Source organism: Pseudohaliea sp. (assembly GCF_040217025.1).
GTDB lineage: Bacteria > Pseudomonadota > Gammaproteobacteria > Pseudomonadales > Halieaceae > Pseudohaliea.
The window spans coordinates 622,316-679,098 of the sequence record NZ_JAVJOA010000010.1 but is presented as its reverse complement, the minus strand read 5'-3'; the positions used below and the strand labels follow the sequence as shown (position 1 = coordinate 679,098).

Annotated in this window: 51 protein-coding genes and 1 pseudogene (2 of these 52 running past the window's edge); 29 read left to right on the top strand and 23 right to left on the bottom strand. The window is 68.4% G+C overall.

Annotated elements, in window-relative coordinates; genetic code table 11:
* From RKE50_RS14450 to RKE50_RS14440, 3 genes are all read right to left on the bottom strand, one after another.
* A protein-coding gene (locus tag RKE50_RS14450; RefSeq protein WP_350037471.1) for a calcium/sodium antiporter crosses the window boundary here: on the bottom strand, window positions 1-662 show its 5' portion. Its footprint begins 322 nt before the window's first position; only the first 662 of its 984 coding nucleotides appear in the window; it begins with the start codon at window positions 660-662; its stop codon lies off the left edge, out of view.
* A 93-nt stretch (window positions 663-755) separates the two neighbouring features.
* Window positions 756-1,682, bottom strand: coding sequence for a CorA family divalent cation transporter (locus tag RKE50_RS14445; RefSeq protein ID WP_350037469.1), 927 nt, complete (start codon window positions 1,680-1,682; stop codon window positions 756-758).
* A 672-nt stretch (window positions 1,683-2,354) separates the two neighbouring features.
* Entirely contained in the window at window positions 2,355-3,224 is an 870-nt protein-coding gene (locus tag RKE50_RS14440) for a LysR family transcriptional regulator (RefSeq protein ID WP_350037467.1), read from the bottom strand.
* A gap of 155 nt (window positions 3,225-3,379) precedes the next feature.
* Here RKE50_RS14440 and RKE50_RS14435 point away from each other — a divergent pair, with 155 nt between their 5' ends.
* Entirely contained in the window at window positions 3,380-4,135 is a 756-nt protein-coding gene (locus RKE50_RS14435) for an SDR family oxidoreductase (RefSeq protein WP_350037465.1), read from the top strand.
* Window positions 4,136-4,317: 182 nt separating this feature from the next.
* On the opposite strand, the gene RKE50_RS14430 is transcribed toward RKE50_RS14435, so the two are convergent.
* Entirely contained in the window at window positions 4,318-4,644 is a 327-nt protein-coding gene (locus tag RKE50_RS14430; RefSeq protein WP_350037463.1) for a DUF4156 domain-containing protein, read from the bottom strand.
* 135 nt (window positions 4,645-4,779) lie between these two features.
* On the opposite strand from RKE50_RS14430, the gene RKE50_RS14425 reads away from it, so the two are divergent.
* From RKE50_RS14425 to RKE50_RS14410, 4 genes are all read left to right on the top strand, one after another.
* The gene (locus tag RKE50_RS14425; protein WP_350037461.1) at window positions 4,780-5,292 is read left to right on the top strand and encodes a L,D-transpeptidase scaffold domain-containing protein; all 513 of its coding nucleotides are present in this window, start codon (window positions 4,780-4,782) and stop codon (window positions 5,290-5,292) included.
* A gap of 33 nt (window positions 5,293-5,325) precedes the next feature.
* Window positions 5,326-5,820 (top strand): peptidoglycan-binding domain-containing protein, encoded by a 495-nt coding sequence (locus RKE50_RS14420; protein WP_350037884.1) that lies wholly within the window; start codon window positions 5,326-5,328, stop codon window positions 5,818-5,820.
* Entirely contained in the window at window positions 5,817-6,785 is a 969-nt protein-coding gene (locus RKE50_RS14415) for a D-Ala-D-Ala carboxypeptidase family metallohydrolase (RefSeq protein ID WP_350037460.1), read from the top strand. Before RKE50_RS14420 ends, RKE50_RS14415 begins: the two co-directional genes overlap by 4 nt.
* Before the next feature lie 137 nt (window positions 6,786-6,922).
* Complete coding sequence (locus RKE50_RS14410) at window positions 6,923-8,041, top strand: histone deacetylase family protein (RefSeq protein ID WP_350037458.1); 1,119 nt, start codon at window positions 6,923-6,925, stop codon at window positions 8,039-8,041.
* 248 nt (window positions 8,042-8,289) lie between these two features.
* On the opposite strand, the gene RKE50_RS14405 is transcribed toward RKE50_RS14410, so the two are convergent.
* Complete coding sequence (locus RKE50_RS14405; RefSeq protein ID WP_350037456.1) at window positions 8,290-9,126, bottom strand: cupin domain-containing protein; 837 nt, start codon at window positions 9,124-9,126, stop codon at window positions 8,290-8,292.
* A 199-nt stretch (window positions 9,127-9,325) separates the two neighbouring features.
* Between RKE50_RS14405 and RKE50_RS14400 the strand changes: the two genes are divergently transcribed.
* Both RKE50_RS14400 and RKE50_RS14395 read left to right on the top strand, forming a co-directional pair.
* A complete protein-coding gene (locus RKE50_RS14400; RefSeq protein WP_350037454.1) occupies window positions 9,326-9,874 on the top strand; it encodes a hypothetical protein in 549 nt (182 codons plus the stop codon).
* Complete coding sequence (locus RKE50_RS14395) at window positions 9,871-10,461, top strand: hypothetical protein (RefSeq protein ID WP_350037452.1); 591 nt, start codon at window positions 9,871-9,873, stop codon at window positions 10,459-10,461. The genes RKE50_RS14400 and RKE50_RS14395 overlap by 4 nt, the downstream gene beginning before the upstream one ends.
* 89 nt (window positions 10,462-10,550) lie before the next feature.
* Here the strand turns inward: RKE50_RS14395 and RKE50_RS14390 are convergent, their stop codons facing one another.
* Window positions 10,551-11,003, bottom strand: a complete 453-nt coding sequence (locus tag RKE50_RS14390; RefSeq protein WP_350037450.1) for a nuclear transport factor 2 family protein — start codon at window positions 11,001-11,003, stop codon at window positions 10,551-10,553.
* A gap of 171 nt (window positions 11,004-11,174) precedes the next feature.
* Between RKE50_RS14390 and RKE50_RS14385 the strand changes: the two genes are divergently transcribed.
* Complete coding sequence (locus RKE50_RS14385) at window positions 11,175-12,095, top strand: alpha/beta fold hydrolase (RefSeq protein ID WP_350037448.1); 921 nt, start codon at window positions 11,175-11,177, stop codon at window positions 12,093-12,095.
* 9 nt (window positions 12,096-12,104) lie between these two features.
* Here the strand turns inward: RKE50_RS14385 and RKE50_RS14380 are convergent, their stop codons facing one another.
* Together RKE50_RS14380 and RKE50_RS14375 are read right to left on the bottom strand one after the other, a co-directional pair.
* Window positions 12,105-12,494, bottom strand: a complete 390-nt coding sequence (locus RKE50_RS14380; protein WP_350037446.1) for a PGPGW domain-containing protein — start codon at window positions 12,492-12,494, stop codon at window positions 12,105-12,107.
* Between the two features lie 35 nt (window positions 12,495-12,529).
* Entirely contained in the window at window positions 12,530-13,252 is a 723-nt protein-coding gene (locus RKE50_RS14375; protein WP_350037444.1) for a transporter, read from the bottom strand.
* A gap of 285 nt (window positions 13,253-13,537) precedes the next feature.
* Between RKE50_RS14375 and RKE50_RS14370 the strand changes: the two genes are divergently transcribed.
* From RKE50_RS14370 to RKE50_RS14355, 4 genes and pseudogenes are all read left to right on the top strand, one after another.
* A complete protein-coding gene (locus tag RKE50_RS14370) occupies window positions 13,538-13,735 on the top strand; it encodes a hypothetical protein (protein ID WP_350037442.1) in 198 nt (65 codons plus the stop codon).
* A 177-nt stretch (window positions 13,736-13,912) separates the two neighbouring features.
* On the top strand, window positions 13,913-14,431 hold the full coding sequence (locus tag RKE50_RS14365) for an efflux RND transporter periplasmic adaptor subunit (protein WP_350037440.1): 519 nt from the start codon (window positions 13,913-13,915) through the stop codon (window positions 14,429-14,431).
* The gene (locus RKE50_RS14360) at window positions 14,432-14,911 is read left to right on the top strand and encodes an efflux RND transporter periplasmic adaptor subunit (protein WP_350037438.1); all 480 of its coding nucleotides are present in this window, start codon (window positions 14,432-14,434) and stop codon (window positions 14,909-14,911) included.
* Window positions 14,850-18,049 (top strand): annotated as a pseudogene (locus RKE50_RS14355) (efflux RND transporter permease subunit). The gene RKE50_RS14360 and the pseudogene RKE50_RS14355 overlap by 62 nt, the downstream one beginning before the upstream one ends.
* Here RKE50_RS14355 and RKE50_RS14350 read toward each other — a convergent pair.
* From RKE50_RS14350 to malQ, 7 genes are all read right to left on the bottom strand, one after another.
* Complete coding sequence (locus tag RKE50_RS14350; protein ID WP_350037436.1) at window positions 18,006-18,509, bottom strand: nuclear transport factor 2 family protein; 504 nt, start codon at window positions 18,507-18,509, stop codon at window positions 18,006-18,008. The pseudogene RKE50_RS14355 and the gene RKE50_RS14350 sit on opposite strands and share 44 nt — an antisense overlap.
* 24 nt (window positions 18,510-18,533) lie before the next feature.
* A complete protein-coding gene (locus tag RKE50_RS14345; RefSeq protein WP_350037434.1) occupies window positions 18,534-19,610 on the bottom strand; it encodes an NADH:flavin oxidoreductase in 1,077 nt (358 codons plus the stop codon).
* Window positions 19,611-19,654: 44 nt separating this feature from the next.
* Window positions 19,655-20,941, bottom strand: a complete 1,287-nt coding sequence (locus RKE50_RS14340) for an FAD-dependent oxidoreductase (protein ID WP_350037432.1) — start codon at window positions 20,939-20,941, stop codon at window positions 19,655-19,657.
* A gap of 117 nt (window positions 20,942-21,058) precedes the next feature.
* Window positions 21,059-21,610, bottom strand: coding sequence for a DNA starvation/stationary phase protection protein Dps (gene dps, locus RKE50_RS14335; protein WP_350037430.1), 552 nt, complete (start codon window positions 21,608-21,610; stop codon window positions 21,059-21,061).
* 166 nt (window positions 21,611-21,776) lie between these two features.
* Window positions 21,777-22,397, bottom strand: coding sequence for a DUF502 domain-containing protein (locus tag RKE50_RS14330; protein WP_350037428.1), 621 nt, complete (start codon window positions 22,395-22,397; stop codon window positions 21,777-21,779).
* Window positions 22,394-22,954, bottom strand: coding sequence for an acyl-CoA thioesterase (locus RKE50_RS14325; RefSeq protein ID WP_350037427.1), 561 nt, complete (start codon window positions 22,952-22,954; stop codon window positions 22,394-22,396). The genes RKE50_RS14330 and RKE50_RS14325 overlap by 4 nt, the downstream gene beginning before the upstream one ends.
* Window positions 22,955-23,021: 67 nt before the next feature.
* Window positions 23,022-24,527 carry a 4-alpha-glucanotransferase gene (malQ, locus tag RKE50_RS14320; protein WP_350037425.1) on the bottom strand — a complete coding sequence of 502 codons (1,506 nt, stop codon included), beginning with the start codon at window positions 24,525-24,527 and terminating at the stop codon, window positions 23,022-23,024.
* A 202-nt stretch (window positions 24,528-24,729) separates the two neighbouring features.
* Here malQ and RKE50_RS14315 point away from each other — a divergent pair, with 202 nt between their 5' ends.
* The 6 genes from RKE50_RS14315 to RKE50_RS14290 all read left to right on the top strand — a co-directional run bounded on the left by RKE50_RS14315 (window position 24,730) and on the right by RKE50_RS14290 (window position 34,730).
* Complete coding sequence (locus tag RKE50_RS14315; protein ID WP_350037424.1) at window positions 24,730-25,500, top strand: hypothetical protein; 771 nt, start codon at window positions 24,730-24,732, stop codon at window positions 25,498-25,500.
* 137 nt (window positions 25,501-25,637) lie between these two features.
* Window positions 25,638-27,716, top strand: a complete 2,079-nt coding sequence (glgX, locus tag RKE50_RS14310; protein WP_350037882.1) for a glycogen debranching protein GlgX — start codon at window positions 25,638-25,640, stop codon at window positions 27,714-27,716.
* Window positions 27,713-30,217: a glycogen/starch/alpha-glucan phosphorylase gene (locus tag RKE50_RS14305; RefSeq protein WP_350037422.1), complete on the top strand. Its 2,505-nt coding sequence runs from the start codon at window positions 27,713-27,715 to the stop codon at window positions 30,215-30,217. Before glgX ends, RKE50_RS14305 begins: the two co-directional genes overlap by 4 nt.
* A 22-nt stretch (window positions 30,218-30,239) precedes the next feature.
* Complete coding sequence (glgC, locus tag RKE50_RS14300) at window positions 30,240-31,514, top strand: glucose-1-phosphate adenylyltransferase (protein ID WP_350037420.1); 1,275 nt, start codon at window positions 30,240-30,242, stop codon at window positions 31,512-31,514.
* A gap of 40 nt (window positions 31,515-31,554) precedes the next feature.
* Window positions 31,555-33,204: an alpha-D-glucose phosphate-specific phosphoglucomutase gene (locus RKE50_RS14295; RefSeq protein WP_350037418.1), complete on the top strand. Its 1,650-nt coding sequence runs from the start codon at window positions 31,555-31,557 to the stop codon at window positions 33,202-33,204.
* Window positions 33,205-33,212: 8 nt separating this feature from the next.
* A complete protein-coding gene (locus RKE50_RS14290) occupies window positions 33,213-34,730 on the top strand; it encodes a glycogen synthase (protein ID WP_350037417.1) in 1,518 nt (505 codons plus the stop codon).
* A gap of 27 nt (window positions 34,731-34,757) precedes the next feature.
* Here RKE50_RS14290 and gghA read toward each other — a convergent pair whose 3' ends face one another.
* Together gghA and glgB are read right to left on the bottom strand one after the other, a co-directional pair.
* Window positions 34,758-37,151, bottom strand: a complete 2,394-nt coding sequence (gene gghA, locus RKE50_RS14285) for a glucosylglycerol hydrolase (RefSeq protein ID WP_350037415.1) — start codon at window positions 37,149-37,151, stop codon at window positions 34,758-34,760.
* Window positions 37,151-39,082 carry a 1,4-alpha-glucan branching protein GlgB gene (gene glgB / locus RKE50_RS14280; RefSeq protein WP_350037413.1) on the bottom strand — a complete coding sequence of 644 codons (1,932 nt, stop codon included), beginning with the start codon at window positions 39,080-39,082 and terminating at the stop codon, window positions 37,151-37,153. Before glgB ends, gghA begins: the two co-directional genes overlap by 1 nt.
* Window positions 39,083-39,237: 155 nt before the next feature.
* On the opposite strand from glgB, the gene RKE50_RS14275 reads away from it, so the two are divergent.
* The 6 genes from RKE50_RS14275 to RKE50_RS14250 all read left to right on the top strand — a co-directional run bounded on the left by RKE50_RS14275 (window position 39,238) and on the right by RKE50_RS14250 (window position 44,062).
* The gene (locus tag RKE50_RS14275) at window positions 39,238-40,434 is read left to right on the top strand and encodes a lytic murein transglycosylase (protein WP_350037412.1); all 1,197 of its coding nucleotides are present in this window, start codon (window positions 39,238-39,240) and stop codon (window positions 40,432-40,434) included.
* On the top strand, window positions 40,421-41,182 hold the full coding sequence (locus RKE50_RS14270) for a glucosaminidase domain-containing protein (RefSeq protein WP_350037411.1): 762 nt from the start codon (window positions 40,421-40,423) through the stop codon (window positions 41,180-41,182). Before RKE50_RS14275 ends, RKE50_RS14270 begins: the two co-directional genes overlap by 14 nt.
* Window positions 41,182-42,318 carry a polysaccharide deacetylase family protein gene (locus RKE50_RS14265; protein ID WP_350037409.1) on the top strand — a complete coding sequence of 379 codons (1,137 nt, stop codon included), beginning with the start codon at window positions 41,182-41,184 and terminating at the stop codon, window positions 42,316-42,318. The genes RKE50_RS14270 and RKE50_RS14265 overlap by 1 nt, the downstream gene beginning before the upstream one ends.
* A 133-nt stretch (window positions 42,319-42,451) precedes the next feature.
* Window positions 42,452-42,736, top strand: a complete 285-nt coding sequence (locus RKE50_RS14260; RefSeq protein ID WP_350037407.1) for a hypothetical protein — start codon at window positions 42,452-42,454, stop codon at window positions 42,734-42,736.
* Between the two features lie 32 nt (window positions 42,737-42,768).
* On the top strand, window positions 42,769-43,287 hold the full coding sequence (locus RKE50_RS14255) for an O-acetyl-ADP-ribose deacetylase (protein WP_350037405.1): 519 nt from the start codon (window positions 42,769-42,771) through the stop codon (window positions 43,285-43,287).
* Window positions 43,288-43,303: 16 nt separating this feature from the next.
* Window positions 43,304-44,062 (top strand): NRDE family protein, encoded by a 759-nt coding sequence (locus tag RKE50_RS14250; RefSeq protein ID WP_350037403.1) that lies wholly within the window; start codon window positions 43,304-43,306, stop codon window positions 44,060-44,062.
* Between the two features lie 212 nt (window positions 44,063-44,274).
* Here RKE50_RS14250 and RKE50_RS14245 read toward each other — a convergent pair whose 3' ends face one another.
* The 6 genes from RKE50_RS14245 to RKE50_RS14220 form a co-directional block, all read right to left on the bottom strand.
* Complete coding sequence (locus tag RKE50_RS14245; RefSeq protein WP_350037401.1) at window positions 44,275-45,555, bottom strand: Xaa-Pro dipeptidase; 1,281 nt, start codon at window positions 45,553-45,555, stop codon at window positions 44,275-44,277.
* Between the two features lie 58 nt (window positions 45,556-45,613).
* Window positions 45,614-46,381, bottom strand: coding sequence for a hypothetical protein (locus RKE50_RS14240; RefSeq protein WP_350037399.1), 768 nt, complete (start codon window positions 46,379-46,381; stop codon window positions 45,614-45,616).
* Window positions 46,374-48,785 (bottom strand): Lon protease family protein, encoded by a 2,412-nt coding sequence (locus RKE50_RS14235; RefSeq protein ID WP_350037397.1) that lies wholly within the window; start codon window positions 48,783-48,785, stop codon window positions 46,374-46,376. The genes RKE50_RS14240 and RKE50_RS14235 overlap by 8 nt, the downstream gene beginning before the upstream one ends.
* Window positions 48,786-49,027: 242 nt before the next feature.
* Window positions 49,028-50,299, bottom strand: coding sequence for a cytochrome P450 (locus RKE50_RS14230; protein ID WP_350037395.1), 1,272 nt, complete (start codon window positions 50,297-50,299; stop codon window positions 49,028-49,030).
* Complete coding sequence (locus RKE50_RS14225; protein WP_350037880.1) at window positions 50,296-51,213, bottom strand: MBL fold metallo-hydrolase; 918 nt, start codon at window positions 51,211-51,213, stop codon at window positions 50,296-50,298. The genes RKE50_RS14230 and RKE50_RS14225 overlap by 4 nt, the downstream gene beginning before the upstream one ends.
* A 125-nt stretch (window positions 51,214-51,338) precedes the next feature.
* A complete protein-coding gene (locus tag RKE50_RS14220; protein ID WP_350037393.1) occupies window positions 51,339-51,809 on the bottom strand; it encodes a YbjN domain-containing protein in 471 nt (156 codons plus the stop codon).
* A gap of 191 nt (window positions 51,810-52,000) precedes the next feature.
* Here RKE50_RS14220 and RKE50_RS14215 point away from each other — a divergent pair, with 191 nt between their 5' ends.
* The 5 genes in view from RKE50_RS14215 to RKE50_RS14195 are tightly spaced (at most 56 nt apart) and all read left to right on the top strand, a layout consistent with a single transcriptional unit that may run on beyond the window.
* Entirely contained in the window at window positions 52,001-53,182 is a 1,182-nt protein-coding gene (locus RKE50_RS14215; RefSeq protein ID WP_350037391.1) for an acyl-CoA dehydrogenase family protein, read from the top strand.
* Between the two features lie 15 nt (window positions 53,183-53,197).
* Window positions 53,198-54,334, top strand: coding sequence for an acyl-CoA dehydrogenase family protein (locus RKE50_RS14210; protein WP_350037389.1), 1,137 nt, complete (start codon window positions 53,198-53,200; stop codon window positions 54,332-54,334).
* A gap of 56 nt (window positions 54,335-54,390) precedes the next feature.
* The gene (locus RKE50_RS14205; protein ID WP_350037387.1) at window positions 54,391-55,641 is read left to right on the top strand and encodes an acyl-CoA dehydrogenase family protein; all 1,251 of its coding nucleotides are present in this window, start codon (window positions 54,391-54,393) and stop codon (window positions 55,639-55,641) included.
* 40 nt (window positions 55,642-55,681) lie between these two features.
* Window positions 55,682-56,146 carry a MaoC family dehydratase gene (locus RKE50_RS14200; RefSeq protein WP_502937891.1) on the top strand — a complete coding sequence of 155 codons (465 nt, stop codon included), beginning with the start codon at window positions 55,682-55,684 and terminating at the stop codon, window positions 56,144-56,146.
* Between the two features lie 34 nt (window positions 56,147-56,180).
* On the top strand, window positions 56,181-56,783 hold the 5' portion of the coding sequence (locus tag RKE50_RS14195) for an SDR family NAD(P)-dependent oxidoreductase (protein WP_350037385.1). 318 nt of this gene lie beyond the right edge of the window; 603 of the gene's 921 nt are visible here — the first part of the coding sequence; its start codon is at window positions 56,181-56,183; the stop codon falls past the right edge of the window.

The following is a 56,783-nucleotide window of genomic DNA, read 5'->3' as shown; positions in this document are numbered from 1 at the left end:
ATGACGGTTTCTGAAATGCCGAAGCCCCTCGCGAGGGCGACGGCAGCGTCCACCAGGAACCGACCTCCAACCACCACGAGTAACAGGCCTGTAAGCGCGATCAGGGTGGAGACAGCCAGCGATCCCCGCGGACGGCTCGATGGTGCGAGCGCTGAGTCGGCTTCCTGCAACGCGACGCTTTTTTCGTAGACGGCAACATGTTCCGAAGTGGCCGCGGATGTCTCCTGGCGAAAGGCCAGATAGACATAGGCGAGCAGCAGGGCAATGAAGACCACACCAGCGGCTCTTCCCAGTGGCGCTAGCGCGGCGACCGCGGCGAAGGCGAGGGCCACGACCAGCATCACAACTCCGTCGCGCTTCAGCGCCACCGAGGTGATCGCCATCGGGCTGAGGAGTGCGGCGGCTCCGACAATGAGCAGGATATTGGAGATATTCGAGCCCACGATATTGCCGTAGGCGATGCCGGGCGATTTCATCAGTGCCGCCTGCACGGACGTCACAAGTTCCGGCGTCGATGTCCCGAACCCGACCAGGGTCAGTCCGATGACCAGGGGCGATACTCCCACGGCGGTGGCGACGCGCACCGCGCCTCGGACCAGTAGTTCGCCGCCCACGATCAACAGCACGAGGCCAGCGATCAGCAGCAAAGAGGTTTCAATCATTCCCAGTCTCATTGGTGTCGAACCGATTTCCCGACCCTGTCGAACCGACGCCTGCCGTCGGCGACCGTTGGTGCGGCGGGTTCATTAACAGCGTTACAGCCAACCGCGCCTTCGGCACCAGCGGTAAGGCAAGACCGCGGAAGCCAGCATAGCCAAGAGCGCGGCGGGATAGCCCCAGCGCCAAGTCAGCTCCGGCATTACCTGGAAATTCATGCCATATATCGCCGCAATCAGGGTCGGGGGCAGCAGTACCACGGCAACGATCGAAAAGAACTTCACGATGGCGTTCTGTTCTACGCTGATTAGCCCCAGCAGCGTATCGAGTACGAACTGGACGTTCTGAGCGACGAACGTCGCGTGATCCGTTACCGAGACGATGTCGCGGCTGGTGCTTTTCGCGCGAGTGCGAAATTCGTTGTCCTCGATGTCCGACTGCGCGAGCAGAAAGCCGGTCATGCGGCCGAGCGATACCAGGCTTTCCCGGACCTTTGCAACTCGCCGATGGAGCCTCTGGACCTCGCCGAGAACGGCCTCGAGCTCGGCTGTGCTGTGGCGCTTGCGGTGTTGTCCTTCGGCCGGAGGGCTCGGCACGCTCATTTCGTCGGCGGCATCAGCCGCGTCCTCGAGCAGTTCCGATGCTCGATCAACGAGCGCCTCGATGAGGCCGATCAGCACCACCGTGTTCGATTTCGCTGCGTCCGTGCGCTGCATTTCGTTAGCGACAAGATCAAAGGTCCGGCTCGGCTCGTAGCGTACGGTCACCAGTGCCTGGTCCTGGAGAATGAATGCGACGTTCGTCGTCTGAGGTAACGGCGTATCGCCCCGGATCACGACTTTCGCCGCCGTGAAAACGGCGCCGCTGTCGCGATAAAGTCTGCTAGAGAGCTCATGGCGCTGAATATCCTCTTGCGTCGGGACATCGATCCGGAGCAGTGTTTCGATCCGCTGTTCCTCTTCAGCCGTGGGTGAGACGAGATCAAACCATCGCGCACCGCCAACAAGATCAATCTGGATGATCAAGATCCCCTCCGGTCAGTCGATCAGCGCATTGGTCGGAACTGCTTGCGATCCCGGCAATCCATGCACGCGCCCTCCATCGGCAAATGAAATGAATCATAGATTAAAGCTCATTCCACCGACGCGTCGAGGCTTACCGTAATCGCGATAGTTCGACCGGCCTCCAGGATGTCAGATCGGAAGTGAGCGCGCAGACCGAATCGCCATGCCGAGCCGCCTCGGTCGAGCCGCCTCGGTCAGGCTGTGGACTGAATCGTCCATCCGTCCTCAAAGTCGAGAAGGCCGCGCTGCTCGACGTTCAACTGCCGCAGCCCGTGTTCCCCGGCTGCGTGCTTGTCCAGCGGGTAAGGTGCCGACGGGCGAGACACTCTTCCCGCTTGTGCACACCCTGCTTGCGAAGCGTGCCGGTCGCAGCTGGAGCAGCAGGGCCCGCGGCAGCGTGCCGAGACGCACGACCAGCTAAGGGGGGATGCCTTTGAGGCGGATGCACTGGCGCCGCTGCACGGTGCGGCGATAACGTTCCGCATCGCTCTCGGTCCGCAGCAGGTGCGCAAGGTCTTCACCTGGCAGCCCTTGCCGGCCTGCCAGAATGACAGGCAGAGGGCGGTGTCCAACGAATCCCATCCCTCGCACTGACGGTATCGGCCCTTAGCTTTGCATAAGCAAGCCGTTCCGCTACGCGGCCTGCGAATTCAGCTCGTCGGTTAACAGCCTGACGAATTCCTTCACTTTCACCGGCAGGTATGAGCGGGCCGGATACACCGCGTGTACCGGGAAGCTCCGCAATGCGTTGTCCGGCAGCAAGCGCACCAGCCGGCCGCGCTCGATATCTTCTGCAAACCCCCACAACGGGCCCAGGTGAATGCCCCTGGCCTGCAGCACTAACTGGCGTACCGCGGCGAAGCTGTTGACGGTCATATCGCTCTGGATCTTCAAGTGCGAGAAACGACTGCCATCAGCAAACTCAATGTCACTTTTCGCCTGGCCGAGGGAGTACAGAATAAAATTGTGCCGCTCCAGTTGATCCAGTGTTGTCGGTGTGCCGCGCTTTTCCAGGTATTCGGGGCTCGCGACCAGCACTCGCTCGTTGTGGCCCACAAGCTTACCGACCAGGCTCGAATCGGGCAGCTTGCCGATGCGAACGGCGACATCCAGATCGTGCTCCAGCAGATTCTCGAACGAGCTGCTCAGTAACAGTTCCACCGACAGTTCCGGTGCCAGCTCTTGCAGCTGGCACGCAACGGGAACCACGAACCTGGTGCCGAAATCCACCGGCGCAGTAACCCGCAATTTGCCGGTGAGTAGAGAGGTGCCGCTTCGAATCTCCTCTTCCAGCGCCAATTGATCGGCGAGGATCACGCGCAGGCGCTCGTAATATCGCTGCCCCAGCTCCGTGGGCGTGGTCCGTTGCGTTGACCGACGCAGCAACCGGACCTGGAGGCGCTCTTCCAGCGCGGCGATCTGCCGGCTCACGGAAGACGGTTCGAGTTTCAGCGACTCGGCCGCCTTCTTGAAGCTGCCTGACTCCACCACTCGAACAAACATGTGCTCGACAGTCCGCATAGTTATTGCAAATTATGCAACGAATGCTTGCAGAATAGCTGTCTTCCTGCGGGATATGCAATTGTTTAGCCTACGTCGAGCTTGATCGGTACGGCCCACCGTACCGAGCTCTCTTCACGAAACGCAGGTGAAAACTTATGGCAAAGATTGATCTGAACGGAAAAGTGGCTCTTGTTTCAGGCGGCGCAAAAAACCTCGGCGGGCTTATCAGCCGGGAATTCGCCGCAAGCGGGATGGACATCGTGGTGCACTACAACAGTACCGCCTCTGAGAAAGACGCCTTCGAAACGGTCGACGCCATCAAAAGCATGGGGCGCAACGCGCTTGCGATCCAGGGCGACCTGACCCAGGCCGACAATGTCGCGGCCCTCTTTCAGCAGGCCAAAGGCCACTTCGACGGCATCGATGTCGCGGTCAACACCGTTGGGAAGGTCCTGCGCAAGCCGATTACCGAAACCACGGAAGCCGAGTTCGACGAGATGATGGCCATCAATGCGAAATCCGCCTACTTCTTCATCAAGGAGGCGGGATTGCATCTGAACGACAACGGCAAACTCATCACGATTCTGACCGCTTTGCTGGCCGCGTTTACCGATGGCTATTCGACCTATGCCGGCGGCAAGGCCCCGGTGGAACATTTCACCCGGGCCGCGGCCAAAGAGTTTTCTGGGCGTGGCATTTCCGTCAACAACGTTGCACCCGGCCCGATGGACACGCCGTTCTTCTACGGCCAAGAAACCCCCCAGCGCGTGGAGTTCCACAAATCTCAGGGCATGGGCAATCAGCTCACCATGATCGAGGACATTGTTCCCATCGTGAAATTCCTGGCTTCCGAGGGTTGGTGGATCACCGGTCAGACCCTCTTTGCGAACGGTGGCTACACGACGCGATAAGACTTCCGGACTTTATCACCTCCGGCGGAGTTTGCCGGAGGCGGTATCCCCGCCCCAACCCTTCGATCGGCAAGGGTGACAGACCCGCATGAAAAGGATGGGTGGATCAGACTCTGTTCAAGCGCCGCTGCCTGCCGTTCCGCGACAACTGCTAGCCCAGCGATGGGCGCCGAAGCCTCGTTTCAGTCCCCACAGCGATAGACCACGAAACTCTGCTCGCCCTCTTCGGAGATGGCCGTTTCGGCCACGATCGTATCGCCGCCCATCTTGCCCGCTGCATTGCGAGCCAGGGTTTCCAGTTCGCCGACAACCTTCGCGTCGCGTCGGTCGATGGACGCGATGCTGGCCCTCGTCACCGAGGTGCTCGTTCCAAGGCGTTTACAGTTCGAGGGCGCCGTACTCACGACCGCTACGTCACGCCCGGCGTCGCTGAGCCTGACCCACGTACACGCAGAAAGCACTGCAACGAGCGGAACAACGATTGCAATCCTGCGCCTGAGCGTTCCCATACCAATACTCCACAGACTGATCACGAGGGCCCGGTAGCACGCGGGGGCCGGCATTGGCAAGAACCGTCGCCTCTTGCCTTCGCCTACCCTCCTTGCCTTACGCTATCGCAGTCCTATCCCCAGCGGAAGTCTCCCATGGCAAGCCGGCGGTCCCTGACGTTCATCAGCCTGCTGTTCCTGTTGGCGACCCCGGTGTTCCCTGGCCAGCAGGCGCTTTCGGCGACTACCCAGGATGAACTGCGTCGCTTCTTTGAAGGCATCGATGCGGGCGCGTCGCCACGCATCGCTGATCGACAGCTTATCGAGTTGGATGACCTTCGGCGCGTTTACCGATCCCGGAACCATCGCCCTCTCTGGTCGCCCGGTTCGCCGCTGGCCGGGGAGTCAGCGGGCCTTCTGCGCTCGCTCGAGGAGTCGGCCCGGCATGGTCTGGACCCGGACCGGTATCACCTGGCGACAATCCGCAGCTTGGTAGTTGACGCTGATCCCGCGGCTCTCACAGCACTCGAGCTCCTGCTGAGCGATGCTTTCCTGGCGCAGGCCCGGCATCGCTCAAGCGGTGCCGTCAAGCCGCCCACGCTCGATCCCGGTTGGCAGCTGGCCCCCGACGAGGCGGACCCTGCGGCGCTGCTACTGCTCGCTGCGTAGGGCGATCAGCCGGTCGACAAGCTCCTCGCGCGCCTGTGGCCGAGTGCCGTAGGTTACCGCCGGCTCCTTGAAAAACGGACTGAGCTGGTCGACGCCGGGGAGGTATCAACGGTCACGATTCCGCCCGGCGCTCTGCTCAGGCCGGGCGAGTCGAGCGAGCGGATCGCGCTTCTCAAGCAGCGCCTGCTTGGTCCCGGGGATTACGACCAGACCTATGACGAACGGCTGCGGGAGGCCGTTCTGGCTTACCAGAAGTCTGCCGGCCTGGAATCCGAAGGGGTGGTTGGGGCAAACACCCTTGAGCTGGCAGAATGGTTGCTCCGGCGGGATGGAAATCCGGCGGTCTCCGAGCTTCCGGCGCTGTTGTCGAATGGCGAGACCCAGACGATTTATTTGCGCAACCCGTTGTCAACGTACCTCGTCTATTTCACGGCGTTCGCATCGGCGGACGGGGCTGTCAGTTTCCGGCGGGACGTCTACCGGCGCGACAAGCCGATCGTCGCGGCCCTGAGAGGTGCCGAGGCATGAAAGCGCTGCTCTTCGGCCTGCTCTTGCTGCTGCCGGCAGCTACCTGGGCCTGGGATGATGGTCGTCTCTCGATGCCCTTGCGGGTCAACGGTCTGACCATTCCCTACCCGGTATTCTCAATTTTTATCATGCCAGGCAGCAACATCCTGGTGGAGTTCGACAACAGCGCGCAACGGCCGCTGCTTCGTCAGGATGGAGCGGCGCTTGAGCCCGGTGACGGGCCCCTGGTCGCGCCTGCCGTGCACGGACACAGCGTCCTCGAGGTGGAAAACCGGGAAACCGGTGAAATCGCGCGGCTTAAGGTATTTACGCTGCTGCCGGCAACCCGTGTCGATGCGTCAGGTATCCTGAATGGCTATCGAATCGGAGCCTATCCGGTCACGCCGCTGCGTGGAGAGGCGATCTACCTGCCACCAGAGGGGTTTGTCGAGTTGACGCAAGAGCTGGCCGAACTGCAGCTGTCACCTAACTTCAGGCTGGGACAGTTCGCCGCCAAGCAGGCTTCCGACTATCCGAAGTACCTTGTCTTGCGGGCATCGCTGCTGCTGAAGCTAGAGAACATCTTAAGGGCACTTAACGCCGCTGGCCACCGGACACCGCGCCTCGAGATCATGAGCGGCTACCGTACACCTTTCTACAACAAGGCAATCGGCAATGTTGCCTACAGCCGTCATCTCTGGGGCGGTGCGGCCGATCTCTATATTGACGTCGATCCCGAGGACGGGATCATGGACGATCTCAATGGCGACGGTGTCTTCGACCGCGCCGACGCGCAGTGGCTGGCGGAGTTCATCAACGGTATGTCGCAGCGCGGGGCGTTCGGCAGGCGCATCGGTGGGCTCGGTGTCTATGGAGGCAACAGCGCTCACGGCCCCTTCGTCCACGTTGACGTCCGCGGTACGCGGGCCCGATGGTGCCCCGGCGGCGTCAGTAGCGAGGCTGCGCTATCCTTCGCCGCGCTTTGAGGGCGCCAGTTCCGTCGTGAGGATCGGTCACGGGTGCGCGGCGAAGGTCCGCCCGAAGTTTGAGCTATGCTTGTACGAACTCATACAGCGGTACATCAATTCGCGAAAGTGACGAGCGCATTGCAGTGCAAGAATCCATGAGCTCTCGCCCACCCGTTACGCTCTTCTACGACGAGCGCGTGCAGGCGCACCGCCCGGACCCGAACGTGGAGTTTCTGCCCGGTCGCCTCGACCGTCGTGTGCGCAAGATCCTGCAGGGCGTGCAGGTCGGCTGGGATTTTCCGGAGCACGCGGGCCGCATTGAGGCCATCCGCGGGCTCCTCGCCCGGGAGCCGATCGACGGCCTCGCTTTCGCCCCCGGGCGCGCGGCGACGCGCGAGGAACTGGCGCGCGTGCACACGACCGCCTATCTCGACGACATCCTGGCCTTGCGCGAGGCCAGCGCCTGGCTGGACGTGGACACCACGGCCGTGGGACCCGGAAGTGTGGATGCGGCGGCCGTAGCCGCGGGGACGGCGATCGAGGCGGTGCGCGCGGTGGTTGCGGGGGAGACCGACAGCGCCTTCGCGCTGGTGCGCCCGCCCGGTCACCACGCCGAGCCGGTGCGGGCCCGCGGCTTTTGCTTGTTCAACAACGTCGCCATAGCCGCCGCACACGCGCAGGCGGCGCTCGGCTGCGAGCGTGTCCTGATCATCGACTGGGACGCCCACCACGGTAACGGCACACAGGAGATCTTTTACGCCGACAGCGATGTGCTGTACTTCGATATACACCGCGCCGCGCCCTTCTACCCGGGCAGCGGCGCGCTGGAGGAGGTCGGCGCCGGCCGCGCCGAGGGCACCACGGTGAACGTACCGGTGCCCGGCGGCAGCGGCGACGAGGCCTTTCTCCTCGCCCTCGACGAGATCCTGGCGCCGGCGGCGGACTGGTTCCAGCCGGACCTCGTGCTGGTATCGGCGGGCTTCGACGCGCACTGGCTGGACCTCGCGCTCAACGTTTCCTATGAGGGATTCGGTGCCATGGCGGACCGCGTGCGCCAGCTGGCGCGGAGGCACTGTGCCGGCCGTCTCGCGCTGGTACTCGAGGGAGGCTACAACCTGGAGTCGCTGTCCCGGGGCGTACACAGCGTTCTGCGCGTGCTCGCCGGCGGCGCTGTGCCGGTGCCGCGAGGCACCGGCGTCGACGCGGTGGCAGCGGCCGCCGCCTGGCATCGCAGTGCCTTCGTCGCCGACGACGAAGACTCAGGCCCTCGATAGACGCCACGGGCACTACGGCAAATCGCCGAGGCCATCGTCACCTGGTGAGAAGTTCGACCGGACCGGCTGTCGGGGCGGGTCCGGGCGCGCTGTGCGCCAGGAGATGCCCGCTCCCGGGGGGAGGCGCAAGCGGATGAAGGTGCTCCGGGAGGCGCCAATCAGACGCCTTGCTGCCGGTAACAGCCCGGACGGCCCCTGCGTCCACGTGGACGTCTGCGGTACGCGGGCCCGATGGTAATCCGGCGGCGTCAGTAGCGAGGCGGCGCGATCCAGGGTACGCGCGCAAAGGCCGCCAGCTCTTCGGGAAGGATCGGATCGTAGGGCGCGTCGAAGGTGAACGGTGCGTTCTCGGTGCTCCACTCGTTGACGTGCTGTCCGCCGACGAAGCGGATCAGGTTGACGCAGCCCCAGCGTGTCCCGAAGGGACCATGCGGTATGCCCGGAGGCCGCCAGAAGTAAGCGCCGGGCTCCATGGTGCCCTGGGGTCCGGTCAGTGAGCCAGAGATCAGGTAAGCCTCCTCCACGACCGGGTGGCTCTCCTGCGGGCCCTCGCGGCCCGGCGGTTCCGAGTGCGGCAAAACCATGGACAGGAACGTGCGTTCGCCGGTCGCCGGGTCCATGCGCAGGTCCTTGCGGGAGATACCCAGGTGAGCGAGCTTGGGATCGTTCAGGCTCATGTCCCAGGGCATGTCCAGCGCGTTGATGTGGATCGTCGCCCGGCCCGGGGCTTCACCCCCCCGGTAGGGTGATGGCTCCCGGTCGAAGAAGGTCAGGACGATGGCGCCACGGTCGGTGCGGATATCGTCGTAGGGGGTTCGTGCGGGCAGGTAACCGTAGTGGTCGTGCTGGTAGCAGACATCATCGATCCACAGGTCCCCGTCCAGTACATAGAACTCCTCGTCCGCGCTGATCCGGTTGTCGCCCTGTCGGCGCCAGCCCGGGGGATAGCGCAGGATCGTGCTGCAGGCCCCCGTTTCGCTGTCGCGGCTCAGGAACTTGTACTCTGCGCCGGGTCTGGCGACGTCGCCCTGGATGCGCTGCCAGGGAAGAAGCTGGGCCTGGATGAATTCGATGTGCGGTCGCATGACTTGCCTCCTGAGCTCGCGCCCAACTATACGCACAGGCGTCGACAGGGGAAATCCGATGCCGCGGCCGTGGGGCAGCGATCGTGCGGCGGGTGCGATCGATTGCCTCGCCAGGGCGGCCGGCGCTGTATCCGGGCGCCGGACTTGACGGGGAAGCCCATCGGGACAAGGATCGAAGCGGGTGCTCAGGGAAACGCTCATGAACAATGATTATTCGCGCGACGCGATGCTCGAATTTCTCCGCGAGGCGGTACACGCCGGACTGATCAATCCCGCGGTCGCACGCAGCCGGAGGAACGCCGCGCTGGAACTGTTCGCTCATCTCTCCGAGGGGGAGGCCGAAGATCTGCGCCGGATCGATGTCGATGAACTGGCCGCGCGCTGCCACAAGCTGCAGGGAGGCACGGTGCGCCCCGAGGTGCTGTCGCTCTACGCGGGCCGCCTGCGCGAGGCCCTGGACGACTACTTCCGCTATCGCGAAGCGCCCGACGGGTTTGTCGCCCGGCGCACCGAGAGGAAGGCACCGCGAAGGCGCGGGAGCGAACAGTTGCGAACAGCGGAAGAAGAGGCGCTGGAACAGCTGCGCCTGGACGAGACCCGCTACCGGCCCGACATCGTCCCGATCCCGCTGCGTCCCGGCACGGTGCTTTATCTCCATGGCGTCCCGGCGGACCTGAGCGCGGCAGAGGCACGCAAGGTCGCCAGGGTCGTGGAGGCGCTGGCCGACGAGCCCGCGGGCGAAGAATGAACCGATGGCTCCTGGCCCTGCCCCTGGCGGTCTTCGGGGTCGTTGGTATCGGGCTCTACGCGCTGTTCATGGCGCACGCCGACGAGGCATCCTTCCGTGACAACCTGCTCCCGGAGCTGATCGGTTTCTGTCTCGAGGGCTTCTTCCTGGTCGGCCTGTTTACCCTCGTGCAGCAGCTGCGTGAGAACCACCACCGGCGCGAGCTCAAGCTCAGCCTGCGCAGCGCCCTGCGCGATTTCCTCTCGCACCTCGACCTGGCGTTCCTGGAGCCAGACGCCGAGCCTGCGAATACCCATGACCTGGAGTCCGAGCCGCGCGTGGTGTTGCGGCTGCTGAAGCACATGGAGGAACTCGAACTCGACGCCAACAGCATGCTCGCCCTGAAACGGACGGCGATTTACACACTTCCCCTCGCCCACGACCTGATCAACATCGCGGCACAGCTCAGTGCCGGCCATATGCGCTGGTGGATCGATATCGTGGAATCGATCAAGCAGCTCGCCGAGGCCGAATCGCGCGAGGCCGTCGAGAGGCCGGTGTACTCGCTATTGGTGGGCCTTTCCGAGTTCGATGCATTGAAAGTCTGAGCGGCAGCCAGGCCGTACCGCCCGCTGGTTTTGGAATCCGCGCTCAGCTCTACCCGCTTCCCCGGCCGGGGCGTGCGCCCCTGCCTTTCCTACTGGAGGTCGCTCGCGGCGCTCTGTTCGTACAGGCGCCTCAGGTAGGTGATCGGCGCCAGCGGTGCCTCGACCCAGCCGCAGAGACGCCAGCCGTCCTGCGTTTTCACGAGCGTTGCGAGAACCCGATTAGTGCCACCCATGGCACGACTCGCCCCGGTCGTGAAGCGGATATCCCAGCGCATCTGGACGAGTACCTGGCACAAGCCCCCGGCAAGCTGCTGGACCTTCGGGTGAGTGAACTGCAGGCGGACGCTGTCGTGGAACTCGGCATTGGCAGCCCAGTAGTCATCCAGCTCCGCCCAGGTGGTGAACGGCTCATCCTTCTCCTCGGCCTGGTACAGCGGCGCCCGCTCGCGGTCCCAGTGCGCGCCGATAGCCTCGGGATCGCTGCTTGCCCATGCGGCTGCATAGGCGCCGAGGAAGGCATCCATGTCCGGGGTCTGTTGCATCGAGAATCCTCTTGCTGTGGTTTTTGCGGCCGCGTGGCACAGACGGACGAAGATACTCCACTTGAGAGCAACCTGTCACAGCATGCAGCGCGGCCGGGTGCCGCCCGGGCAGCAGTAATCCGACGATGACTGCGGCAGAATGAGGGGTAACGGGCTATCGGGAGAGGGCGCATGATGACCATGGATCGACGCAGCTTGTTGCAGCTATCGCTGGCGTCCACGCTGGAAATGACTGCATCGGCGTCCGCTGCCGTCGGGCAGCCCAGGGCGATGGAGGCAGCGGCATCGCCTCGCCAGCAACCCGACTTCCTGTTTGTCCCGGGCACCTGGCTCGGTGGCTGGACCTGGGGCAAGGTCCGCGACCGGCTGTGGGCGCAGGGTTACCGCGCTTTCACGCCGACCATGAGCGGCGTAGCAGAGCGCTCCGCCGTCGCCAATCCGGACATCGATCTATACACGCACATCCATGAGGTCGTCGACCTCATCGACTATGAGGACCTGCGGGACGTGGTGCTGGTCGGCCACTCCTTTGCCGGGCTCACCATCACCGGGGTGGCCGATCGCCGCCGCGGCCGCATTCGCCACCTGGTCTACTTCGACGCCCTGGTTCCGCGGCCCGGAACCATGAAGGCGTGGCCGGACCCGGGGCCTGACGGGCGTTACCCGGGGGCCTACCAGGATCGCTTCGAGGGCCTCGTCGAGGGCTACCAGCTCGACTTCTTCCGTGACTACTCGATGGACATGCTGGTTTCCGAGGACTATCCGGAGCTGCGCCGCCTGCTCCGGGAGCGCATCCGCTACCACCCCTGGAAGCAGTGGGCCACGGAACTGGTGCTCGATAACGGTGGCTACGATGGCCTGCCGAAAACCTACATCCGCTGTGCGGGGCAGCAGCACCGCCCGAGTTCCGACTGGATGCCGGGGCCGGCAAAGGACAACCCGGACTGGCACTGGCTGGACCTGCCGGTGAGTCGCATGGGCATGTGGACCCACGAGCGCCTGGTTACCCGGACGCTGCTCGACCTTGCTGGCGCGAGAGAAACCGGCGGCGCGCCCGGGCCGGATGCGCAGGCCGGCGTCTATACAGGGTAGAGGTAACTCTCAGGAGAGGCGGAAGGGTGCCTTGCCGCGGCGTGTCCTGAGCCAGTTGAGGCTCTTCAGGACGCCGGGGCGCTGCACGAGCCAGCGCTCGAGGCGGTACTTGCCCGGGAAGTTCATCAACAGCAGCCCGGCGAGGATGGTCAGTAGCCCCTGCCCGGGCGTGAACAGCATCACCACCCCGAGGGCCAGCAGCACGGCACCCACGACATTTTTAAGCAGCCCGAGAAGCAGGGCGACAATGGGCTGACTCTCCGACTGCCGCCAGCTCTCCCGTCCCCGGTGGTCGAAGTAGTCCTCGGGCAGGCGGGTGACTACCCAGGGCATCGCCAGCAGGGTGGCTATGGCGCTGAGCAGCGAGGCGCCGGTGATCCACCAGAGGTAGTGTTCCATGGCCCTGTGGCCGCTCCTCGCCCGGGGCGCCCGCGCTAGGGGCGGGGGAAGACCAGCACCAGGTTCATGCGCAGGCCCCAGCCATCCGGTCCGCCGCTCGGCGAATCGAGCCAGTAGCGCACGCCACCGCCGACCTGCACAAGCTGGTCGCCGAGCTTCAGCAGCTGGCTTACCGACAGGTTCACCGGCACGGACCACTGCTCCGTTTCCCAGTCGTAGGTCGACTCCGTATTGATCGCGAAGGTCGTCTGCGTCGGGGTGATGTAGGTCAGGAACGGTTGCAGGAATGTGGCGCTCACGTCGGCGCGATCGCCGTCGCCGGCGAAGGACTCGAGGTGGTTCGCCAGTGCACCGTAGGTCCACGAGCCGGATTGCCGCAGCGCCACCGCCGTGGGCCCGCCCGCCCACTGCTCCGCGCCGAGGACATCCTCCGTTGCCGTGGGCAGCAGCAGGGCAGGGCCGACGCCCCAGGTCCAGCCGCTTTCGGTCAGGGCTTTCGGCGAAAAGAAGAGACTCTGCAGCGTATCGCCGAGCCCTGTCTCGCTGTCAGCGGCACCCGGGAAACCGTCCTGGTCGATAACGGGCAGGATGGTGCGCGAAATGACGTTCCAGTCATCGCTGGCGGAGAACGGAATCACCGGCTGCACGTTCAGGCGCCAGAGTTCGCCATCGCCGCCCGTGCCGTAGCCGTCGTCGTAGTTCAGCTGCAGGGGGACACTCACCAGCGAGGCGATGGGGTTGGCAAGCTGCTTGGCCACATCATCGCTCGCTGCGCTTACTCCCACGAAACCTAGAGAGAAGCTGACAGCAATCGCCGCTACTCGCCTTTGTTGCCTGTTCTGCCTGTGCATAGCGCCCGCCCCGTGAGCATGGTAATCGGGAAGGCTACAGCGTAGCTGACTGACGCCGGACGCGACAGCGTTATCCCCGTGTGACGACTCCGGTTTCGGTACACCCGGGGTGGCACCGGTCGGCGACAGCAGCAATACTGGGCCAATAGCCCTTCGCCTCGGGCACCGCATCGCCAGCCGGGAGGACCTGCCATGCCGCACGCCAATTACCTGATCACGACCCTGCTGCTCGGTCTGCTGGCCGGCCTGGCGGGGTGTACAAAGGACGAGGACCCTGGAGGGGTGATTCCGGAGGGCTACAAGCAGTCCATGGAAAAAGCCGGGAATGTCGAGCAGCAGCTGCAGGATGCTGCGGACAAGCGCCTGGAAGCACTGGACAAGGGCGAGTAGGAATTGCCCCGGCAATCGGATTGCCCGGTTTCTCCGTAGTCACTCGCTATGCATATGCCACAGGCCAGGAACGCGCCCGGACCGTGGAGCGGGCGGCTTTGCGCCCTCGCAATGGGGCTGCTCCTTGCTGCCTGCGGGCAGCGGGATGAGTTAACGACTGCTCCGAAACCCGCCAGCATGGCCGTGCCCGCGGTCGTGGAGCCCGTGCGCCTGGAACCCCTGCGCCTGCGCGTCGAAGCGGTGGGCACGGCTCGGGCGTGGCGCTCCGTCTCGCTCTATCCGGAGGCGGCCGGCGAGGTGGTCGCGGTCAACTTCCAGCCCGGTGATCACGTAGCGCAGGGCGAGGTGCTGCTGGCCCTCGACTCGCGCGACGAGAAGCTGGCGCTGGAACTTGCTGAACTGCGCTTCGCCGACGCCCGCCGCATGCTGAAGCGCTACACCACGGCGAACAGCAGCGTCGAGCTCACGGTGCCGGAGACCACCATCGACACGGCCCGGACGACCCTCGAGTCCGCGCGCATCGAACGCGACCGGGCTCAGCTTGCCCTCGACCGGCGCTTCGTTACCGCCCCCTTCGACGGCCATGTCGGCATCACGGACATCGACCCCGGCGACCGCATCGAACCGACGACGGAAATCACCACCATCGATGACCGCAGCCTGCTGCTGGTGAGCTTCGAGGTGCCGGAAGCCTAAGTGGGCCGTCTCTCAGCCGGTGACCCGGTGCGCATCGAGGTCTGGAGCGACGAGCGCACGAGAGCCAGCGGCACCGTGGTGGATATCGGTTCCCGGGTCGACCCGGCCTCCCGGGCTTTTACCGCGAGGGCCGAGGTACCGAACGACAGTGATCGCCTGCGCCCGGGCATGAGCTTCCGGGTGCGCCTCGATCTGACCGGCAGGGCCTACCCGGCCGTACCGGAAGTGGCGGTGCAGTGGGGCGCCGATGGCGCTTACGTCTGGACCGTGGAGAACGAGCGCGCCCGGCGCGTGCCGGCGTCGCTGGTACAGCGGCAGCAGGGGCGGGTGCTGATCGACGCTGAACTGTCCGCGGGTGCGCCGGTCGTCGGCGAGGGCGTACAGTCCATGCGGGAGGGTATCCCGGTGCGGACCATGGATGCAGCCGCCCTGGTCCGGGACGCCCGCGGGACCCTCGCACCCGCCGCGAACGAAGGCTGACCGCGTGGCTGACCCGACGCACGCGCCCCCGCGGACGGACCTGCCGGCCCTCGGCGTGCGCCGCCCCTGGCTGGTCGCGGTGATGAACCTGCTCATTGCCATAGCCGGCATCGCCGCATTGCTGGCCGTGGAGGTGCGTGAGCTGCCGGACGTCGACCGCCCGGTGATCAACGTCCGCGCCCAGCTTCCCGGCGGCTCGCCGGAAACCATGGATGCGGAGGTCACGCGCATCCTCGAGGGCGCCGTCGCCCGCGTGTCCGGTGTTGCGGACATCAGCTCCGCCAGTGAAGAGAACAGCACCCGCATCCGCGTCGAGTTCCGCCCGGGCTACGACCTCGACCGGGCCGCCACCGACGTTCGCGAGGCGATCAGCCAGGTCACCCGCGAGCTGCCCGACGACGTCGAGCAGCTCGCCGTGTTCAAAGCCGAGGAAGACGCCCAGGAAGTCGTGCGCGTCGCGGTCTCCAGCACGGTTTACAGCGAGGAAGCGCTGACCCGTATCGTCGAGCAGAACATCGCGCCGGCGCTGCTCTCGCTGCCCGGTGTGGCGGACGTGCCGCTCTTCGGCAACCGGGAGCGCACCCTGCGCGTGATCGTGGACCCGCTGCGCCTGGCGAGCTATGGCCTCGCCGTCAGCGATGTGGCGGCCGTGCTCCGGCAGGCACCGCTCGACGTGCCGGGGGCCGTTTCCGCGGTGGCGACCAGCAGCTGCTCGTGCGCGCCGACGCCTCGGTGGTCACTGCCGAGCAGGTCGCCGACACGATCATCACCGGGACCGTGCGCATCGATGACGTCGCGGACGTCACCTTCGCGCCGGCGGATGCCGAATCCTTCGTCCGCCTCGACGGTCAGCGTGTCATCGGCGTCGGCGTGGTGCGTCAGGCCGGCTCCAACACCATCGAGATCGCCGCGGGCGTGGACCGGGCGCTGGAGCGCCTGAATACCCGCTTCGATGACGTCACGCTGACCAAGATCTCCGATAACGCCATCTTCATCCGCGGCGCCGTGCGCGAGGTGCTCGCGAGCCTGCTGCTTGCCGTGCTGATCGTGGTGGCGACCATCCGCGTGTTTTCGGGGTCCCTGCTTCTCACGCTGGTGCCCGCTGTGGCGATCCCCGTCTCGCTCCTCGGCACCGTCGCGGCCATCTGGCTGCTGGGCTTCTCCATCAACATCCTGACACTGCTCGCCCTGGTGCTGGCGACGGGCCTGATCGTCGACGACGCGATCGTGGTGCTGGAGAACATCCAGCGCCGCCGGCGCCTCGGCCTGGGCGCCAATGCCGCTGCCGTACTGGGCACCCGGCAGGTGTTTTTCGCCGTGGTTGCAACGACGGTCGTGCTAGCCGCGGTGTTCGTGCCCATAGCCTTCCTGCCCGGTACGGCCGGCCGCCTGTTCCGCGAGTTCGGCCTGGTGCTGGCGGTGGCGGTGGCGATCTCCTCCTTCGTCGCCCTGTCGCTGGTGCCCGCGGCCATGGCGCGGCTCGGGACATCGAAGGAGGGCGCCGTCGACCGGCAGCTGCACCGGCTGGGTGACGGGCTCCAGCGCCTCTACGGGCAGACCCTGGACGGTCTTCTTGCCCACCCCTGGCTCGCTCTGGTCGCCTGTCTTGTCGCGGCGGGCAGCGCGGGTGCGCTCTACTTCCAGCTCGACCAGGAGCTGCTGCCGGAGGAGGACCGCGGCGAGATCAACGTCTTTGCCCGCGGCCCCGACGGGGTGGGGCTGCCCTACATGGAACGCCAGGCCAACCGCGTGGAGGACGTGCTGCAGCCGCTGGTCGCCAGCGGAGAGATCCAGTCGCTGTATACGGTGGTCGGACGCTGGGACCCGAACATTCTGTTCATCAGCGCGCCGCTGGCGCCGTGGAGCGAACGCGAGCGCAGCCAGCAGGCCATCGCTGCCGAGATCGCGCCGATCCTGCGCAACCTGCCCGGGGCCGGCGCCCGCGTGTTCAGCAGCAACAGCCTCAACCTGCGCGGCAGCTCCGGCGGGCTGGAGCTGGTGCTCACCGGTAACGAGTACGACCGCATCTATGCGGCGGCGAGGGCCTATGCCGATGCCATCCGCGAGCGTCTCAGCAGCGTGCAGGGCCCGCGCATCGGCTACCAGCCGACGCAGCCGCAGCTGTCCGTGCGCATCGACCGGCGCCGGGTGGCGGATCTCGGCATCGAGCTCACGCAGCTTGCCGAAACCCTGCGCGCCATGATCGACGGGCTCGACGTGATCGACCTCAACGTCGACGACCAGGCCGTGCCAATCATGCTCGAGGCCGGCGCGCGCGCCATCGACGACCCCGGCGACCTCGCGAACCTGTACGTGCGCGCCGGGAGCGGTGCCCTGGTACCGCTGTCGAGCGTGGTGACCATCGTCGAGGCGGGGGTGGCGAGCGAGCTCGAACGCCAGTCCCAGCGCCGCGCCATCGAGATCGACGTCGACGTGGTGGAGGGCGTGGCCCTGCAGACAGCGATCGACGAACTGCGGGCGCTGGCGGAGGAGGTGGTGCCGCCGGACATCGAGGTGCTCACCCGCGGCGAGGCGGCCACCCTCGAGGAGAGCGGTCGCGAGACGCTCCTGACCTACGGCTTCGCGCTGCTGGTCGTCTTCCTGGTGCTGGTGGCGCAGTTCGAGAGCCTGACCAGCGCGCTCGTGATCATGGCCATCGTGCCCTTCGGCCTCGCCGCAGCGATCTTTTCCCTGTTTCTCACCGGCACCAGCCTGAACATCTACTCGCAGGTGGGGCTGGTCATGCTCATCGGCCTGATCGCGAAGAACGGCATCCTGCTGGTGGAGTTTGCGGATCAGCGCCGCGATGCCGGGCTTCCGGTGCGCGAGGCCGTGCGCGAGGCGGCCACCGTGCGCCTGCGGCCGATCGCCATGACGCTGGTGTCGACGGTGCTCGGCGCGCTGCCGCTGATCCTGTCGAGCGGCCCCGGTGCCGAGGCCAGGGCCGCCGTCGGCTGGGTGGTGTTCGGCGGGCTGGGCCTGACCGCGCTGTTCACGCTGTACCTGACCCCGGTGGTATACCTGGGGCTGGCCCGCTTCGCCCGGCCGCGTTCGCACGCCGCCGAGGCGCTGGAGGCGGAACTGCGGGCCGCGTCTACTCCGCCGCCTGCCGCTCCGCCTCCTGCGCCAGGCGGCTGACTTCCTCACCCACGGCGTTGGGAACCAGGAAGGACAGCGCATAGTGCGCGACCTTCCACTGTTCGCCCCGCCTGAGCAGGACACCGGTACCCCGGAAACGTCCCCACTTCGGTGACTCGACGATCTCGTCGAACCACGCTGTCTCGCCGTCCGCGGCAACGCGAACGTGCCGCTCCACCGCGCGGTAGCTCCAGCCCTTGCCGTCCCGGAAGCGCTTCTCCACGTAGTCGCGGAAAACCGGCAGCGGCCAGCGCTCCCAGTCATCGGTGCCCAGGAACACGCCATCCTCGGTAAAGTGGTCGAGGTAGCGGGCCTTGTCGCCCTTGTCCGCAGCGTCGTGGAAGTCGTCGAGAACCGCGGCTACGGCGGTTGCCGCCGCGCTCTCGTCAGCCGCCCGCAGCGGCGCGGCGGCCAGCAGTGCCGGCAGGGCGATGAAAAGAATCAGTCGATCAATGCGCATCGTGCGTTTCCCCCGGTCTGTGGATCAGTCGGCGACAAAGCCTTTCCAGCTGGCCATGTAGTCGATGAAGGCCTTGCCGAGCCCCTCTTCTTTCAGGTAGTCCCGCGTTACCGGGTTGGGCACCGGCTCGAAAGCGGGGTCCGAGGCGATGCGGCGGGGCAGGTCGTGGTGCAGGATCGCGGCCCGGCCGGTGAGGACGAAGTCGGCACCCTCCGCCAGGCAGCGCGCGGCCGCTGCGCCGGTGCGGATCTTGCCGGCGCTGCCGAGGCGGACCTTGCCGCGGTCGATGCCGGCGAACAGGGAGAGCAGGGAGCTGCCTTCGTAGCCGGGCTCCGCCGGTTCCTTGAAGCCGTCCCAGAGCGACATGTCGAGGAAGTCGATGCGCCCCTCGCGACACAGCTGCTGTGCCAGCTCGAGCATCTCGCCCAGCACAATGTCGAAGCGCTCGGGGGACAGGCGCAGGCCGAGGAGGAAACCCGGCCGGCAGCGGGTGCGGATGCCGTCGATGATTTCCTGCAGGAGCCTGGCCCGGTTCTCCAGCGAGCCGCCGTAGTCATCGCCGCGCCGGTTGATGCCGGGGCTCAGGAACTGGCCGAGCAGGTAGCCGTGGGCGCCGTGCAGTTCGACGCCGTCGAAGCCGGCCCGCTCGGCGCGCACGGCCGCGGCGATGAAGGCCTCGCGCACGCCTTCCACCTCTGCCGTGGTGAGCGCCCGGGCGCCGAACTCGCTGTTGTCCGACGGGCAGAGCGGCGCCTGGCCGATCTCGTCGGCCGGCGAGCGCATGCCGGCGTGGTGAAGCTGCAGAATGGCCAGGCTGTCACCCTCGTGAATACCCGCGGCAAGTCGCGTGAGCCCCGGCAGATGGCGGTCGGCAAAGCAGCCCAGCTGCCCCGGGAAGCCGAGCCCCTCGGCCTGCACGTGGGAGGCGCAGGTCATGGTCGCGCCGAAGCCGCCCCTGGCCCGCATGGTCAGCCAGTGGTATTCGTCGTCGGACAGCGTGCCGTCGGCGTGGCTCTGCAGGTTGGTCAGCGGAGCGAGCATGAAGCGGTTCTTCATGCGGGCACCGCTGGCAAAGGTGAGGGGCGCAAACAGGTCGGTCATCGAAGGCTTCCGCTGGTACAGGGGGTGCTCACTATACCGCAGCGCTAGCCGGTGGTGCGGTCGATGACCGGGGCAGCCGGCGTGCGTGGCGAGGGCACGATAGCACCGAAGCGGCGCTCATGCTCCGCGCGACTGCGGCTTACGCAGTCCTCAAGGGAGACACCGAGAAACCAGTTCCCCGTCACGCCGAGCCGTTCGCCGCCGGGCGCTGCGGCGATCGCCCGATCGAGGGCCGCGATGCGGTCGCCGTGCCCACGTCGCAGCGCCGGGAGCCGATGGTGCACGGCGGCGGTGGCCCTCAGGCGGCCGGGATCGGCGGCCAGGGCTGTGCAGCCTGCGGCGATCCGCGCCGTTTCATCGACGGCGCCCCCCGGGAAATGGAAGGCAAAGCCGCGCCAGCGGGGGTGCTCGAGGAAATCCCGGGATACGGCGGAGAGGAAGGCGCCGTCGATGCTGATCAGCCCCGCGATGGGTTCGATGGAGAGATCGTCGCGCTCGAAGACCAGCAGCTGGCTGTCGATCTCGGCCATGGTGATCTGCCCGGCAACAGCCGCTGCTGCGGGCGCAACGGAGGCGAGCAGGGCGGCGGTCCGGTCCGGCGGTAGTGCCAGGGTAACGGCGGCTGCCTCGTGGCGGCTGCCATCCTCGCAGACCACTTCGAAATGACCGTCTCGCGCGTGGCATGCCGTTGCGGCGCGCCCGGTCTCTACCGTGAGGTCCGGCGCTGCCGCCAGGGCGGCCGGCACCTCGCCGAGGCCGTTGGGGAACGTGAAGTCCCGCAGCACATCCTTGCGGCGCGGCTTTTTGCGGAACAGGGTTTCGGCGGGCACGGCGTCAGCGGGCTGGCAGATGATGGAGCGGAAGGCGGGGCCGAGGAGGTCGCGGTAATTGCGCTGTCCGAGCACGGCGCCATAGTACTCGCGCACCGTGGCGCCCGCCTTTTTCCTGCCCGGCAGGCGGGGCAGGGCACACAGGAGCTCGAGCGGGTGCAGTGCGGAGAGCGCAGAGCGGCGCCGACCTTCGCGCCAGAGGCGGTAGGGGAGTTTCGCCTTGGCGGTGGCACGGGCCAGCAAGCCCAGCTCCTCCAGGATCAGCAGCAGGTTGCCGTAGCTGTTGAAGCAGCTGTGGCTGCCGGCTTCCACCCAGTAGTCCTCCAGCTCGGGGAAGCGATGGCTGTGCATGCAGCCGCCGGGTACCGGCGCGGCCTCGAGCACCAGGGTTTCCCGGCCGGAGCGCGCGGCGTACCAGGCCGCAGCCAGGCCGCTCATGCCCGCGCCGACTACGATGTGGGGCCAGCGGGCTCGCTGTGGATCAGGGGTGGGGACCGTCACTGGCGGCTTCCTTGGGCAGACACCGCCAATGTAGCCACGAACGCCGGACGAAAAAAGGCCCGCCGGTGCTGCCGGCGGGCCTGGCAGGAGCGGGCACTCGCGTGCCCGGGGTCCGGGTCAGCTGCGTGCTGCGCGAGCCGCCTCTTTCTCGCTGTGCGTGCCGGCGGTGGCGAGCTCGCCGCTAGCGGACTCCAGGTGGGCGCGGACGAACCACTGGAACTGCTCCAGGTCGCGCAGGTGACCCGTGAGCAGGTCCTCGGAGACCGGGTCGAGCTCCGCGAGCTGGCCGATAGCCTTGCGGTGGTCCTCATTGACCCCGGAGTAGACGAGGTCCAGCGCGCCGAGGTGTTCCGTCACCAGCGCCTTGCCCAGGGTGTAGTCACTCCAGTTCCGGCGCTCGACGAGCGCGCCGGGCGTGCCGATCGGCTCGCCACCCAGGGTCGCAATGCGCTCTGCGACCTGGTCGACCATCTCGCGTACTGCATCGACCTGCGGGTCGAGCATTTCGTGTACCCCGATGAAGTTCGGGCCGACCACGTTCCAGTGCACGTGTTTGAGCGTCAGCGCGAGATCAACCAGGGCGACCATGCGGTTGTCGAGAATACCGATGGTCTTCTCGGCGGTGGCGTCTTCGATTCCGGGTGCGGTGAAGTTCGCGATCTTGTTCATCGTTCCCTCCTTGCGTTCACGTGAATGTCCCGACAGCGGAGTGAGCAAGTGCTCACGCCCGATGCGCTTCCGTTAACGTCCTTCAGGGATGAAAGAGAACCGACTGCCCGCTTTGCGCGGTGTACAGCCGGCGGACGTGGCGTCTGCCGGCAGGTTGTACCCCTTACTACGACCCGGGCCGGTCTCCCGGATCACCGTTGTCGGCCGACGCCCGCCCGATGCCGGCGGTCATGATGTAGCGCATGGCGGACTCCGCATCCATGTCCACCGCCGAGAGCCGGCTGCGCGGCACATAGATCGTGTAGCCGCCGAGCTGGTAGCTCATGGGCAGGAAGACACCGACGAGGTCGTCGCCGCTGTCTGCATCCTTGCCCAACGAGCGCGGCGGGTCCGTGTCGGAGACGATGCCCAGCATGCGCTGGCCGGCAATGTCTATGGCGACGACCTCACCGCTGGCACGGTTCTCGCCGGCGAGAAAGGCCATGAAATCGCGGATCGCCGTGTAGACCGACTTGATCAGCGGAATCTGCTCGAACAGCTGCTCCAGCAGCGCGAGAAAGCTCTGGAACACCAGCAGCCGCGCCACCAGCCCGAGCGCGAGCAGGATGGCGACGAAGACCACCACGCCCATGCCCGGGAGATAGAGTCCGCCGATGTCCAGGGCGTCTAGCGCCTTGCGCATGGCCCACTCGATATTGCTGATGGACCAGTACACGAAGTAGATCGTGAGGGCGAAGGGCAGGGCGACCGCGAGGCCGCGCAGGGCGAGCCCGGTGAGGCGTCTCATGAGCCACCGTCCACGCGGATGACGCAGCGCTCACCGGCGAGATCAGCGCGCACCCGGTCGTTCAGCTCAAACGCTGAGCGGTGTGCCTCCATCTTCGCGAACAGCTCCTTGCGCAGCCGCTGGCGCAGGGCGGCCGAGTGGAAGCGGCGAACGTCCTCCGAAGTCTCCAGGATCAGCGGCGGCACCTGCACCAGCTCGCCGTCGTCCGATTTCGCGACCAGGGTGAAATAGGAGGTGTTCGTGTGCTTGACCACCCCGGTCTGCACGTCCTCGGCGATGACCTTGATGCCGACGACCACGGAGGTGCGGCCGACGTAGTTCACGGAGGCGAGCATGGACACGAGTTCCCCCACCTCCACCGGCTGCAGGAAGTTCACGCCCCCCACGGCGACGGTGACGCAGTAGGCGCCCGCGTGCTTGCTCGAGCAGGCATAGGCGACCTTGTCCATGAGCGAGAGCAGCGTGCCACCGTGAATCTTGCCGCCGAAGTTGGCATAGGACGGGATCATCAGCTCCGTGATGGTCGTCCGTGAATAACTGACCGGGTGTCCTTCCATCGCCAGCCCCTCCCGGGCCCTGTCGTGACTGTGCAGACCTTAGCCCAGGCCCGGCGTCATTGCACCGTCACCGCCGTCCGTGCGCCTCGGCCATCGCAGCCAGGGCTGCTAGGGGCAGCGCCTCGTACTGCGCCGGGGTGAGCTGCCAGGCCCAGTTGCCCGTCGGCAGTCCCGGTGTATTCATGCGCGCACTCGCCGGCAGCGCCAGCAGGTCCTGGGCGCAGGCGATGGCCGTGCGCGCCGGCGATGCCATGAGCAGGTCGAGGAGCGCGGGGGCGGTGGCGGCCGGGTCCTCGTCCAGCGTTACGAAGCGCGCCAGGCGCTCGCGGGAGGCATCGTCCAGTTCGTCTTCCAGCCACCCCCGGACCGTGTTGTTGTCGTGGGTGCCCAGGTAGGCGACGCCGTTCTCCGGGTGGTTTGCCGGCAGGTAGGGGTGGGCGTCGTCGTCCTCGTTGAACGCAAACTGCAGTACCACCATGCCCGGCAGCCCGTAATGTTCGCGCAGGGCGTGCACGTCCGGCGTGATGGTGCCGAGGTCTTCGGCCACGACCGGGAAGGGGTCGAAGGCGGCGCGCAGGGCGTCGAAGAGCTCGTAGGACGGCACGTCGCGCCACTCACCGGCCGCGGCCGTCTCCGCGCCGGCGGGAACGCGCCAATACTGGGCCAGGCCGCGGAAGTGGTCGATCCGCAATACGTCGAGACGCCGCAGCAGGGTGCCCAGGCGGAGCACCCACCAGCGAAAATCCTCGGCGGCCAGCCGGTCCCAGTCGTAGACCGGGTTGCGCCAGAGCTGGCCGGTCGCGCTGAAGTAGTCCGGCGGCACGCCGGACTCGGCGACCGGGCGCAGGTCGTCGTCGAGCTGGAAGACGTCGGGCCGTGCCCACACGTCGACGCTGTCGAGGTTGACGTAGATGGGCATGTCGCCGAAGAGCCACACCCCGGCTTCGCCGCAGGCCGCGCGGAGCCTCCGCCACTGGCGCTCGAAAAAGTACTGAAGCCGCTTCTCCGTGGCAATCGCCGGCGCCAGGCTGCGGCGGGCCTCGGCGAGGGTGTCCGCCTCGCGCAAGCGCAGCGCCGCCGGCCAGTCGCTCCAGCTGCGCGGGTCCCGGGCCTTCAGCGCCGTGAACAGGGCGTGGTCGTCGAGCCAGTCGGCCTCGCGCGCGCAGAAGGCCCGGTATCCATCGTCGTCACCGCCTGCGGCGAAGCGTTCCGCCGCCGTCGCGAGGAGCGGCAGCTTGAGTGCGCGGGCGCGGGCGAAGTCCGCGCGGCCTTCCTGCGGAGCCGGCGCCGCGGCGACTTCGTCGTTTCGCAGGAGGCCGTCGGCGGCGAGGTCTTCGAGGCTGAGCAGCAGCGGGTTGCCCGCCCGGGAAGAGGGGCTGAAGTAGGGGGATTCGCCCGCCGCGTCACTCGTCGGGTTGAGGGGCAGGACCTGCCAGTAGCGCTGGCGCGCGGCGCCCAGCCGCGCCGCCATGGCGCGGGCCTGCTCGCCGAGGTCGCCGACGCCCCAGGGCGAGGGCAGGGAGGTGATGTGCAGGAGCACGCCGCTGGCGCGGTCCTCTAGCGGGATTTCCATGGCGTTACCGGGCAATCATGCGAAGCAGCGCCTTCACTATGCAGTGCGTTCAGCGCGATGGCCAGCGCAACGGCCCCGGCAGGCTACGAGGCATCGTTTTTGACAGGGCCTCGCCATGGTCTACGCTCAAGGTCCCGGGGTGTTCACGGCACTTGCCCCGTTTCTGTACCCGATGACTCCAACAACAGACGAGGTAACAGCAATGGCAGGCAAGACAATGACCGGTGCCCTGGCACTGGCGGTAGCAGGCACCCTCACCAGCACGGCCCTCACGGGCCAGGCCCATGCCCAGGACGACACGGCCCTCGAGTTCACGCCAGTGGAGATGATGGCGTGCAGTTTCGAGGAGGACAAGAGCTGGGACGACCTCGATAAACTCACCGAGGCGTTCAACAAGTGGCTGAAGAAGAGCGACAAGGACTACACCTACTGGACCTTCGCGCCGGTGTTCCGCGAGGACAACGAGCTGGACTTTGCCTGGATCGGCGGCTGGACCAGCGGTGCGATGTTCGGCAAGAGCTGGGACAACTGGTTCGACGACGATGACGACGTCGGCAAGCTGTTCAACGAGACGGCGGACTGCGTCAACAGCCTGGCATCGGTGACCACGGTCCGTGCGCCGGCGGATGGCTGGCCCGAGGCCGGCGTGACCTGGTTCGCCCGCTGCACGCTGGAAGAGGGCGTGTCGCTCAGGGATGCGGCGGCCGCCCACGGCGCCATGGGCTCGGCGATGGCCGACATGGGTTCGCCCGCCGCCAGCTGGCTTTTCCTGCCTGCCCTGGGCTTCGGCGACGTGGAGTACGACTACTACCACGTGGAGAGCTGGGACGATTTCGCCACGCTCGGTGCCGGCTTCGATGCCTACTTCAACCAGGGCGGCTGGATGAAGGCCAACGAGCTGATGGACGGTGTGACCCAGTGTGCCTCGCCCAACCTCTACCGCTACAAGCTGCGGCGCGAGGGCGATCGCTGACCGAGCCGGTTCCCGGGTCCGGCGCGCGAAGCCGGCCCCGGCCCCGGTAACTGGCTGCCAGTCCGAGCCGCGCATGGTCAGCGGCACCTGCGGCGCACTACACTAGGGTGGTTGCGGCTGACTGATCAGGAGTAACCATCCTGGAACTCCTCCCCGGAGACCCGACCCGGCCGGGTGCGACCTGCACGGCCGAGGGGGCTCATTTTGTCCTTTTCTCCGCGCATGCGGAGCAGGTGGAGCTCTGCCTGTTCGACGCGCGCGGCGAGCGGGAGCTTGCGCGCCTGCCCCTGCCGGCGCGCGACGGCGATAACTGGCACGGCTTCGCGCCGGGCGTCGGGCCCGGGCAGCGCTACGGCTACCGCGTCCACGGGCCCTGGGCCCCGGCCCTCGGCCATCGCTTCAATCCCGCCAAGCTGCTCATCGACCCCTGCGCACGGGCGCTGGACCGGGCCTGCCGCTGGCACCCGGCGCAGGCCGGGGGTGCAGCGGGCGCCGGGCCGGACCCGGTCGACAGCGCGCCCCACGTCCCGCTCGGGATCGTTAACGGTGAACTTCCCCCGCCCGCAGCTTGTCGGCGCACGGACTGGGCCGACACGCGCCTGTACGAGCTGCACCTCAAGGGGTTTACGCAGCGGCACCCCGCGCTGTCCGATGCCGAGCGGGGTACCGTGGCCGGCCTCGGCGCCGACGCCACCGTTGCCTACCTGAAGGCGCTAGGGATCACTGCGGTGGAGCTGCTGCCGGTTTTCGCCTTCGCCGACGAGCCCTTCCTGGTCGAGCGGGGGCTCAGCAACTACTGGGGCTACAACCCGGTGTCTTTCTTCGCCGGGCACCCGCCCTACCTCGGCGGCGCCGGCCCCGGGGCGTTCCGCGCCATGGTCGAGCGCCTGCACGAGGCTGGGCTCGAGGTGATCCTGGACGTGGTCTACAACCACACGGCGGAGGGCGGCGACAGCGGTCCGACGCTGTCGCTTCGCGGTATCGACAACGCCAGCTACTACCGCCTCGAGCACGGCGACCCGGCCAGCTACGTGAACGACACCGGCTGCGGTAACACGCTCGCCAGCGATCATCCGGCGGTGCGGCGGCTGGTGCTCGACAGCCTGCGCTACTGGGCCGGCGAGCTGGGGGTGGACGGTTTCCGCTTCGACCTCGCCCCGGTGCTCGCGCGCGGTGAGCACGGTGTCGATCCCCACGCCGCGCTGCTCAGGCAGCTCACGGAGGACCCGCTGCTCGCCGAGCGCAAGCTCATCGCCGAACCCTGGGACGTCGGTCCGGAGGGATACCGGCTCGGCGGCTTTCCCCCGGGCTGGGCCGAGTGGAACGACCGCTATCGCGACAGTGTCCGCCGCTTCTGGCGCGGCGACGACGGTGAGCTGCCGGAACTGGCCCGGCGCGTGCACGGCTCCGGCGATCTCTTCGAGGGGGCCGGCCGGCCGCCCTGGGCCAGCGTGAATTTCGTTACCAGCCACGACGGCTTCACCCTGCGCGACCTGGTCAGCTACGCGCGGCGCCACAACCGGGACAACCGCGAGGGCAACAGCGACGGCCACGGCGAAAACTTCAGTGACAACAACGGTCACGAGGGCGCGAGCGATGACCCGGTGATCCGGGAGCGGCGCGCACGCCAGGCGCGCAACTTTTTGGCGACGCTGCTTCTCTCCCAGGGCGTACCCATGCTCCAGGCCGGGGACGAGCTGGGCCGCAGCCAGGGCGGCAATAACAATGCCTATTGCCAGGACAACGCGACCAGCTGGCTGGCCTGGGCAGAGGCCGACGAGGAACTGCTGGCCTTTACCCGGGCCCTCGTCGCCCTGCGCGCCCGGGAGCCGATGCTCCGGGCGGATCGCTATCGCCACCGCGAGGCTGACGGCGAGGGCCAGCGTCTGACCTGGCTCGCCCCGGAGGGCGGTGAACCCGGAAAGGCTGCGTGGCATGATCCGGCCCTCGCCTGCGTCGGTTGCCTGCTGTCGCAAGACGGCGGTCACAATCGTGAGCCATACTCCCTGTTGCTGGTCCTGAACGGCGGTGAGACGGCAGTATCGTTCAGGCTGCCCGCGCCCGGGCCCTGGCACTGCCGCGTGGATACGGCGCGGGCGCCGTGGGTCTTTGCGGGTGAGTTGGTGCACGGGAGCGAGGTACATTGTGCAGGCCGGTCGCTGCAGCTATTGGCCAGCGGGCTTGAGCCGGCGGGAGAGGAGGAGACAGCAGCGTGAGTGGTGTGAGTGGTAGCCCCGACGGCGGCACGGACGCCGGTAATGATATCGGCACGAACAGCGGCGGCAGCGCGGTCAATGGTGACGGGCTGCGCCTCGTAGAGGCGGTGGCACGGCACTACCGGCTGACCCTTGGCCAGGATCGCAGCGGGGGCGATCACCACTACCTCTACCAGGCCCTGGCGCTGGCCCTGCGCGACCGGCTCGTCGGTCGCTGGCGCGACACCCGGGAGCAGTCCGGTAATGGCCGCCGGCGGGTGGCTTACCTGTCCCTCGAATTCCTCATCGGCCGCAGCCTTCACAACGCACTCCTGTCCCTCGGCCTCGAGGGCGAAGCGCGGGACGCGGTAGCGGCCTTTGCCTGCGACCTCGAGACCGTGGAAGCGGAGGAGCGGGACGCGGGCCTCGGCAACGGCGGCCTCGGCCGGCTGGCCGCGTGCTTCCTCGACAGCTGCGCGAGCCTTTCCCTGCCCGTGACCGGCTACGGCATCCGCTACGAGTACGGCATGTTCCAGCAGCAGCTGCGCAACGGCTACCAGGTGGAAAACCCGGACCGCTGGCTCCGCGACGGCAATCCCTGGGAGTTCGAGGTGCGCGAGCGCGCCCGGCGGGTCCAATTCGGCGGACGCGCCGAGGGTTACCGGGACGACCACGGACACTGGCGGCACCGCTGGCTGGATACGCACGACGTGCTGGCCATTCCCTACGACATGCCGGTCCCCGGCTACCGCAACGAGACGGTGAATACGCTGCGCCTGTGGCGCGCGCAGGCCACGGAGGAGTTCGACCTCGGCGAGTTCAACGCCGGCAGCTACACGGACGCGGTAGATGCCAAGACACAGGCCGAGAAGATCACCATGGTCCTGTACCCCAACGACCAGAGCGAGGCGGGCAAGGAGCTGCGCCTGCGCCAGCAGTACTTCCTCGCCTCGGCCAGCCTGCAGGACATCCTCGCCGACTGGGTCGAAGCGCACGGCGACGACTTCGCGGTCTTTGCCGACGGCAACTGCCTGCAGCTGAACGACACGCACCCGACGGTCGCGATCCCGGAACTCATGCGCCTGCTCATGGACGAGCATCACCTCGGCTGGGAGGCGGCCTGGTCGATCACCCGGGAGAGCTTCGCCTACACCAACCACACGCTTCTGCCCGAGGCGCTGGAAACCTGGTCCGTCGCGCTCTTCGGCAGCCTGCTGCCGCGGCTCCTGGAGATCATCCAGGAGATCAACGCCCGCTTCCTGACCGAGGTATCGCGGCACTGGCCCGGCGACGTCGATCGGGAGCGGCGCATGTCGCTGATCGACGAGGGCGGCGAGCCGCAGCTGCGCATGGCCTACCTGGGGATCGTGGGCAGCTTCTCCGTGAACGGCGTCGCCGCCCTGCACACGCAGCTGCTCACCCGCGGCCTGTTCCGCGACTTCCATCAGCTCTGGCCCGGGAAGTTCAACAACAAGACCAACGGGGTCACCCCCCGGCGCTGGCTCGCCTGGTGCAATCCGGGGCTGGCCGCGCTCATTGACGAGTCCCTCGGCGAGGGCTGGCTCTGCGACCTGGAGCGTCTCCGGGAGCTGGCTCCGCTCGCCGGGGATCCGGCCTTCCGCCAGCGCTTCGGCGCAGTCAAGCTCGACAACAAGCGGCGCCTGGCCGACCTCGTTGCGGAAAGCTGCGGCATCCGCTTTGACCCGGCCATGCTCTTCGACGTGCAGGTGAAACGCATCCACGAGTACAAGCGGCAGCTCCTCAACGTGCTCCACGTTATCCACCTGTACGACCGGGTGCTGCGCGGGGAAACTGCTGGGCTGGTGCCGCGCTGCGTGCTCATCGGCGGCAAGGCGGCGCCGGGCTATGTCATGGCCAAGGCCATCATCAAGCTGGTGAACAACGTAGCGGCGGTCGTGAATGACGACCCGCGGCTGGCGCCCTGGTTGCGCCTGGCTTTTCTGCCCGACTACAAGGTCACCAGCATGGAGGTCATCTGTCCCGGCGCGGACCTGTCAGAGCAGATCTCCACCGCAGGCAAGGAGGCTTCGGGCACCGGCAACATGAAGTTCATGATGAGCGGAGCAGTCACCATCGGCACCCTGGACGGGGCCAACATCGAGATCCTCGAGGCCGTGGGGGAGGAGAACTTCTTCCTCTTCGGTCTGAACGCCGAGGAGGTGGAGGACCGGCGCCGGGACTACCGCCCCGCAGACATCGTGGCTGCGGACGGCGACCTGCAGCGCGTGCTGCACCTGCTCGAGAGCGGGCACTTCAACCTGCTGGAGCCCGGGATCTTCGATGACATCATCGGCGCCATCACCAGCCCCGGTGACCCATGGATGACGCTTGCCGATTTCCGTGCCTACGTCGATACCCAGCGTCGCGTTGACGCGGCCTGGCAGGACCGGGACGGCTGGCTTAGGCGGTGCATCTTCAACACGGCGGCGAGCGGCCGCTTCTCCTCGGACCGCACGATCCGGGAATACGGGCGGGACATCTGGTTCCGCAAGGCAAGCTGAACGGACCCCGGAGGGCAGGCCCATGGTGATCAGCGACGACAACCCCCGCTATGTCAGCCGGCTCACCCGCAACACGCTGGGCCTGGTGCTCGCCGGCGGCCGCGGCTCGCGGCTTTACGAGCTCACGAACTGGCGGGCAAAGCCCGCCGTCTACTTCGGCGGCAAGTACCGCATCATCGACTTTCCGCTCTCCAACTGCGTGAACTCCGGGGTGCGCAAGATCGGTGTGCTGACCCAGTACAAGGCGCACTCGCTGATCCGCCACCTCATGCGCGGCTGGAGTCACTTCCGGCGCGAGCTCGGCGAGTACATCGAGGTGCTGCCCGCCTCCCAGCGCCACTCCGACGACTGGTACCAGGGCACCGCCGACGCGGTCTACCAGAACCTCGACATCATCCGTGCGGAGCAGCCCGAGTTCGTGCTCATCCTGGCCGGGGACCACGTCTACAAGATGGACTACGGCCCGCTGCTGGTGGAGCACGTGGAGTCCGGTGCGGATATGACGGTCTGCTGCCTTGAGATGCCGGTAGCGGAGGCGGCGGGCAACTTCGGCGTCATGCAGATCGACGACACGGGCCGGGTCGTGGGCTTCCAGGAGAAGCCGGCGGAGCCGGCGGAGATACCCGGCCGGCCCGGCTACGCGCTCGCCTCCATGGGCAACTACGTGTTCAACACCGATTTCCTTTACGACCGCCTCGTGGAGGATGCGGCGGAGATGGGCTCGACCCACGACTTCGGCAACGACGTGATCCCGGCGATGATAGAATCCTGCCACGTCCACGCCTACCCGTTCCGCGACCCGGAAACCGGCGACAAGGCCTACTGGCGGGACGTGGGGACCCTCGACTCCTACTGGCAGGCGAACATGGAGCTGGTCTCGACCACGCCGCAGCTCAATCTCTATGACAGCGAGTGGCCTCTCTGGACCTACCAGGAGCAGCTGCCGCCGGCCAAGTTCGTCTTCAATGACCCGGACCGGCGCGGCTTAGCGCTGCAGTCCATGGTTGCCGGAGGGTGTATTATCTCGGGAAGCGAGGTCCACGGCTCCGTGCTCTTCTCCGGCGTTTACCTGCACCCGTACTCGATGGTGGACGGCGCCGTGCTGCTGCCGGATGTGGAGGTGGGTGCCGGCACGCGGCTGGGCCGGGTCATCGTTGACCGCAGTTGCCGGATACCGGAGGGTATGCACATCGGCCTCAACCCGGAGGAAGACCGTGGAAACGGTTTCCGGGTTTCCGCCGGCGGCGTGACGCTGGTCACCCGCGGCATGCTCGGCCAGGCCGAGGGATCGCTTTAACCGGGATCGCTTTGACAGGGAATAACCCAGGATGGATGCAATGAACCGGGAGCCGGGTGTGGCTGTGCGCCGCGTGGAGACTCGTCCCTTCGAAGGCCAGAAGCCCGGCACCTCGGGCCTGCGCAAGAGCGTGCGGGAGTTCGCTGAGCCCCACTACCTGGAGAACTTCGTCCAGGCCATTTTCAATACCGTGGGCGGCGATGCCCGGGATGCGCTCGTCGTCGGCGGCGACGGCCGCTTCGGCAACCGCGATGCGATCCAGCGCATCCTGCGGCAGGCGGCGGCCAACGGCTTCCGGCGGGTCATCGTGGGCCGCGGCGGCATCCTGTCGACGCCGGCGGCCTCCTGCCTGATCCGCAAGCACGGCACCGACGGCGGCATCATCCTCTCGGCCAGCCACAATCCCGGCGGCCCCGACGGCGACTTCGGGGTCAAGTTCAACGGCGCCAACGGCGGACCCGCACCGGAGAGCGTTACCGCGGCGATCCACGCTGCCAGCGGCACTCTCGACTACTACCTGACCTGCGATGCGTCTGCCATCGACCTCGACCGCGACGGCTGCCACGATCTCCACGGCATGCAGGTGGACGTGATCGACCCGGTGGCCGACTACGCGGATCTGCTCGAGGGGTTGTTCGATTTCGACCTCCTGCGCGAGATGCTCGGCGGCGGGCGCTTCCGCATGCGCTTCGATGCCATGCACGCGGTGACCGGCCCCTACGCCCGCGAGATCCTCGAGCGCCGCCTCGGCGCGCCCGCGGGCACGGTGATGAACGGCGAGCCGCTGGAGGATTTCGGCGGCGGCCACCCGGACCCGAACCTCGCCCACGCCCGCGCCCTGGTAGACCTCATGAACGGGAACGATCCCCCGGCCTTCGGCGCCGCGTCGGACGGCGACGGCGACCGCAACATGGTCCTCGGCCGCGGCGGCTACATCAATCCCTGTGACTCCCTCGCCGTGCTCACCGCCAATGCGCACCTGGTGCCCGGCTACCAGGACCTGGCCGGTGTGGCCCGGTCCATGCCCACCAGCCGCGCCGTGGACCGGGTGGCCGCAGCCCTGGAGCTGCCCTGCTACGAGACCCCCACCGGGTGGAAGTTCTTCGGTAACCTGCTCGACGACGGTCGCATCACCCTCTGCGGCGAAGAGAGCTTCGGCACCGGCAGCAGCCACGTGCGCGAGAAGGACGGCCTCTGGGCCGTGCTGTTCTGGCTCAACATCATCGCCGCCCGCCGCCAGCCGGCGCGGGCGATCCTCCGCGAGCACTGGCGGCAGTTCGGCCGTGACTACTTCACCCGCCACGACTACGAGGGTGTCGACAGCGCCGGCGCCGAGGCGCTCATGGCCGGGCTGCGCGAGCGGCTGGGCAGCCTGCCCGGCCAGCAGTTCGGGGAGGAGGTCGTGACCGGGGCGGACGACTTTGCCTACGAGGACCCGGTGGACGGCAGCGTCAGCCGCGGCCAGGGTATTCGCCTCTTTTTCGAGAGCGGCGCGCGAGCCGTGTTCCGGCTCTCCGGTACCGGGACCGCCGGCGCCACGCTGCGCCTGTACTGCGAGCGCTACGAGCGCGACCCCACGCAGCTTGAGCTGGACACGCAGCGGAGGCTGGCGACCGTGCTCGATGCCGCCGCGGCCATCGCCGGCATCGAGGCGCACACGGGCCGCAAGGCGCCCGACGTCATCACCTGAGCGCGCCCGTGCACATCCTCATGCTCGCGGCCGAGGACGGCGCGCTGCCCGGCGGCAAGGTCGGCGGCATGGGCGACGTGCTTCGCGATATCCCGCCCGCGCTGGCAGCGCTGGGTCACCGGGCAACGGTGCTGACGCCCGGCTACGGGCGCCTGTCGCACGTTCCGGGGGCGCGGCAGGTCGGCTCGGTGGCGGTACCCTTTCGCGGCCGTAGCGAGCTGCTGGGTCTCTTCGAGCTGCCCGCCCGCGGCCCCGGCGGGGCCGTCCGGCAGCTGGTGCTCGAGCACCCCACCTTTGCCGGCCCCGTGTACTGCAATGACCCGCCGGATCGTCCCTTCGCCACCGACGCCGGCAAGTTCGCCCTGTTCTGTGCCGCCGCCGTGCGCGGGCTGCTTGAGGGGGAGCTGCCCATGCCTGACGTGGTGCACCTGCACGACTGGCATACCGGTACTTTCGCGCTCCTCTCGCAGGCACAGCCGCGGCTTGCCGGCCTGCGCCGGGTGTTCACGATCCACAACCTGGCGATGCAGGGCATCCGACCGCTGCGTGGCGACCCGTCCAGCCTCGGTGCCTGGTTCCCGGGACTGGTGCCCCTGCCGGTGGCCATCGACCCGCGCTACAAGGATTGCTACAACCCGCTGCGCGCCGCCATCGGGCTCTGCGAGGCCCTGCACGCGGTGTCGCCGACCTACGCGGCAGAGATCTGCGACCCCGCCAGCGGCCTCGGCGAGGGGCTTCAGCGTGACCTCGCAGCGGCGCAGGAAGCGGGTCGCCTGGACGGTATTCTCAACGGTTGCGAGTACCCGGATACGCTCCCGGCACCGTTACCCCATGGTGACTTCCTCGCCCTGGCCCGGCGCGAAGTGGAGCGCTGGCTGGCGGCCGGTGGCGTTGCCGCTGCGGCCCATGTGCTGGCGCTTCGGCGCATCGATGAACGCCTGGCCTCGGACGGCGAGCCCGCGCGGCTGCTCACGGTGGTCGGACGCCTGACGGAGCAGAAGCTCGGCATGCTGGTCGCCCGGCACGCCGACGGCCGCCCGGTGCTCGAGCACCTGCTGGAGCAGCTTCGGGAAGACGAACTGCTCGTGGTGCTTGGCAGCGGCGACGGCGACCTCGAACGTTTCTTCAACGATGCGCAGGCACGCAGCGACCGCCTGCTGTTCCTCTGCGGTTACTCCGAGGCGCTCTCCGAGCAGCTCTACCTCGCCGGCGACCTGTTCCTCATGCCCAGCCGCTTCGAGCCCTGCGGGATCGCCCAGCTTCTCGCCATGCGCGCGGGACAGCCCTGCTTGGTGCACCGCACCGGCGGGCTGGCCGACACGGTCAGGGACGGGGTCGATGGCTTCGTCTTCGCGGGAGCGACGGAGGCGGAGCGACTCGACAACCTGCTCGCCCGGCTGCGCGAGGCCCTGCGCCTGCTGCGCAACCATCGGCGCAAGCGCGAGGCTCTCCGTCGCGCGGCCCGGGCCGCGCGCTTCCCCTGGGCGGACGCGGCGCGCGCCTACGTCGACCAGCTTTACCGCTGAGTGATCGCTCCCGCTCGGGCGCCGGGCTCAGCGGCGACAGGTGAAGAGCACGCCGGTCGAATCGTGCAGCGACAGCGGCCCCTGCGTGTAGTCGTGCGCAATGCCGGGTGTGCGCAGGGCCACGGTCCAGCCGTCGCCATCCAGCCCCGGCACCGGTAGCGCAAGGGGATCCAGCGGTTCGGTGGCGTCGCCTTCCATGTGTGTGACCAGGTAGACCCGTTCGCCGTCCGGCCCGTGCCGCAGCGCGGTGAACACGGTGCGCCCGTCGATGGGCCGGAGGTAGTCGAAGTGATCGCGCTCGCCGTAGGCATCGCGCAGCCACGGGCGCTCCCGGCGGAAGGCGCGCAGCCCCCGCGTGAAGGCCACCTGCTCCTCGTCGAGCATGGCGAGCGAGTGGGAGACGTTGCAGTACTCGTGCATATCGTCCATCCAGGCGCGGGCGATAGCCTTGAGATCCGCCGGTGTGACCGGGTGGGGCCCGGCGAGCTCGGGGCGCACCGCCGTCAGCAGGTGGGCGATCTGCTCGAGGTCATAGCCGGTCACTTCCACCAGGGCGGGCAGGAACTCGAAGAAGCGTGACAGGTCGTCGCGCGTCTCGAAGCCCAGCGCCTTGAGGCGAGCGAAGTTGCCCGGCACCGAGTAGCTGTACTCGTCCACCTGCCACTTCAGGGAAACGGATTCCTCGGCCACGATCTTCACGCCGTAGCGGTCGTCCTGGTTGCGGATGAAGCCCCAGCTCGCCCGCGCCGATGCGTTGAGAAAGTCCATGGGTACGCCCGGGAAGGCGGCGTAGGTCAGCAGGGAGACCGCCGGGTTGTCGTAGGCCTTGTCGAGGATCTCCATGCGCGTGGCGCCCAGGCGCGTGTTGATGTTCAGCTCCGGGTTGACCTGCGTGCCCCGGCGCAGCGTGTCGTGGTTCGCGGTGCCGCTGATCCACTGGTCGCCGTGCGTAAGCATCTCGCGGATGCGCCAGAACTTCGACAGCCAGAAGCTGTAGAGAAACGGCGTGTTGTGGGCGAAGGTGAGCGGACCCCACTGGAACACGTCGTCGTCACGCTGCGTCTCGATCACGGCGCGGTAGGTAGAGGCGAGCTCCCAGTCCTCCTCGGGCCAGGGGCGCCCGTCCTCGAAGATGAACCAGGGGCGGAAGCGGGTCCCGCAGACGCACTGCTCCACGTCCGCCATCTGCTGCAGGAACTCGTCGTCGTGGTGCAGCTGCTGGTCGCCGTGATCCCACCACTTGAAATCCTGGGCGCCGTCCACGCGCACGCCGTCGGCGCCGAAGTCCACCTTGCGCCGCTGCAGCTCGAGGAGAATCGCGCGCACCGCCGGGTTGCGGTAGGCGAGGTTCTGCCCGTACATGTTCGGCCCGGCGAGGAAGTGGGGGCTGAGAACCTGCAGCGCCTGGTTGTCTGCGTGGCCGAAGACCAGGTCGAGCACCAGCATCTTCGGCCCGCCGGGCCAGTTGTGGAGCACCGCCGCGAGGTCCGCGAGCTCGTGCGGACGGCCGCTCTCGAGCAGCACCGGGTTGACGGCGCCCATGCCGGCAATGACCACGTCATAGCCCCAGTTGGTGGTGTCCGGGCGCGTGAGTTCCACGCGGCAGTGGCCGTCTGAGCGGCTGCTCTCGGCCCAGAAGCCGGGGCCGGTCTCGTACACCGTGGTCGGCTCCACGGGCAGCAGCTGCACGGCGTCGTAGCCGGTGTAGATCGCGTCCGCGTCCTCCAGCGGCAGGCCGCGGCGCAGCCGCTCGGCAATGCGTTCGAAGTGCCGGGCCAGGCTGGCCAGGGTGCCACCGGCGGTGGCCGTGGGCACGTGCAGCTGCAGGATGTTGGTCGGCGCACCGAACTTGTGTACGCCGCCATCGCCGGCCCCGTTGCCGAGGGCCGCGTAGTAGTCGCGGTCGCCGCGCTCCGCCTCCAGGGCGGCCGCGTCGAGGACTTCCGCGGGGGCGAAGGCACCGAAGGGTACGGAGACCGCCAGCGGGTCCGCGATGCGATGTTCGACACCCTCGCCGTCGCGCCAGCAGAGCGCGTAGAAGTCGCCGACCTGCGCCCGGGTACCGGCGCTGAGCCCCTCGACCACCGCGAACACGTGGGCCTCGTGACGGCGCACCGGCAGCAGCTGGCGTTCGAAGTCGGCAACCTGGTGCCACTGCTCGAGGTCCAGCGGCCCGGTGGGTGCGAGCAGCTCGAGGAAGATGTCGCCGTCCGGTACCCGCCGGTCGAGGAGCTCCGGTGCCCAGAAGCCGAAAGTCACCCGCCCGCCGTCTTCCACCCGGGCGCCCAGGCGCCGGGCAATGGCCTGCTCGGCGGCGAAGGTGGTGGGGCTCTCCCGGTAGCGCTCCGCGCTCCAGTCGGCGAGCGCTTCACTCGCGTCTTCGTCGAAACGGACCCGTTCGGCGAGGGCGGGGCCTCCCATCAGGACACCTCCGTCGGAAGGAAGAACAGCACGGACAGCGGGGGCAGGGTGACCGTCGCCGAGCAGGGCTGGCCCTGGTGCGGCTCGGCAGTCGCCTCGATGGCGCCGAGGTTGCCGCGGTCACTGCCGCCGTAGAGCGCGGCGTCCGTGTTCAGCGCTTCCCGCCAGCGACCGGCGAGCGGCAGGCCGACGCGCCAGTCCCGGCGCTCCACCGGCGTGAAGTTGCAGAGCACGGCCACCGGGGGGTCGCCGGGTTCGCCGAAGCGCAGCCAGGCAAACCGCGAATGTTCCGCGTCGTTGGCCTCGAGCCAGCGGAAACCGCTCTCCTCGCAGTCGCGGCGGTGCAGGGCGGGTGTCCCCCGGTAGAGGGTATTGAGGTCGCGCACCAGTCGGGTGATGCCGGCGTGGTCCGGGCTCGCCGCGGTCGTCCAGTCCAGCTCACCGGCCTGGGCCCACTCCGCCGGCTGGGCGAACTCGCCGCCCATGAACAGTAGCTTCTTGCCGGGGTGGCCCCACTGGAAGCCGAAGTAGGCGCGCAAGTTCGCCAGCTTCGCGGCGTGGTCCCCGGGCATACGCGTGTAGAGCGACCCCTTGCCGTGTACCACTTCGTCGTGGGAGAGGGGCAGGATGAAGTTCTCCGAGAAGGCGTAGTGGATGCCGAAGGTCATCTTGTGGTGGTGGTAGCGCCGGTGTACCGGGTCCTCGGCCATGTAGGCGAGGGTGTCGTTCATCCAGCCCATGTTCCACTTGAAGCCGAAGCCGAGGCCGCCGTCGTGCACCGGGCTCGAGACCCCGGGAAAGGCGGTGCTTTCCTCGGCCACGGTCATGATGCCCTGCTCTTCACCGTACACGAGCTGGTTCATGCGCTGGAGGAAGTCGATGGCCTCGAGGTTCTCCCGGCCGCCGTGGCGGTTGGGGAGCCACTCGCCCTCCTTGCGGGAGTAGTCGAGGTAGAGCATGGAGGCCACCGCATCCACGCGGAGGCCGTCGACGTGGTACTCCTCGAGCCAGTAAAGCGCGTTCGACAGCAGGAAGTTGGCCACCTCCCGGCGCCCGAAGTTGTAGATCAGCGTGTTCCAGTCCGGGTGGAAACCCTGCCGGGGGTCCTCGTGCTCGTAGAGCGCCGTGCCGTCGAAGCGGGCAAGACCGTGCTCGTCGGCGGGGAAGTGGGCGGGCACCCAGTCCAGCAGCACGCCGAGGCCGCGCCGGTGGGCGGCATCGACGAGGTCGCGGAACTCGTGCGGCGGGCCGTGGCGGATCGTCGGCGCGTAAAGCCCCACCGGCTGGTAGCCCCAGGAGCCGTCGAAGGGGTGCTCCGAGAGCGGCAGGAACTCCAGGTGGGTAAAGCCCAGGTCGGCGACGTACTCGACCAGTTCCTCCGCCGCTTCCCGGTAGGAGAGCATGCGGTTGTCCTCGGCGGCCCGGCGGCGCCAGGAGCCCAGGTGAACCTCGTAGATGCTGATCGGTGCGCTGCGGTCATTGTGCCCGGCGCGGTTCGCCATCCAGCTACCGTCGTGCCAGCCGTAACCGCCGATGTCGCGCACCACGGAGGCGGTCTGCGGCGGGTGCTCGGCGCCGAAGGCCACCGGGTCGCTCTTCAGCGGGAGTTCGGCACCGCGCCGGTCGAGGAGCCGGTACTTGTAGCAGGTACCCTCGCCGACACCGGGAACAAAGGCCTCCCAGAGGCCGCTGTCGCCCACCGGCTGCATCGGGTTTGCGGCGGCGTCCCAGCCGTTGAAGTCGCCCACCACGGCGGCCGCGCTGGCGTTCGGGGCCCAGAGCGCGAAGCGGGTACCGCCCGCCTGCACCTGCGCGCCGAGCACCTGCCACAGGCGCCGGAGCGTGCCCTCGTTGAAGTGGTAGCGCTCCCCGGCGCTCAAGGGGCTGCCGCCGGTGGACGGCTCCCGGTCGCTGTCGCTATGCTCAGTCATGGATGCTTATAACTCTAACCAAAGTGGCGCGGGACGCAAGGGGGCGTGTCAGGGGACGCGGCGGCCGGGACCTTGCACGTGCCCCCGCACCCACTAATGGCGCCGCCACCGACCGTTTCGCTATGATGCCATCCCCAGGCATTCCCGAGGTATCCATGGCCCGCCCCCTTTCCCTGCTGCTGCTCCTCGCCGCGACGCTGTTGCCCGCGGTGCCGGCCACCGCGACCGCCTTCCGCGACTGTGTCGCGGGCCTCGGCGAGCGCGCGGCGGCCGCCGGTGTCGACGGCGATCTCATCGCCCGCGTCCTGCCCTCGCTGTCGCCCCTGGAGCGGGTGATCGCGCTCGATCGCAGCCAGCCGGAGTTCGTGCAGACTTTCCCGGCCTATCTCGAGGCCCGGGTCACGGCGTCGCGCGTGGATAAGGGCCGCGCGCTGCTCGAGCGCCACGGCGACTTCCTGGAATCGCTGTTCGAGCGCTACGGCGTACCGCCGCGCTACCTGGTCGCGTTCTGGGGCCTGGAGACGAACTACGGCGGCTACCTCGGCAAGGTCCCGACCCTCGATTCGCTCGCGACCCTGGCCTGCGACGAGCGCCGCTCCGAGTTCTTCGCCGGCGAGTTCGTCAACGCGCTGCAGCTCGTGGAGCGCGAGCAGCTGCCCGTGGAGCAGCTCGTGGGTTCCTGGGCCGGTGCCGTGGGGCATACGCAGTTCATGCCGTCCTCCTACCTGCGCTACGCCGTGGACGGTGACGGCGACGGGCGCATCGACCTGTGGCAGAGCGAGCACGATGCGCTGGCCTCCGGGGCGAACTTCCTGCGCAGCCTCGGCTGGGAGCCGGGCACGCGCTGGGGGCGGCAGGTCGCGCTGCCGGCGGGCTTCGCCTACGAGCAGGCGGGCCTCGGCAAGGCACAGAGCCTGAGCGCCTGGGCTGCCGCCGGGGTGGCCCGTGCCGACGGTACGCCGCTGCCTGCGCTGGACCTCGAGGCCGCCCTGCTGCTGCCCGCCGGGCACCGCGGGCCGGCGTTCCTCGTCTACGACAATTTCCGCGTGGTCATGCGCTGGAACGCCTCCCAGTCCTACGCGCTGGCCGTGGGGCTGCTGGCGGACCGGCTCGCCGGCGCGCCGCCGCTGCGCCTGCCGCCCGGTCTCGCGGAGCCGCTGCGCAAGGCGGACATCGTCGGCGCGCAGCAGGCCCTGAACGCGCTCGGCCTCGACGCCGGGACCGCAGACGGCATCATCGGCAGCCGCACCCGTGCCGCCCTGCGCACCTTCCAGCTGGACGCGGGCCTGCCCGCCGACGGCTACCCGGACCCGGCAACGCTGGAGGCCCTGGAGCGTCATGCGCTGCCCTGATCGTCTCTCGCGCCGCGTGGCCGGCGCGCTCGCACTGGCCGGTCTCCTGGCCCTGCAGGGCTGCGACCGCGGCGGGGATCTCCCGGACCTCGCCGCCGTGCAGGACGTGCCGACGATGAAACGCACCTTCTTCGCGTTCCTGCAACCGATCGTGGTGGCGGAGAACGATCGCATCCGCGCGCAGCGCGAGGAACTCCGGGAACTGCGGGAAACGCTCGCAGCCGGGGAGCAGCTCGGCTGGCTTGCACGGCGGCGCCTGCGCCGCCTCGCCCGGGAGTACGAGGTGCCCTGGCAGCCCGACGACCCGGCCGCCGTGGCGGAGACCCTCGCTCGGCGCATCGACGTGATCCCGCCCGATCTCGCCCTCGCCCAGGCGGCCAAGGAGTCCGGCTGGGGCCGCTCCCGCTTTGCCGTCGAGGGCAACAACCTGTTCGGCCAGTGGTGCTACGAACCCGGCTGCGGGCTCGTGCCCGGGCAGCGGCCGGCCGGTGAACAGCACGAGGTTGCCGCTTTCGACAGCGTCGACGAGGCTATCCGTCGCTACATGAACAACCTGAACACCCACGAGCGCTACCGCGTCTTCCGGGAAAGGCGGGCCGCGCTGCGAAGCGGCGACCGCCCCCTCAACGGGCCGGCGCTGCTGCCGGGCCTGCTGGGTTACTCGGAACGCGGCGAGGTCTACCTCGACGAGCTGCAGGCCATGATGCAGCAGAACCGCGAGCTCCTCGACGACGTTGCCAGCGGCTGATGGCGCGCCGGCTCGCCGCTTTCCGCGCCCCGCTTTGCCACTACCCGCTGTGCTGCGGCCTGCTTGTCTGCTGCCTGCTGTGCCTCGCTGCCGGCCCGGCCACAGCCGGCACCGACGAAACCGTCGCTAGCGGCGCTGCTGCCGGGCACGGCGTGATCCTGCTGTACCACCGCATCGCGGCGGAGGGCCCTGGGAGCACCCGCGTGGCGCCGGCGCGCTTCGCGGCCCACCTCGACGCCCTGGTGGACGGGGGCTACCGAGTCCTGCCGCTGGCGGAGCTGCTCGCGGGTGCCCGGGCCGGGGAGCTGCCGCCGCGGGCGGTGGCCCTGACCTTCGATGACGCCTACCGCTCGATCCTGGTCAACGCCTTTCCCCTCCTCGCCGAGCGCGGGCTGCCGTTCACCGTATTCGTGGCGACGGGGCCTGTGGACGAGGGCTTCGGCAGCTACCTGGACTGGGACGAGCTGCGCGAGCTCGCCGACAGCGGGCTGGCGACCTTCGGCGGGCACTCGGTCAGCCACGATCACCTCGAGGCCCGCCGGAACGGCGAGGACGAAGCCGGCTGGCGGTCCCGCGTGCGCGCCGAGATCCTCGACAGCCTCGGCCGGCTGCGCGCCGAGCTCGGCGACGCCGTGATCGACGCGCACGCCCACCCCTACGGCGAGTACAGCCGGGCGACGGAAGCGCTGCTCGCGTCCGAGGGGCTGTGGGGCCTCGCGCAGCAGTCCGGCGCCGTGGGGCCGCGGAGCCGTGCCACCCGGGTGCCGCGCTTCCCGCTCTATCACGGTGCCGATGGCGATGCGCGTCTGCGCACGGCGCTGGCGGCCCGGCCGCTGGAACCGGGCGACGAGGGGGACCCGCGGGTCTTCCTGCCGCCGGGCGAGGCGTCCCCGCAGCGCTGGCGTTTCCGCCCGGAACCCGGAGCGTGGCGCGAGCAGGGGCTGGCCTGCTACGGGGCGGACGGAACGCCGCTCACGCTCGCCCGCGACGGTGCCTGGGTCGAGGTGACGCTGCCGGCATTCCGGCCGGGCCGCAACAAGGTCAATTGCACCGCGCCGGCAAGCGGCGGCGGCCACGCCTGGGTCTCCCGGCTGTGGGTCCGTGCGGACGCGGCCGGTACCTGGCTGCGCGAGTAACCCGTCCGGGGTACCCCGGGGGCAGCTGTGGCGTCCTTCAGGCGGTGACATGTCGAGACTTTGAACTGCTTCACAGCAGCTTCTGTGCTGTCGGGCTACGCTTCGCGGCATCAGTCTTTGCGGAGACCGCACCATGGCGGCCTACATCGTGGCCTACGAACTGTTCGAGAACAGCATTCGGCAGCAGCGCCTCGCGCAGCGCCTCCAGTCCCTGGGCGCGCGCTGGACGCTGCGGGATCATATCTGCTTCCTGACCACGGACCTGTCGGCATCCGAGCTCATGGACCAGTTCGAGGACTGCCTGAGCGAGAACGACGAGCTGTTCATCGCCCGGCTTTCCGGGCAGGCGGCCTGGGCGGGCCTGCACCGGGCGGACAGCGAGTGGCTCCGCTCCCAGCTGGGGCGGCTCGCCGGCTAGCCAGCCACCGCGGCGCTTGCTAGGGTCCGCCCATGGCAGGTGCAGCGCATCTCAATCTCGTGGTCGGCGACATCACCCGGGCCCGGGTCGATGCCATCGTCAATGCAGCGAACACCACCCTGCTCGGCGGGGGTGGTGTCGACGGTGCCATTCATCGCGCCGCGGGGCCGGCACTCCTCGAAGCCTGCGAAGCCCTGCCGGCGGTCGATGGAGAGCGCTGCCCGGTGGGCGAGGCACGCATCACGACCGCCGGCGATCTGCCCGCGCGCTTCGTGATCCATACGGTCGGCCCGGTCTACCACAGCGACCCGGATCCGGCGGGCAGGCTTGCCGCCGCCTGGCACGCTTCCCTGCGCCTTGCCCGGGAACACGACTGCCGGAGTGTCGCCTTCCCGGCGATTTCCTGCGGCGTCTACGGCTACCCGCACGCCGAGGCGGCAGCGATTGCCCGCGACTGCTGTGCCGACCCCGCCTACGCCGACCTCTCGGTGAGCATCTGGCTCTTCGACGAGGCCCACGCGGCGCTCTGGCGCCGGGTGCTCGGCACCTAGTCCGGGTCCGGCGGCCGTGTGCCTCGTCCTCCTCGCCCTGGGCGCCCGTCCGGGCCTGCCGCTGGTCGTCGCAGCCAACCGGGACGAGTTCCATGCCCGGCCGAGCGCCGCGGCGCACCGCTGGCCCGGGGCCGCGGGCGTGGTCGCGGGCCGGGATCTCGAGGCCGGCGGGACCTGGCTGGGCGTGGGCGCCGGGGGCCGGTTCGCCGCGGTGACCAATGTCAGCGAGGTGCCGTCCCCGGGCACGTTCCGCTCCCGCGGCGACCTCGTGCCGGGGTTCCTGGCGGGCGGCGAGGGCGCGCTGGCTTATGCGGAGCAGATCGAGGGCGACGCCTACCGCGGCTTCAACCTGGTGCTCTGGGACGGCGAGGCGCTGGTCTACACCTCCAACCGCCATCCGCCCCGGGAGCTCGGCCCCGGGGTTCATGCGCTGGCTAATGGCGAGCTGGACGAGGCGCGCTTCAAGGTGTCGCGCAGCCGCGAGGCCCTGGCGGAAACCCTCGCCACGACCCCTGATGCCGGGCTCGCCGACGCCTTGTTCGCGCCGCTCGCCGACCGCTCTCTGCCGCCCGAGCCGGAGCAACGCATCATCGCCGGTATGACCGAGGAGGAAATCGCCGCGCTCGCGGCGCCCTTCATCGTCGGCGAGCGCTACGGGACCCGGGCGAGTACCGTGGTTCTCGTGGGGGAGGGCGCCGTTGCGCTGGAAGAGCGCCGCTTCGCCGCCGGCGGCGTGCGCGCGGGCAGCTCCAGCCTGCGCTGGGACCGGTCCTGAACAGCCCCTACGCTTTCATCCGCGCCCCGGCAGCAGGATGCAGGTGAAAGCAGTGCGCGCGGCGGTCTGTCAGGCGATACCGCTGTAGACGAAGACCGCGAAGACGGCGAGGGCGCCGGCAAAGCTGAGAACCTGGGTCATGGGGTCATTCCCTTTATTGTTAGGCCCGGTCAAGTCTGCCACCACCGCCGCGCATTGCCAACGGTGCCGTTTCAGTCCTTGACGCGGGAGTGCTTGTAGACGACGCCGTCGCGCATCACGAAGTGCACGGACTCGAGGAGACTGATGTCCTCCAGCGGATTGCCCTGTACCGCGATCACGTCAGCGAGGTAGCCGGGCTCCAGGGCGCCGATGCTGTCGCCCCGGTCCAGCGCCTCGGCGCTGTTCAGCGTCGCCGCCTGCAGCGCCTGCAGCGGGGTCATGCCGAGCTCGACCATGCGTGAGAGCTGGCGCGCGTTGTGGCCGTGCGGGTACACCCCGGCATCGGTGCTGTAGATCATCTTCACTCCGGCGTCCACGGCCTTGCGGAAGTTGGCGCGCTGCGTCTCGCCGGTCATGCGCTCCTTCTCCAGGCTCTCGGGGAGGATGCCTTTCTCCTCGCCCTCACCGAGGATGAACTCGGTGACGTAGATGTCCATGCCCAGCCAGGCACCCTGCTTCTTCGCCAGGCGGATGCCCGCATCGTCGATGAAGCTGCCGTGCTCGATCGTGTCGACCCCCGCTTCCAGTGCGTTGCGGATGCCCTCGGCGCCGTGCGCATGGGAGGCGACGCGGAGGCCGCGGCTGTGGGCCTCGTCCACCAGCGCCGTGAGCTCCTCGACGCTGTACTGGGGGGCACCTACCTTGGTGCCCTTGGACAGCACGCCGCCGGTGGAGCAGGTCTTGATCAGGTCGACGCCGTACTTGATGTTGCGCCGCACCGCGGCCCGGGCGGCCCAGGGGCCGTCGGCCACGCCCCCGCCCTCGAGACCGTACTCGGCGGGCAGCAGGTTGTTGTCGCTGCAGTGTCCGCCGGTGATGCCGACCGGCGGTCCGGAAACGAACAGCCGGGGGCCGGGAACCTCGCCCGCATTGATGGCGTCGCGCAGGGCGACGTCGCCGTAGGACTTCGCGCCGACGTTGCGCACCGTGGTGAAGCCGGCATAGAGCGTTCGCTCGGCGTGCACGACCCCCTGGATGGCCATGCGCTCGTCCGACAGCGCCAGGCGGCGGTAGCCGTGGTAATCCGGGCTGCTGGTCAGGTGCACGTGCATGTCGATGAGCCCCGGCAGGAGCGTGGCGCCGGGCAGGTCGAGGCGCCGCGCGCCCGCCGGCGCGTCGACGGCGTCGCGGGTCCCGACCGCTGCGATGCGGCCGTCCTCCACGAGGACGGCCGCGTCCTCGATGAGCGAGCCGTCGCGGATGTCGAGCAAGTGTGCCGCTGTCAGCAGCAGCGATTCTGCGGCCGCGGCCTGGGCTGCAAGCAGCGCCAGGGCCAGGAAAAGGGAACGCACAGGCACCTCCGGTGGTTACGTCAGACACACCCGAGTCTAGGGTATCCGGCGTCGCGAATCACGGTGCCTTTGCGGCCGCCTCGCCCCCGTCGACGAGCAGCAGCTGCCCCGCCGCCCGGTCCATCGCCTGCTCCAGGGCCAGCGGGTCCAGCGTGAGCAGCAGTTCCCGCGGCATGATGAGCAGTTCGTTGCGCAGTCGCCGCAGCAGCCGCAGGAGCGCCGGCGGATCCAGCGCCGTGGTCGGCAGCCGGTGCAGCTGCAGCCCCGGCGTCGCGAGGCCGCCCAGGGCCGGCGGCGGCCAGGGCTGGTTGCTGTGTACGTAGAGGTCCCGGCGGCCGCCCCGCGCGGCGAGCGCATTCGCGGCGGCCACCGCCGCGCTGTCGCCCGCCACGCCGGCGAGGACGATGCCGAGCGCGGGTGGCCGCACGCCCCGGGCAGCGGCCGCCGCGGGGCGCCGCGGCAGCCAGCTGTCGACCCCCGGTTCGTGGCGCAGCACGCAGCCGAGACGCTCGCCCTCGCGAACCTCGAACTCCAGGGCGACCCGGCGCAGGGCCGCGAGCTCGGCGAGCCGCTCCCTGGCCTCGCTGCGGGCCCGGCCACCGTGACGACGCAGGAGTTTCCGCTCGAGGTCCCGTTCCCCTGCTCCGAACAGGGTGATCTCGCGCGTGAAGGGCAGGTCGGCGATACCGTAGAGCCGCGGGCTCTCCAGCAACAGCACCTGGAGCGGGCGGCCGAGCTGGGCCGCGGTCTCGACCAGGAACGCCAGCGCCTCGGCGTCGAGGCCAAAATCGTCGATCGGGACCAGCAGGGGGCGCGGGTCAGCCATCCTTGTTCTCACCGCGGCCCGCCCGGGCGTAGCGCTGCGCCTGCGCCAGGAGGGCGTCGATGCGCTCGTCCATGGCGTTGTCCAGGGCCTCGATGGCAACCCCCGTGAGCAGCGCGAGGGCTTCGTCGGCGGTGGCAACCGCGTAGAGGTGGAAGCGGCCATCCGCCACCGCCTCGCGCACCCGCTCGGCCAGCATCAGCTGGTCCCGGTTCGCCGCGGGAATCACCACGCCCTGGGTGCCCGTCAGCCCACGGGCGGCGCAGAGGTCGAAGAAGCCCTCCACCTTATCGTTGACACCGCCGATGGGCTGCACGGCGCCGTGCTGGTTCAGGGAGCCGGTCACCGCGAGGTCCTGGCGCAGGGCCACGCCGGCAATGGCCGAGACCAGGGCGGCGAGCTCGGCCACCGAGGCGGAGTCGCCCTCGATGCCGCCGTAGGACTGCTCGAAGACCAGCGTGGCCGCGAGCGGCAGCGGCCGCTCCCGCGCCCAGCGGTTGGCGAGCAGCGCGCTGATGATGAGTACCGCCTTCGAGTGGATCTTGCCGCCCAGGTCCACCTCCCGCTCGATATCGAGCACCTTGCCGCTGCCCAGGCGGGCGGTGGCGGTGATCCGGGTCGGCAGGCCGAAGCGGTACTCGCCGAAGGCGTGGACCGCGAGGCCGTTGACCTGGCCCACGGCGTCGCCCTCGGTCGCGACCAGGGTGCGCTCGCGGAGGATCTGTTCCCGGGCCCGCTCCTGCCACTGCCCGCGGCGACGGTCGGCGGCCTCCCGGGCCGCGCTGACGTGCTCCGCGCGCACCTCTTCGGCCCCGTCGCGGCGCGCCAGGAAGTCCGCTTCCGCAAGGAGGTTGCCGAGGCGGCCCTGGTGCAGGTCGAGGCGGCTGCCGTCGCCGGCGAGGCGCGAGGCCAGTTCTACGCAGCGCGCGACCCCACCGCGCTCGATGGGCAGCAGCCCGTCGCGCCGCTGCAGCGTGGCCAGGAGCTGGGCGAACAGGCGCGTGCTGTCTTCCGTGCGGGACACGTCCGGCGCCATGTCGGCGGTGACCTTGAACAGGGTGGCGAACTCCGGGTCGTATTCCTGCAGGAGGTAGCCGGTGAGGTAGTCGCCGAGGAGCACGACCTTGAGGTCCAGCGGTATCGGCTCCGGTTCCAGCTGTACCGTGCTGGCGAAGCTGAACACCTGGTCGAGCGATTGGATTCGGATCTCCCGCGCCCGCAGCGTGCGCTTGAGCGCGGTCCAGGCGAAGGGGCTGGTGAGGACCTTCTCCGCCTCGAGGACGAGATAACCGCCGTTGGCCCGGTGCAGCGCCCCGGCCCTGACCAGGGTGAAGTCCGTGAGCAGCGTGCCCATCTGCGCGAGCTGCTCGGCGCGCCCGAGGAGGTTGCCGAAGGTCGGGTTGTCCTCGTGCACGATCGGCGGGCCGTCGCTGTCGCCGTGGTCGATGAGCACGTTGACGCTGTACTGCGGGAATTCCTTCACCCGCTCGTGAACGTTGTCCGGTATCGCCGAGTCCTGGCGCAGCTGGGTGAAGGACTCCACCTCCTCCATGACGGCCGCCTGCACCGCGGCCAGCCAGTCGACCACGGCGGGGAGGTCCCCGTACTCCCCGCGCAGCCGCTCGAACACCGGCGTCACCGCCTGGCGGCAGAAATCGCTGTTCAGTTCCCGGAAGCGGTCGAGGCTCTCCTTCTTCCAGCCGGGCAGCTGGCGGACCACGCCCTTGAGCTCCTCCTTCAGGCCCTCGATGGCCTCGAGGGTGGCCTTGCGCTCCGCCTCCGGCAGCTTCTCGAAGGCCGCCGGGGCGAGGACCTCGCCGTCTTTCATCGGCGCAAGGGTGTAGCCGGAGGGCGTCTTCAGCATGGCCACGCCCCGGGCGGACGCTTTCTCCGCAAGGGCTTGGAAAGCGTCGGACTCACGCTCCTGGAAGAACTCCCCGAGCTCCTGCAGGCGGGCCTGGTACTCATCGCCCTGGAAGGTCGCCGGGAGGATGGTCAGCAGTTCCTCCATGGCCCTGGCCATGGCGCTGCGCAGCTGCCGGCCCCGGCCCGGCGGCAGGCGCAGGGCAATGGGCTTGCCGGGGTCGTCGAAATTGTTGACGTAGCACCAGTCCTCCGGCGGCTCCGCCCGGGTGGCCCGGGTGCGCTCGAGGAGACCGCGCAGCAGCTCCCGGCGGCCGCTGCCGGTGCTGCCGGCGAGAAAGATATTGAAGCCCGGGCCGCCCACCGCCAGGCCGAAGTCGAGGGCCTCGACGGCCCGTTCCTGGCCGAGCTCGAAGGGCAGGGGTTCGAGCTCCGCGGTACTGGCAAAGGCAAGGGATTCCGGGGGGCAGGACCGGTAGAGGGCATCCGCCGGCAGGGGCTCGGCGGCGGGGGCGGGCGCGCGCTGGCGCAGGCCGTCAGTCATGGTGGTCATCCTTCCCGCAGCGGGTCTCGCCGCAGCATAGCGCAGTGCTCCGGGACGGTCGGCCGGGCCCGTTGATCTGCGTCAAGGGACCGATGGTTCGCCCTGCGGGCGCCTTGAAGGCGACGTTCACGAGGCCGACATCAGCGCGCGCTTCGAGGACGGCGTGTTGACGCTGCGGGCCCCCAGGGTGAAAGAGAGGCCCGCGGTTCAGCGGCGGATCGAGATCCGCTAGCGGCCGGACGTCACCAGGTCACGGGCAGGTGCTCTAGGCCTCGGAACATGAACCCCGGGCGCCACTGAGGCCGCCCGGCATCTGCCGCTAGCGACGGCATGCGTTCCGCCAGGGCACGGAAGGCGACGTCGCCCTCCAGCCGTGCCAGCTGTGCGCCGACGCAGTAGTGGATTCCGCCGCCGAAGGTGAGGTGGTGCTCGCCCTGGCGCTCGATATCGAAGCGGTTCGGGTCAGGAAAGACCTCGGGGTCCCTGTTGCCCGCCGCCAGCAGCGCGAAGACGCGCTCACCGCCTCGCACCAGCTTGTCCCCCAGCGGGGTGTCGTGGAAGGCGGTTCGGTAGGTGGCCACCAGCGAGCTTTCGTGGCGGAGTACTTCTTCCACGGCCGATGGAGCGAGATCCGGGTTTTCCACCAGTTTTTTCCACTCCGCGGGGTTGCGACTGAAGGCCAGCAGGCCATTGCCGAGCATGTGGGCCGTGGTCTCGAAGCCGGCGCCGAAAAGGCCGATGGCGACGGTGATGATCTCGCGCTCCGTGAGCTGGCTGTCGCCCTCGCGGGCATTCAAGAGGCCGGTGGCCAGGTCGTCACCGGGCTTGCTTCGTCGTTCGGCCAGCACATCGCCGAAAAACGATTCCAGGAACAGGATCTGCTCATTGGCCAGTGTGAGTTCCGCCTCCGGTAGCGCTCGCATCTCGAAGACCAGGAACGAGTCAGCGATGGCCTGGTTGAGTCGCTCGAGTAGGCCCGGGGCCATCTCCTCCTCGCGGATGCCGAGCATGTCGCACATCACCAGCGTGGGCAGCTGGTAGGCAAAGTCATGGATGAATTCCATGCGCCCGTCCGCGATAACCCGGTCGAGCAGCCGATGGGTGATAGCTTCGACATCAGGACGCATGGCGCGTACCCTGCGTGCCGTCAGCGCCTGGGTCACGAGGCCGCGGATGCGCGTATGCTGGGGTGGATCCTGGTACACAAACACCTCGGACAGCCAGCGATACCCCGGCTGCGCCAGGACGTCGAAGTCCGGTCCGTAGAAGAGCTGGATGTTTTTTACAAAGTCCCCCTGGCCGAAATTGCGCTTGTCGATGATCACGCTGCGCACGTCCTCGTGGCGTGTGACCACCCAGAAGCCGTGCTCGGTAAAGGCCACGGGCTCCCGCTCCCGAAGGTCGGCGAAGAACGGGTAGGGGTCGGCGAGCAGGGCCGGATCGGTGGCGTCGAAGGTCACCGGGGTGCTCTGGCTGCTGTCGCGCAGCCCGGCGGTGCTCAGGGCTTCGGTCATGCTGGTTGCTCCTCCTGGCAGGGTGCCTCATACCGCGGGCGGTAGCCGTCGCCATCCCGGTCGACCCAGGCGTAGTGACAGTCGCCGAAATGGGCGGGAACCAGCCGCGCTCCGCTTGCGGCGGCCTCCTCGAGGACGCGTCGGCGCGACGCGCGGGCCGCTTCCGGGTCCTCGCAGTAGACCGAGTTCCACGCCGGGCAGAACACCTGCGCCGGGTGGTGCAGGATGTCGCCGACGAACAGCGCACGCTCGCCGCCGTCCTCAACGTCCAGGACCAGGTGCCCCGGTGTGTGCCCCGGGTACAGGCGCAGGGTCAGCCCCGGCGCTATGCGGAAGCCATCCGCCACCAGCTCCCCGTGCCCGCTGTCCAGCACCGGCTGCACGCTGTCCTCGAAGACATTGGTGTTCACCGCCTGCCCGGCCGCTCCGGGACGGGGACCGTGGCCCACCGGATCCCAGTACTCGCGGTCGATGGCGGAAAACAGGTACCGGGCCCGCGGGAAGGTGGGGGCCCAGGAACCCGCAGCGCGGCGCGTGTTCCAGCCCACGTGGTCGATGTGCAGGTGGGTGTTCACCACCACGTCGATGTCTTTCGGGGCAAAGCCCGCGCGGGCCAGGTTGTCCAGGTAGGGGGTGTCGAGGTCGCCGAAGACCGGGATGCCCGGCCGCGACTTGCCGTTGCCGGCGCCCGTATCCACCAGCAGCGTGATGTCGTCGGCCTCGAGGACCCAGGACTGCAGGAAGGCGTAGAGGCGGTCTTCGTCGCGCAGGTACGTGGCCGCCGGGAGCTCGTCCCTGAAGGCGGCAAAGCGCTCGGGGTCGAAGCCGGCGAAGAGTTCCGAGGGCGCGGCGAAGGGGCCCTGCCACTCCTCGACGTGGTGAACCGCGAAGCGGCCGACGGAGAAACTGTGCATAGGCAAGCGGTGCCCCTGTCCTGTTCTCGTTATGTTCTGCGACAGGACACTAGCACACGGTGAGACAAGGCTACCAGTGGGTAGCTATTTCATACGAGCAGTAGCCTGCTACGGGCTATGGCTCGCTAGTGCAGGGCGCGGCTGGGGCCGCTGCGGGCCTTGTTGCTTTCCGGGAACAGGTAGTCGAGCTCCAGGCACTCGGCGGCGAGCTGGCGCGTGCCCTCCATGGTCAGCGACAGGAAGTTCGCGCACTGCGCGCTCGTCAGCCCCGCGCCCGTGGGCAGCACGCCGGCGATCACCAGCTGCGGTGTGGCGTCGTCGACAATATCGAGGAACAACTTGAGCGTCGGGTAGTCGAGGCTGAGGCGGCCGAGGTCGGCGGTCAGGGCCAGCACCGCCATGGGGCGGATTTCCAGCTCCGTTGTGAACAGGAGGCCGTAGTGCTCCAGGAACAGGCGGCTGTCGACGACCCCGTCGAGGTTCTGGAGGGCGACGATGTGCAGGGCCTCGCATTCGCCGCAGTGTTCGAAGGCGACGTGGCAGTCGCGCAGCCACTTTTCGAGGCCGGCGCGGTCGGGCTTGGTCGGTGTGTCCATGGCTTCCGGCAGGGATGCTTGCAGAGCGGCGATCATAGCCCAGCGGCCAGTCCGGTGCGACCCGGGCAGGGATCGGAATACCAGCAGGATCAAAAACATACCTAAAGTTCAAAAAATGCTTGAGCGCGCCGCGTGCGTGCTGCATCCTTGGTGGCCCCCGGGACTGTCCGACTGCCAGTGGAGCTGACCGCATGACCGACCTCAACGCGTTCCGCCAGGAAACCCGCGAGTGGCTGGAGGCCAACTGCCCCGAGAGCATGCGCGAGCCGGTGCGCAGCTTCGAGGACTACTACATGGGCGGGCGCAACCCGGAGATCGCGCACCCGGAGCAGAAGCTCTGGTGCGATCGCATGGCCGAGCGGGGCTGGACCGTGCCGCACTGGCCGAAGGCCTACGGCGGCGGTGGCCTTGCCGGCGACGAGTTGCGGATCCTGAAGGAGGAGATGGCGCGGATCAGCGCGCGCCGGCCGCTGGACAGCTTCGGCATCTCCATGCTCGGCCCGGCGCTGCTCGAATTCGGCAGCGAGGAGCAGAAGCGGGAGCACCTGCCGCCGATCTGCCGCGGCGAGATCCGCTGGTGCCAGGGCTACTCTGAGCCCAACGCCGGCTCGGACCTCGCCAGCCTGCAGACACGCGCCGAGGACAAGGGCGACCACTACCTCATCAACGGGCAGAAGGTGTGGACTTCCTACGCGGACAAGGCCGACTGGATCTTCTGCCTCGTGCGCACGGACAACAGCGGGCCGAAGCACGACGGTATCAGCTTCGTGCTCTTCGACATGGACCAGCCCGGCGTGACCACGCGGCCGATTCGCCTGATCAGCGGCGCGTCGCCCTTCTGCGAGACGTTCTTCGACGATGCCCGCGCCGAGAAGCGCAACCTCGTGGGCGAGGCCGGCAAGGGCTGGACCATCGCCAAGTACCTGCTCACCCACGAGCGCGAGATGATCTCCGGCTTCGGCACCGCCACCGGGCGGCCCCTGGGTGAGCAGGCCATGGACTTCATCGGCGCCGACGGCGAAGGGCGCCTCGCGAGCAGCAGCCTGCGCCAGGCGATCGCCCAGTACCAGCTCGATGCGCGCTGCTTTGCGCGCACCATGGCCCGGGTCGGCGATGAAGTGAAGGCAGGGCAGGGGCTCGGCGCGGCCTCGTCAATCTTCAAGTACTACGGCACCGAGCTGAACAAGCGCCGCAACGAGCTCAACCTCGCCGTCGGCGGCGAGCCGGCGCTGGGCTGGGACGGCGAGCCCTACCACGGCGGCCAGACCGCCCGTGCCTGGCTGCGCTCCAAGGGCAACTCCATCGAGGGCGGCACCAGCGAGGTGCAGCTGAACATCGTGGCCAAGCGCGTGCTCGGCCTCCCCGACGCCTGAGCAGGAGGAGCGCCCATGACCCTCGTACTGAACGAAGAACAGCTCATGCTCCGGGATGCCGCCGCGGGCTTCCTCGGCGACCGGGCGACGGTAGCCCACCTGCGCGCCCTGCGTGATCGCGAGGACGGGACCGGCTTCGACCGGGCCACCTGGCGGGAAATGGCGGACATGGGCTGGGCCGGCATCGCCATCGACGAGGCCTACGGCGGCCTCGGCTGCGGCTACACGGGCCTCGGCGTCGTGCTGGAGCAGGCCGGCCGCCACCTCTCCGCCTCACCCCTCGAGTCGACGGTGCTGGTGGGCGCCACGGTCCTGGCCCAGCTGGCGACCCGGGCGCAGAAGGAAGAATGGCTGCCCGCGATCGCCGCCGGTGAGCGCATCGTGACCCTGGCCCTGCAGGAGCGCCGGCACCACGCGCCGCTGGAGACCGCCATGAAGGCCACGCGGGTGGACGACCACTACGTGCTGGACGGCAGCAAGTGCCTCGTGCTCGATGCCCATGTGGCCGACGCCTTCATCGTGATCGCGCGCCTCGACGGCCATCACAGCGACCACCACGGGCTTTCCGCATTTATCGTCGAAGCCGGCGGCGAGGGGGTTCGCGTGGAGCGGCGCAGCTTCGTGGACTCGCGCAACACGGGAACGCTGCTGCTGCGCGACGTGCGCGTGCCCGAAAGCCACTGCCTGGGAACGGCAGGAGAGGCCTGGGACGGCCTGGAGCGGGCGCTGGATATCATCAACATCGGCCTCTCCGCGGCGCTGCTCGGCCTTGCCACCGAGGCCTTCGAGCGGACCGTCGCCTACCTGCAGGAGCGCAAGCAGTTCGGCCGTGTCATCGGCAGCTTCCAGGGACTGCAGCACCGGGCCGCCTTGCTCTTCGCCGAGCTCGAGCTCGCCCGCTCCGTCGTCCTCGACGGGCTGCGCGCCGTCGATGCCGGCGAGGACCTCCGCCTCTGCGCCAGCGCCGCGAAGGCCAAGCTCTGCCAGGTGGCGGAGCTGGCGACGAACGAGGGGATCCAGATGCACGGCGGTATCGGCATGACCGACGAGCACGAGATCGGCTTTTTCATCAAGCGCGCCCGTGTGCTGCAGCACCTGTTCGGTGACAGCCATTACCACCTGGACCGCTATGCCGCACTGAGCGGCTTCTGAGCGCGGATACGAACGACCGGCCCGCCAGCGGTGGGCCACGACAAAAGGAGACCACCATGGACCTTGGGATCACGGAACGGCTGGCCCCCCTGCTCGAGCAGGTCAAGGCCTTCATCGCGGAGGAGATTGCCCCCCTCGAGGGCGAGTATCTCGCCGAGATCGGCAACGGCGACCGCTGGCAGTTCACCGCGCGGCAGACGGAGATCATGGAGGGCCTGAAGGCGAAAGCCCGGGAGCAGGGCCTGTGGAACTTCTTCCTCACGGAGGGAGAGCACAGCTCCGGCCTCAGCACCGTGGAGTACGCCTACCTCGCCGAGGAGATGGGCAAGTCCCATATCGCGTCAGAAGTGTTCAACTGCGCCGCGCCCGACACCGGCAACATGGAAGTGCTCGCCAAGTACGGCAGCGAGGCGCAGCAGAAACAGTGGCTGGAGCCGCTCATGGCCGGCGAGATCCGCTCCGCCTACGCCATGACCGAGCCGGGCGTCGCGTCCTCCGATGCCACCAACATCTGTACCCGCGCCGAGCTCGATGGCGACGAGTGGGTCATCAACGGCGAGAAGCACTGGATCTCGGGCGCCGGTGACCCGCGCTGCAAGATCATGATCGTCATGGTCAAGACCGACCCCGACGCGCCGAGGCACCAGCAGCAGTCGCAGATCCTGGTACCGCTGGATACCCCGGGGGTGGAGATTCTCCGGCCCATGCACGTCTTCTCCATGGACGACGCGCCCCACGGCCACATGCACCTGCGCCTCGACAAGGTGCGGGTGCCGAAGGACAACATCATCCTCGGCCCCGGCCGGGGCTTCGAGATCTCCCAGGGCCGCCTCGGCCCGGGACGCATCCACCACTGCATGCGCGCCCTGGGCGCCGCCGAGAAGGCACTGCAGCTCATGTGCGAGCGCGCCACCAGCCGGGTCGCCTTCGGCAAGCCGCTGGCGCGCCTCGGCGGCAACGTGGACGTCATCGCCAACGCGCGCATGGACATCGAGCAGGCGCGCCTGCTCACCCTGAAAGCGGCGTGGATGATGGATCACCGCGACCCGAAGGAGGCGCGGATCTGGATCTCCATGATCAAGACCGCCGTGCCCAACGTGACCCTGAAGGTCATCGACGAGGCCATCCAGATGTTCGGCGGCCTCGGTGTCTCCCAGGACACGCCGCTGGCGACCATGTACATGGGGCAGCGCACGCTGCGCCTCGCCGACGGACCGGATGCGGTGCACCGCATGGTGGTCGGCCGGCACGAATTGAAGAAATACGTCACGCAGGACGACGTCAACGCCACCTTCCGCGACGGCTGACCCGCCGCCGTCCCGGAAGCATGACTCGAGGAGCGATGCCATGGTTGTAAACCTAGTACCGAAAGACCAGATGCTGGCCCAGGTGGGCACGAAGTTTCCGCCCGGGGAGTGGGTGACCCTCGACCAGGCGCGGATCAACGCCTTCGCCGACTGCACCGAGGATCACCAGTTCATCCACATCGACGAGGAGAAGGCGGCACAGACTCCCTTCGGCGGCACCATCGCCCACGGTTTCCTCACCCTGTCCATGCTGGTGAAGCTGTGCGAGGGGCAGGGCGTCTACCCCGAGGGCATGGTCATGGGCATCAACTACGGCTTCGACAAGGTCCGCTTCCTGGCGCCGGTGCGCGCGGGCAAGCGCGTGCGCGTGCACACGGAGATCACGGATGTCACGCAGAAGGACGACAACCGCTTCCTGATCAAGCAGGCGGTCAGTGTCGAGATCGAGGGCGAGGACACGCCGGCGCTGGTCGCCGAATGGCTTTCCATGGTGGTGTGCGGCTAGCGCAGCGCCAACGACGAGACAAGGAGCAGATGCAATGACGATTCGCTATGACGGCAAGGTAGCCATCGTGACCGGTGCCGGTCACGGTCTCGGGCGCAGCCACGCCCTGGCCCTGGCAGCGCGCGGCGCGAAGGTCGTGGTCAACGACCTGGGCGGCGCCAAGGACGGCACCGGCGGCTCCAGCGAGGCAGCGAAGGCGGTGGTCGCGGAGATCGAGGCGGCGGGCGGCGAGGCCATCGCCAACGGCGCCAACGTCGCGAAGTTCGACGAGGTCCAGGTCATGGTGCAGCAGGCGATGGATGCCTGGGGCCGCGTCGACATCCTGGTCAACAACGCCGGGATCCTGCGCGACAAGAGCTTCGGCAAGGGCAGCATGGAGGACTTCCGCATGGTGCTCGACGTGCACCTGCTGGGCTCCGTGTACTGCACGAAGGCCTGCTGGGACCTCATGAAGGATCAGGAGTACGGCCGCATCGTCGTGACCACGTCCTCCTCGGGCCTCTACGGCAACTTCGGCCAGACCAACTACGGCTCGGCGAAGATGGGCGTGATCGGCATGATGAACACGCTGGCGCAGGAAGGGGCCAAGTACAACATCCGCATCAACGCGCTGGCGCCGACAGCGGGCACGCGCATG

Coding starts and splice junctions, on each gene's coding strand:
- RKE50_RS14435 (WP_350037465.1), top strand. CDS start 3,380: ATGGCAAAGATTGATCTGAACGGAAAAGTGGCTCTTGTTTCAGGCGGC.
- RKE50_RS14225 (WP_350037880.1), bottom strand. CDS start 51,213: ATGCACAGTTTCTCCGTCGGCCGCTTCGCGGTTCACCACGTCGAGGAG.
- RKE50_RS14400 (WP_350037454.1), top strand. CDS start 9,326: ATGAACAATGATTATTCGCGCGACGCGATGCTCGAATTTCTCCGCGAG.
- RKE50_RS14265 (WP_350037409.1), top strand. CDS start 41,182: ATGGCGCGCCGGCTCGCCGCTTTCCGCGCCCCGCTTTGCCACTACCCG.
- RKE50_RS14330 (WP_350037428.1), bottom strand. CDS start 22,397: ATGAGACGCCTCACCGGGCTCGCCCTGCGCGGCCTCGCGGTCGCCCTG.
- RKE50_RS14430 (WP_350037463.1), bottom strand. CDS start 4,644: ATGGGAACGCTCAGGCGCAGGATTGCAATCGTTGTTCCGCTCGTTGCA.
- malQ (WP_350037425.1), bottom strand. CDS start 24,527: ATGGAAATCCCGCTAGAGGACCGCGCCAGCGGCGTGCTCCTGCACATC.
- RKE50_RS14220 (WP_350037393.1), bottom strand. CDS start 51,809: ATGGACACACCGACCAAGCCCGACCGCGCCGGCCTCGAAAAGTGGCTG.
- RKE50_RS14255 (WP_350037405.1), top strand. CDS start 42,769: ATGGCAGGTGCAGCGCATCTCAATCTCGTGGTCGGCGACATCACCCGG.
- RKE50_RS14215 (WP_350037391.1), top strand. CDS start 52,001: ATGACCGACCTCAACGCGTTCCGCCAGGAAACCCGCGAGTGGCTGGAG.
- RKE50_RS14350 (WP_350037436.1), bottom strand. CDS start 18,509: ATGCGCATTGATCGACTGATTCTTTTCATCGCCCTGCCGGCACTGCTG.
- RKE50_RS14200 (WP_502937891.1), top strand. CDS start 55,682: ATGGTTGTAAACCTAGTACCGAAAGACCAGATGCTGGCCCAGGTGGGC.
- RKE50_RS14410 (WP_350037458.1), top strand. CDS start 6,923: ATGAGCTCTCGCCCACCCGTTACGCTCTTCTACGACGAGCGCGTGCAG.
- RKE50_RS14380 (WP_350037446.1), bottom strand. CDS start 12,494: ATGGAACACTACCTCTGGTGGATCACCGGCGCCTCGCTGCTCAGCGCC.
- RKE50_RS14315 (WP_350037424.1), top strand. CDS start 24,730: ATGGCAGGCAAGACAATGACCGGTGCCCTGGCACTGGCGGTAGCAGGC.
- RKE50_RS14205 (WP_350037387.1), top strand. CDS start 54,391: ATGGACCTTGGGATCACGGAACGGCTGGCCCCCCTGCTCGAGCAGGTC.
- glgB (WP_350037413.1), bottom strand. CDS start 39,082: ATGACTGAGCATAGCGACAGCGACCGGGAGCCGTCCACCGGCGGCAGC.
- RKE50_RS14345 (WP_350037434.1), bottom strand. CDS start 19,610: ATGACCGACCTGTTTGCGCCCCTCACCTTTGCCAGCGGTGCCCGCATG.
- RKE50_RS14230 (WP_350037395.1), bottom strand. CDS start 50,299: ATGACCGAAGCCCTGAGCACCGCCGGGCTGCGCGACAGCAGCCAGAGC.
- RKE50_RS14275 (WP_350037412.1), top strand. CDS start 39,238: ATGGCCCGCCCCCTTTCCCTGCTGCTGCTCCTCGCCGCGACGCTGTTG.
- RKE50_RS14415 (WP_350037460.1), top strand. CDS start 5,817: ATGAAAGCGCTGCTCTTCGGCCTGCTCTTGCTGCTGCCGGCAGCTACC.
- RKE50_RS14325 (WP_350037427.1), bottom strand. CDS start 22,954: ATGGAAGGACACCCGGTCAGTTATTCACGGACGACCATCACGGAGCTG.
- RKE50_RS14440 (WP_350037467.1), bottom strand. CDS start 3,224: ATGTTTGTTCGAGTGGTGGAGTCAGGCAGCTTCAAGAAGGCGGCCGAG.
- RKE50_RS14390 (WP_350037450.1), bottom strand. CDS start 11,003: ATGCAACAGACCCCGGACATGGATGCCTTCCTCGGCGCCTATGCAGCC.
- RKE50_RS14385 (WP_350037448.1), top strand. CDS start 11,175: ATGATGACCATGGATCGACGCAGCTTGTTGCAGCTATCGCTGGCGTCC.
- RKE50_RS14425 (WP_350037461.1), top strand. CDS start 4,780: ATGGCAAGCCGGCGGTCCCTGACGTTCATCAGCCTGCTGTTCCTGTTG.
- RKE50_RS14365 (WP_350037440.1), top strand. CDS start 13,913: ATGGCCGTGCCCGCGGTCGTGGAGCCCGTGCGCCTGGAACCCCTGCGC.
- RKE50_RS14240 (WP_350037399.1), bottom strand. CDS start 46,381: ATGGCTGACCCGCGCCCCCTGCTGGTCCCGATCGACGATTTTGGCCTC.
- RKE50_RS14260 (WP_350037407.1), top strand. CDS start 42,452: ATGGCGGCCTACATCGTGGCCTACGAACTGTTCGAGAACAGCATTCGG.
- RKE50_RS14210 (WP_350037389.1), top strand. CDS start 53,198: ATGACCCTCGTACTGAACGAAGAACAGCTCATGCTCCGGGATGCCGCC.
- RKE50_RS14270 (WP_350037411.1), top strand. CDS start 40,421: ATGCGCTGCCCTGATCGTCTCTCGCGCCGCGTGGCCGGCGCGCTCGCA.
- RKE50_RS14235 (WP_350037397.1), bottom strand. CDS start 48,785: ATGACTGACGGCCTGCGCCAGCGCGCGCCCGCCCCCGCCGCCGAGCCC.
- RKE50_RS14395 (WP_350037452.1), top strand. CDS start 9,871: ATGAACCGATGGCTCCTGGCCCTGCCCCTGGCGGTCTTCGGGGTCGTT.
- RKE50_RS14295 (WP_350037418.1), top strand. CDS start 31,555: ATGAACCGGGAGCCGGGTGTGGCTGTGCGCCGCGTGGAGACTCGTCCC.
- dps (WP_350037430.1), bottom strand. CDS start 21,610: ATGAACAAGATCGCGAACTTCACCGCACCCGGAATCGAAGACGCCACC.
- RKE50_RS14370 (WP_350037442.1), top strand. CDS start 13,538: ATGCCGCACGCCAATTACCTGATCACGACCCTGCTGCTCGGTCTGCTG.
- glgC (WP_350037420.1), top strand. CDS start 30,240: ATGGTGATCAGCGACGACAACCCCCGCTATGTCAGCCGGCTCACCCGC.
- RKE50_RS14405 (WP_350037456.1), bottom strand. CDS start 9,126: ATGCGACCGCACATCGAATTCATCCAGGCCCAGCTTCTTCCCTGGCAG.
- gghA (WP_350037415.1), bottom strand. CDS start 37,151: ATGGGAGGCCCCGCCCTCGCCGAACGGGTCCGTTTCGACGAAGACGCG.